This is a genomic window from Streptomyces sp. O3 (genome assembly GCF_054788135.1).
The window spans coordinates 56,940-114,610 of the sequence record NZ_JBTVYK010000005.1; the positions used below are offsets into that span (position 1 = coordinate 56,940).

Below are 57,671 nucleotides of genomic sequence, written 5' to 3' on the forward strand. Positions count from 1 at the left end.
CCTCGGGACGGCGATCCCCGCCCTGATCCATGTCGCCGACGCTCCGGGCTCGTCCAGCGCCAACCCCTCCGCGGTCGGCCACAGCTCACAGGTTCCGGGCGGCTCCGGCGACAGCCAGGAGTCCAGCCGGCCGGACGGCGGCGGCGCCAGCCAGGGGCAGGACGACGGCGGTCAGAGCCCGGACAGCGGCGGGAACAAGGGCGAGGCCGAGGACGACGGGGGTCAGGCCGACCGGCCCGACGACGAGAAGGCGAAGGACCCCGAGAACCCCGACGGCGACCAGGACACGCCGGGCGATGACGCGTCCGGCGATGACACCGAACCGTCCGAGACCGGCTCCGCCGCCACACTGCCCACCTGCCTCGCGGGCCAGTTGGGCGAGGCGACCGGGAGCGTCGGAGAGCCCAGGCCGAGCGGCAAGGTGCACGGCGCGTTCTCCGTCACCAACATCTCCGACAGCCCCTGCGCGGTCGGCGGCGACGGAAGCGTGGTCTTCGCGGCGCGGGGCGTGGCGGACCCGGACCGGATCGAGGTCGAGGACCACTACGCGGGGGGCCCCGCGGCGAACGTGCTGCCCGACCCGCCGAAGGAACGGAGCAGGCTGGTACTCGGCGCGGGCGCGCGGTTCAAGGTGGAGTTCGCCTGGGTGCCTTCGGACAGCTGCCCGAGCCCGGACCCGTCACCCGACCCGTCGCCTACGGATGACACCCTCGACGGCTCCGACGGCGGCGGCACGAGCGGCGGCGCCGGCGGCGGCGACAGCACCGACTCCGGCGACGCGGGCGGTACGGAGCAGCAGCCCGGCACTCAGCCGCAGCTCGGCGGCGACGCGGACGCGGAGGCGGGCCGGGTGCGGCTCACGTACACCGCGGAGCCGGGCGCGCCGAGCGTGGAGGCGACGATTCCCGACGCCTGCGCCGGGACCGTCTACCGCACGGTCGTACGGGCGGACTCCTGAGACAGGCCCTGGCGTCGCGGCTACGGCGCGGCGGTCTCGCGCCGGGGTTCCTCCGCCGCGATGCCTGGTTCCTCCGCCGGGATACCCAGTACGGCGTCCTTCGCGGCCTCGACCTCACGCCGGAACAGCCGGAACCACATGAAGAGCACGAACCCGGCGAAGATGAACCACTCACCGGAGTAGCCCAGGTTCTGGAAGGCCTTGACGTCCAGGCCGCTGCCCTTCGGCACGGTCGGCGGCACCGGGGTCATCCGGCCGTCGGCGCTCTCCACGGTGACCCAGGCGTCGTACACGTCGTACGGCAGCAGGTTCACCAGCGTCGCCGCGCTGATCGCCCCGAGCTGGCCGTCGGGCAGCGCCTGGCCCGCGCGTACGCCGCTGGCGCCGGTGGACTCGGAGGCCTGGAGCGCACCGGTCACGGTCACCTCGCCAGCGGGCGGCGCGGGCACGTCCGCGTCGGCCGGGTCGCCGGGGAGCCAGCCGCGTACGACGGGCAGGGCCTTGCCGCCGTCGGTCCGCAGCATGCCCAGGACGTAGAACCCGTCCTCGCCGTCCAGCTCGCGGTCCGGGACCAGCAGCTGCCGGTCCCAGTGTCCCCGCGCGGTGGTCCGCTTCCCGGAGGTCTCCCGGTCCACGGGCAGCAGGTCGGCCAGCGGCCTGGCCCGTTCACGGGCGGCCGCCTCGGTCTGCCGCTCGGCGCCGCGGTGGGTGTCGACACGGTCCTCGAACCGGCCGAGCTGCCAGGACCCCATGAAGACGCAGAAGGGGATGGCCAGCACGACGAAGAGGTTGATCCCCCACCATCGCGGAGTCAGCAGAAACCGGTACACCCCACCCACGGTACGGGCCCCCGCCCCACCCGAACCCCGCAGGGGTGCCCTGGGCCGACAGGACCCAGGGCCCACGGGCGGGCAGGGGCGCTCGGCGTCACCCGGCCGGTGTCCTGGCGAGCCAGCGCTGGGCGAAGTCGATCTCCAGCTTGACCTGCTTGATCCGTTCGTCGACGACCAGCGAGCCGTGCCCCGCGTCATAGCGGTAGACCTCGTGCACGGCCCCGCGCGCGGCCAGCCGGTCCACGTAGTTCTCCACCTGCCGGATCGGGCAGCGCGGGTCGTTGACGCCCGCCGAGATGTAGACCGGCGCCCGCACCTGGTCCACGTATGTCAGCGGCGAGGACGCCGCGAACCGCTCCGGGACCTCCTCCGGCGTACCGCCCAGAAGCGTCCGGTCCATCGCCTTCAGCGCCTCCATCTCGTCGTGGTACGCCGTGACGTAGTCCGCGACCGGCACCGCCGCGAGCCCCAGCGCCCAGGCGTCCGGCTGGGTGCCGAGGCCGAGCAGCGTCAGATAGCCGCCCCAGGACCCGCCGGCGAGCACCAGCCGCGCCGGGTCGGCGAGCCCGGAGGCCACGGCCCACTCGCGTACGGCCGCGATGTCCTCCAGCTCGATCAGCCCGACCCGGTGCTTCAGCGCGTCCGTCCACTCCCGGCCGTACCCCGTGGAGCCCCGGTAGTTGACGCGTACGACCGCGTACCCGTGGTCCACCCACGCGGCCGGGCCCGAGGCGAACGCGTCGCTGTCGTGCCAGGTCGGGCCGCCGTGGATCTCGAACACGCACGGGAACGGACCGTCTCCCGCGGGCCGCTGCACCAGCGCGTGGATACGGCCGCCGGGGCCGTCCACCCACGCGTCCTCGACCGGCACCGACCCCGGCGCCTTCATCCCCGGCGGGTCCAGCACGGTCCGCCCGGACGTGGACCGCACCTCGGGCGGGTGCGCCGCCGACGACCACAGGTACTCGACCGTGCCGTCCGGCCGCGCGGTCGCGCCCGACACCGAACCCACCGGCGTGTCGACCCGCACCAGCTCGCCGGAGGCGAAGTCGTACCGCCATAGCTCGCCGCGCGCCTCGAAGCCGTGTCCGATGAGCAGCCCGGAGCCGTCCGGATACCACTCGGCGCTCACATCGCCCGGCAGATCCAGCGCGAGCTCCGTCTCCGTGCCCGTCGCCACGTCCCACACCATGGGCTCCCAGCGGCCGCGCCGCTGGTGCGCGACGAGCAGCCGGGTGTCGCCGTCCACCGGAGCGAAGCCGAGCACGTCCAGGCCCAGCTCCTTGGTGCCGCCCTTGGTGTCGTCCAGTTCGGCGACGGTGGTGCCGTCGAGCGTGACCACGCGCAGCGCGGAGTGCATCGCGTCGCCGTGCTCGGTGTGCTCCAGGGCGATCAGGGCGCCGTCGTGGGACAGGTCCCCGACCCCGGCCGACTCCCGGTGGCGGTAGATCTCGGCGGGCGCCGCGGCGGTGCCGCCCCGTACGACATGGACGGTCGAGCCCTCGTCGTCGGTCGAGCGCCCGACGACCACGGGCCCGGCGTCGCCCCGCCCGATCGCCAGTCCGGCCGGATACGACGGTGCGAGCCCCGGCACCGCGGGCTCGTCCGCGCCGCCCGCGAAGGGCTGGCGCTTCCAGACGCCGAACTCGTCCCCGTCCGTGTCGTCGAACCACCAGATCCAGGCGCCGTCGGGCGAGAGCGTGCCGTCCGTGGTGCCGTTCGGGCGGTCGGTGACCTGGCGCCGCTCGCCGGTCGCCCGGTCCCATGCGTACAGCTCGAACGTGCCCGTCGCGTTGGAGACGAACAGCGAGCGGTCCGGTGCGTCCTGGGCCCACTCGGGCAGTGACACACGCGGCGCCCTGAAGCGCTTCTCCCAGTCCGGCATCTCAGCAGCAGTCATGACCCCCATAGTGCACGCCCGCACCGACACCCCGTCGCCCGAGGCCCACAACCTGTGGATAACGCCCTGCGGACGACCGCCTGTGGATAACTTCCCAACCGGACTCCGGCTGGACTCCGGCAGGAGTCCAGCCGCCGCGGTCAGCGGTTGCCCTGGCGGCGGGCCTGCGCGCGCTGTTGCATGCCTCGGGTCTTCGCGGAGATCGACCGGACCTCCGGCGCGGTGCCCTTTCGGTGCGCCTGCGCCGCGGAGATCTTCGACTGCTGGGGGTCCTTGGGGTTGCTGTGGGCACCCTTGGCCATGGCCACCGTCCTCCTCGTGTCGGAGTGCCTGTGGGACCCACTCTCCCCCCGAGGTCCGGGATCGGCATCTGGATCAGCGGGCGTCAGAGGTCGTCGGAGGTCGTCGGAGGTCGTCAGAGGCCAGCGGAGGCCGATGAGGTCTGGCGCAGTACGCTGAGAAGAGGCCCTGATATCGGGGTGATGGTCATGCACACCCGTTTTGAGCCCGACCGGCAGCTGACCGCCCGCATGGTGGTCACGATGTTTCTGCTGGGGCTGCTGTACGTGGCGTTCATCGCCGCGCTGATCGCGCTGCTGGAGTCGCTGTTCCTGGTGGTGGTGATCGCCGCCGGGCTGCTGATCGCGCAGTTCTGGTACTCGGACAAGATCGCGCTGTACGCCCTGCGCGGCCGGTTCGTGAGCCGTGCGGAACAGCCCGAGTTGTACGGGGTCGTCGACCGGCTCTGCGCCACCGCCGACATGCCCGCGCCGCGCATCGCCGTGTCCGACATGGACCTGCCCAACGCGTTCGCGACCGGCCGCAACGCCGATCACGCCGTCGTCTGCGTCACCACCGGACTGCTTCGCCGTCTGGAGACCGAGGAGCTGGAGGGCGTACTCGCGCACGAGCTCTCGCATGTCGCGCACCGCGACGTCGCGGTGATCACCATCGCCTCGTTCCTGGGCGTGCTCGCCGGGCTCCTCGTCCGCTTCGCCCTGTACTCGCACCTGTTCGGCCGACAGCGGGACCACGGCACCGCGGGGATGATCGTGGTCGTGATGGGGGTCTCGGCCGCGGTGTACGCGATCAGCTTCGTACTGATCCGGGCACTGTCCCGGTACCGCGAGCTGGCCGCCGACCGCGCCGCCGCCATGCTCACCGGCAAGCCCTCCGTGCTGGCGTCGGCGCTGACCAAGATCAGCGGGGAGGTCGCCCGCATCCCCACCAAGGACCTGCGCAACGCCCAGGCGTTCAACGCGTTCTTCTTCACCCCGGCCGTCGGCCCCCGCCGGGCGCTGTCCGGGATGCTCTCCACGCACCCCAGCCTGGAGCGCCGCCTGAAGGCGCTTGAGGACATCGCCACGCGGCTGAGCGGTCCGGGGTCGGCACCGCCGGGACCGGCGCCCGGTCCGGGACCGGCGCCCGGTCCCGATTCTGGCAGGGGCTGATGCCGCCGTGGGGCTCTGGGACACGCTGCTGGGCCGTACGAAACCGGTCAGGCCGGACCTGGACCAGCTGTTCGGGCTGCCATCGGCCGCGATCACACTCCAGGCGGCCACCGGCTTCACCCCGACCGGCCACGGCTCGGTGTGCTTCGCATCCCTCGAAGGGGGCGCCTTCGCCCAGGTCCAGCACGAGGTGCGCGCCCTCCTGAACGCGGACGCGGACGCGGGCGCGGGCGCGGACGCCGGGACCGGTGCGCCGCCGGTGGAGTTCAGCCGCGACGCGTACGGCTACTCGTGGCTCCTGTCCCGCCGCGCCCCCGAGGACCTGACCGACCTGGTCAACGACCTGCACGCGGTGAACAGCGCACTCGAAGCCAGCGGTTTCGGACCGCAACTCCTGTGCTCTCTGGCCTCCTTCGAGGCGCCGGGGACCCGGCCGCCGCATCCGCTCGCCCTGGTCTACCTGTACAAGCGAGGCACCTTCTACCCCTTCGCCCCGCTGCCCGGCGAGAGGCGCGACAACCCGCTGGAACTCCAGGTCAAGGCGATGCTCAAGAACGACCTGCGCATCGAGGACGACCTGTCCCGCTGGTTCCCGCTGTGGGGCGCCCCCGGCCTGGGGACGCGGCCGTGACGGGTGTGGCTTGTTCGCGTCGTGCGCACCCGGCTCCTTACGCCGCCCTCACGCCCAGCGGCTAAGATCACAGCGTGATTACGGCTCGGTCACCATTAGTGACGAAGCGGAGTTGCTCATGGGGTCCATGGGTGGTGCCGCTCCGTCTGCTGGGGCTGGGCCTGATGCTCTTCGGCCTGCTGTATTCGCACGTGGTGAGCCCTGAGGCCACGGTGGGGCACCTTCGGCCCGACGGCGCGGTCAGCGCCCTGTCGTACAGTCCGCTTGATCCGCTGCCGGACAGCCCGTACGACAGCGGAGGCCGGAGCGGCGGTCACGGGCGGCACACGGCCACCGTGGGGGAGTGCGCGCTGGGCCAGCCGCCGTCGGGGCCCGACATGGGGCTGCCCTGTCTGTCCCCGCTGGCGGCGGAAGCGGTCGACCCGGCCGCCGCCCCCTATGCCGAGCACGCACACCGCCCAGCGGCGGTACGCGGTTTCGTCGCCCCGATACCGCACGCGGCGGAGTCCCCGGTTCTGCGTATCTGATCAGCGCCCGCCGTCGGCCGCCCCCTGCCCTGGGGGCCGCCGACCGGGCGTCTGACCTCCCCTGCCCGCCCTCTCGCGGGCCGCGGGGACGGTCGACGGCTCGTAGCCAGTCAGCGACCTCCCACCCGCACCCCGCGAACGAGAGCGAACCATGCACCCGCACGCCTTGACCACGCCCGCGACCCCGCCCGCGACCCCGCCTGCGAACGCGCCCGCGAACGCGCCTGCGAGTGCGCCCGCGGCCACGCCCGCAGCCACAGGCGACCTCACGCCCATCGACTCCGCCCGCGCCATCGACTCCGCCCGCGCCATCGACTCCGCCCGCGCCACCGGCTCCGTCCGCCCCGTCGACTCCGCCCGCGCCACCGGCTTCGGTCTCCCTGGGCTGGTCGGCAACACTCCTCTCCTGCGCGTGTCCCAGCCCTTCGCCCCGCCGGACCGGGGTTTCTGGGCCAAGCTGGAGGGCTTCAACCCCGGCGGCATCAAGGACCGCCCCGCCCTGCACATGGTGGAACGCGCCCGCGCACGCGGAGAGTTGCTCCCCGGCTGCCCCATCGTCGAGTCCACCAGCGGCACCCTGGGCCTGGGCCTCGCGCTGGCCGGGATGGTCTACGGGCACCCCGTCACCCTCGTCACCGACCCCGGCCTCGAACCGTCCATGGCCCGGCTGCTCGCCGCGTACGGCGCCACGGTCGACACCGTGCCCGAGCCGCACTCCACCGGCGGCTGGCAGCAGGCCCGCCGCGAGCGCGTCGCCGAACTCCTCGCCCGGCGGCCCGCCGCCTGGTGCCCCGACCAGTACGGCAACCCCGACAACGTCTCCGCGTACACCCCACTCGCCCTCGAACTCGCCTCCCAGCTCGGCCATATCGACGTACTCGTGTGCAGCGTCGGCACCGGCGGCCACTCCGCAGGCATCTCACGCGTCCTGCGCCAGCTCTACCCGGCGCTGCGCCTGGTGGGCGTGGACACCGTCGGCTCGACCATCTTCGGGCAGCCCGCCCGGCCGCGGCTGATGCGCGGGCTCGGCTCCAGCATCTACCCGCGCAATGTCGCGTACGAGCACTTCAGCGAGGTGCACTGGGTGGCCCCCGCCGAATCCGTCTGGGCCTGCCGACAGTTGGCGACCTCGCACTACGCGACGGGCGGCTGGAGCGTCGGCGCGGTGGCGCTGGCGGCGGGCTGGGCCGCGCGCACACTGCCACGGGGCACACGGATCGTCGCGGTGTTCCCCGACGGGCCGCAGCGCTACCTGGAGACGGTCTACGACGACACGTACTGCGCCGCACACGGGCTGCTCGGCGCGCCGCCCGCCGCCGACCCCGACGAGGTGAGCCGCCCCGACGAACGGGAGGTCACCCGCTGGACCCGCTGCACCCAGGTGACCGACCCGCAGATGACCGACCCGCAGGCGTCATCCGCCGTATCGACCGGGCCCGAGGGGCGGGCGCGGTGAAGCAGACGATCTCCCAGGTCCGTTCCCACGACCGCAGCGTCCAGCTCCTCCTGGTGAACCAGTTCACCATCAACCTCGGCTTCTACATGCTGATGCCGTATCTGGCCCAGCATCTCTCCGGCTCGCTCGGCCTGGCCGGGTGGCTGGTCGGATTCGTCCTGGGCGTACGGAACTTCAGCCAGCAGGGCATGTTCCTGATCGGCGGCACCCTCGCCGACCGCTTCGGCTACAAGCCCCTGATCGTCGCGGGCTGCGTGCTGCGTACGCTCGGCTTCGCCACCCTCGGCCTGGTGCAGTCGGTGCCCGCACTCCTCGCCGCCTCCGCCGCGACCGGCTTCGCGGGCGCGCTGTTCAACCCCGCCGTACGGGCCTATCTGGCGGCGGGCGCGGGGGAGCGGCGGGTTGAGGCGTTCGCACTGTTCAACGTCTTCTATCAGGCGGGCATCCTGCTCGGCCCGCTCGTCGGCATGCTGCTGACCGGCGTCGACTTCCGGGTCACCTGTCTCGTATCGGCGTCGATCTTCGCGCTGCTCAGCGTCGTACAGATCCGGGCGCTCCCACCCCGTGGGGGAAACGACGGCACCGACGCCACCGGCGGCGACGGGGACGGCGCGGGGGACGGCGCGGGCGACGGCGCGCGTGCGGGCGTGCTCGCCCAGTGGCGCGGCGTCCTGGCCAACCGCCCCTTCCTCCTCTTCGCCAGCGCCATGATCGGCTCGTATGTGCTGACCTTCCAGGTCTATCTGGCGCTGCCGCTCGAAGTACGACGGCTGGGCGGCGACGGGGAGTCCACCACGGCCGCCGTGGCGCTGCTCTTCGCCGTGTCGGGGCTGGCCACGATCACCGGCCAGACGCGGGTGACGGCCTGGTGTAAGCGGCGACTCGCGCCCGGCAGCGCCCTGACCTGCGGGCTGCTGGTCATGGGGGCGGCGTTCCTGCCGCTGCTGGCGGCGACGGCGGTGCCCGTGCCCGCCGCCGGGACCGGGCGCTGGCTGCTCGCCGCCGTGCCGTCGACCCTGGCCGCGCTGCTGCTCGCCCTGGGCACGATGATCGCGTACCCCTTCGAGATGGACACCATCGTGCGTCTCGCGGGCGACCGCCTGGTCGCCACCCACTACGGCCTCTACAACACCATCTGTGGCATCGGCATCACCCTGGGGAACCTCCTCACCGGCGCCGCACTCGACGCCGCCCGTGCGGCGGGCGTCCCCGCGCTGCCCTGGCTGGCCCTGTTCACCCTGGGCCTGGCCTGCGCGGCCGCCCTCCGCGCCCTGCACCGCACCGGCCGCCTCACCACGCCAGGGGAGCGCCACGCGTACGGCACGCTCAACGCGTAAGCGGGTGCGACGGCTTGCCAGCGACCTCCTCGATCTCGCCGTGGGCCTTCTGCAGCAGCTGGGACGCGAGCCCCATCATGGCCCGCGCACCCGCGATCTCCTCGCCGACTCGTAGCTGCTCCGGGTCGGCCGGGTGGCGCATGGCGTAGCCGCGCGCCTTCAGTTCCGTACCGTCGCCGAGTCTGACCATGGCGGCGGCGCTGGTACGCGAGCCGTGTTCGGAGAACTCCAGCTCCACGTGCCATCCGACGAGTGTGCTCATGCCGGATCACCTCCCTGGAGGACGCCCCTCTCTCCAGGGTCCCTCTCGGCCGCCCGGGCCGCTACCCGGTGCCGCGCGCACCCGGTGCCGCGCGCACCCGGTACCGCGTGCGAAGGCCGCTGGCACAGCGCGCAAAAGAGGGTGCGTGTCCGGGCGTACGTGGCCGAGGATGGCACGTATGACCGACGCATCCGCACGCTGGACCCAGGCAACCGTCTACCCTGACATGTGGGTTGACCCGGACGACGACCCGCGCGAGACCGGAGTCAGTCCGGAGGGCGAGCTGGCGACGCTGCGGGACTTCCTCTCGGGCTACCGCATGACCCTGCGGATGAAGTGCGAGGGCCTGAACCCGGAACAGCTGGCCCGTCGGTCGGTTCCGCCGTCCACGATGTCGCTGCTCGGCCTGCTCCGGCACCTCGCCGAGACGGAGCGGGACTGGCGCGACTGGATCACCGACGGCGATCCGACGCCGAAGCTGTACGGCGCGGACGACGCGGACTTCGACGGCGCGTTCCCCGACCAGGCCGTGGTCGACGCCGCGTACCGCGACCTGGAGCGCGAACAGGCCGCGACCGACGCCGTGCTGGACGCGTACCCGGACCTGGGCGAGCGCCTGGGGAAGGACGGGATCCCGGTCCGGGAGCTGCTGGTGCACCGGATCGAGGAGTACGCCCGGCACTGCGGGCACGCCGACCTGTTGCGCGAGTGCGTCGACGGACGGGTGGGCCAGTGACGGCGTCGCTGGCGGCGGCCCGGCGGTCGCGCTGACCGGCCGCCGGGCGGACTGACCGGCCGCCGGGCGGGCCCTGGGACACCGTCCGCGTCCGCTTCGGCGTCAGTGGACGACGTCGAAGACGTTCTTCTGCAGGCCGTTGGCGTACGCCTCGTGCTCGACGAGCTTCAGGTGCTGGGTGTCCTTGTCCGTGTCGCTGAACATCCGCTTGCCCGCGCCGAGCAGCAGCGGGAAGACGAGGAGGTGGTAGCGGTCGATCAGACCGGCGTCGGAGAGCGCTCGGTTCAGCGAGGCGCTGCCGTGCATGATGATCGGCCCGCCCTCGGTCTTCTTCAGCGCGGCCACCTCGTCGATCGAGCGCAGGATCGTGGTCTCTCCCCAGTTCGACACCAGGTCGTCCTCGCTGAGCGTGGTGGAGACGACGTACTTCGGCAGGGTCTTGTACCGGGCGAAGTCCTCCATGTCGGGCCAGGCCTCGCTGAACACCTCGTAGCTCGCCCGGCCCATCAGCATGGCCGAGGACTCCTCCTGTTCCCGGCCCTTGATCTCGAAGGCCTCCGGGACGAACTCGATGTCCTTGAAGGTCCACCCGGAGTTCCGGTAGCCGGGCTCGCCGCCCGGAGCCTCCACGACACCGTCGAGCGAGACGAATGCGGAGCTGATCAACGTACGCATCTCAAGTCCTCCTGGCTGGTCGCCGCCGCCGCATGCGCGCGGCTGCTGGCTGCTTGCTGCTGTCTTCGGTCTTATGACCCCGGCCCGCACGGAAACTCATCGGCCGCGGCGTGATGGATTTCGGGTCAGTCCCACTCCCAGCGGATGCCGTGGACTCCGGGACGGGTCGGGGTCTCGGCCAGGTGGACGGTGTGCCAGCCGGTCAGGCGCAGCTCCGTGGCGTCGTTGGCCGGTGTGGACACGTTCGGCTGCCAGGCGCGGTAGCAGCGGGTGGGCAGGGCGGCCGGGTCGAACTGCACCTGGAGCAGGTACGCGTGGGCCGGGAAGCGGAACCAGCGCTGGTAGAAGTGCGCTGGCGGTCCGCACTCGCGGTAGCCGAACTCGTACTCGATCACGTGTGTTTCGCCGCGTTGCAGGGGGCGCTCGAAGAGCAGTTCCATCGCCGTGACTCCGGCGTCCGGGTCGGTCCGTACGCGGCCCGTGCGGCAGTAGGCGGAGTGGTGGAGGTCCGGGAGTCGGCCCAACTCGTTGTGGTGCACCACCACATGGCGGTCGACGCCGTCCGCGCGCGCCCGGAACACCAGCCGGGTGTGCACGCTGCGCTCCTCGCGCTCGGGCCCGACCTGGAAGCGCTCGTGACAGCTCAGCCACTCAAGCTGTCCGTCGGCGGTGTGTTCGATCTGGCCGAGGAGTCTGCCGACGCTGCCGTGCACCGGGCAGACGTCGCGGTAGGACAGCGCGCCGGGGACGTGCCGGGCCCAGCGGCCGCGGGGGCGTGGCGGGCCGAGCCGGGCGACCAGGGACTCCTGCGGTATGCCCAGGATCTGCTCCAAGGCGCGGACGGCGTGCAGCGAGTGGGAGCGTTCGGGGCGGCAGCGCCCGCGCTGCCAGTTGGAGAGGCTGGCCACGCTGACCCGGATGCCGCGTTCCGCGAGCCGGGCGTGCAGCCGGTCGAGGCTGAGGCCGCGGGCCCGGATGGCCGTACGCAGGGCAGCGTCGAAGGAGTCGGCGTGCAGCAGGTCCGGCTGCCCGTGGCCGGGCGTGGTGCGCGTACTGGTCACCATGTGCGCGGTCCTCCTGCCCCCGGTACCTTCGTACTCAGGCGAGCACGAAGGTACCGGGGGCCGCGGGCGCAGTCGAGAACAGCGAACCAACTCGCTTCCCGCGCCGCACCCGGACGCCTGGCCCCCACGTGTGGTCGGAAGGCCAGGGTCAGAAGGCCAGGGTCGGAAGGCCAGGGTCAGAAGGCCAGGGTCAGAAGGTCAACGTCCACGCGTCGAGGTAGCCGCTGTCGTTGACCGCCGTGTCCTTGATCCGCAGTTTCCAGACGCCGTTCGCCGGTTCCGCCGAGGCGTCGACCGTGTCGGTCTCGTGGATGATGTCGCCGTTGTCGTCGGGGTCGGGCGTGCGCAGCCGGTAGGCCGTACCGCTGGGCCCGATGAGGTCGATCCGCAGATCGCCGCGCCAGGTGTGGTGGACGTCCTGGTACACCGACAGGGACGCGGGCGCGTTTCCGCTGATCCCGCTCACAGTGATGGACGACTCGGCCTGCCCTAGATCAGGGATGTTCACGTTGTCCGTGTTCTCGAAGATCCTGCCGGGGTCGCCGCCGCCTCCGTAGTTGACGAGGTTGCAGCACCGGTTGCGGTAGATACGGGTGCCGCCCCGCTCGGCGTACCCCTGGTAGGCCGACGAACCCTCCCACCAGGTCCAGCCGCCGATCTCCCTGCCCCGCACCGCCACCGGGGTGTTGCCGCCCGACCCCGACCACAGGGTCCAGTGCGTGTGGTCGCCGTTGGCGGAGCCGCCGCACGGGAGTTCCTCCGCGATCCTGCCGAGGTACTCGCCGTGCGCCACCGCGCTTCCCGAGGACTTGTCGGTGGTGTCGCGCAGGTGGTAGTAGCCGGTGGTGTAGCCGTTGTCGTGCATCACCGTGATGTACGGCCAGCGGCCACCGCTGGTGCAGTGCCGGTACATCGTCCCGGCCCGCGAGGCCCGTACGTTGCCGTCGCCGCCGTAGAAGTCGATCGAGTTGTACGGGCGGGACGTGCCGCTGTTGCCGTGCACACCCCAGTGGGCCCAGCCGGTGTTCTCGCGCCACGGCAGCGAGAGCCCGGTGGCCGCGAGCGGCTCGGGCGACGACGTACGGGCGAACGGGGCGCGCTCGGAGTCCTTGACCACCGAGGAGGGCGCACGGTGCGACAGCGCGGCGAAGGCCGGGGCGCCCTGGAGACCGACCTGCCAGGAGTCGCCCGAACGCCGGGCGACGAACAACGAGACCACGGGGGAGGTCTCGACGCCGCGGGGGATCAGGAACGCCGAACTCCCGAACGTCCACGTGCCGTCGGCGGACCACCGCTGCGGCTCGACCAGGACGTCCAGCTTCGCCGACGCCGTCAGCCCGTAGCCCTCCCTGGCCTGGCCGCCGAGGCTGCCCTGCATCGCGCCGCTCACGACCTGCTTCAGTTCCCGCCCTGGAGGCGGCGGGGCCGCGGCCCCGGCACTGCTCGCCGGGAGCACCGCGGCGGAAACGGCGACCGCCGCGCCGAGTGCCGTCAGGACGGTACGTATCCGTCTGTTCGCGTTCCTGTTCGCGTTCCTGTTCGCGTTCCTGTTCGCGTTCCTGTTCACGTTCGCTCCTTCTTCGGGGTGGGGGACGCGCCTCGCGGCATCGCGGGCGCCACCGCCGGGTAATGTCCGCCGCCCGGCGGGGCGGGACAACAGGGCGAAGGAGCCGGGCGCGCAAACCCTGAACGTCGCGCTCTAAACGCTGAAATCAGTCCGGAGCAGTCGCGAAGGAGCTGGCATCGCGCCTGGTGGGGGCGGGTGCGCACGCGTGATTCCGGTCGGCCGCGGCGGCCGTGCCCGGCCGGGCGGCAGCACCCGGTTGAATCTTTAACCTTGAGGGTTGAGGATGGCCGGGTCCACCCCCGTGGAACCCGGCCCCTCTCATCGCGGGTTTTGCTGCACCCCAGCGCACCGGATACCCCCGACCAGTGCGTGACCAGTGGCGCAACACTCTGGTGTGAGGGGCTCGGGTGTGAACCTACACCCTGGTCGCGGGCGGACGTCAACTAGAGTGGTGAGGGGCTGCCGCGTTCACCTCTCGACCCACACCAGAGTGGGCGCGGTGACGATCAAGACTAAGGATGTACGGACGTGACAGAGGAAGAGCCGCGCACGTTCGCCGAGCTGCTGGACTACCTCTTCAAGGAGGTCCACCCGCGGCATCGCGGGCCCTATACGTACGCCGAGGTCGCCGAGGGCATCCAGGAGGCGTCGGGGGGCCAGGGCAAGGGGCTCACCGCGAGCGCGATCCAGCAGCTGCGGACCGGCGCCAAGAAGAATCCCACCCGGCACACCATCAAGGCGCTCGCCGACTTCTTCGGTGTGCCCGCCGGGTACTTCGTCGACGAGGAGGCCGCCCGTCGCACGCGGGCGGAGATCGCCGTACTCGCCGCGATGCGAGACCAGAACGTCCGTACCGTCGCCCTGCGCGCCAACGGCCTGAGCACCGAGACCCTGCAGATGGTGACGGCGGTGATCGAGCAGGCCCGGATCCTGGAGGGACTGCCGGGCGAACCCGCGCCCGACTCCGACTCCGACTCCGAGTCCACGCCCCAATCCGCGCCGAACAACCTAAACCTGGACGACTAGCGCTCCTCGTCACCCGGACCTTCCGCCAGGGACCGGCCAGGGACCGGCCAGGGACCGGCCAAGGGCTTGGATCCCCTTGGCCGAGGCCCGAGTATTCGTCTACCCTTTCGAGCGATTCGCCGCCCACGCGGCCAGCCCCGGAACCGGACCCGGCCCCGGACCGGACAGCGTCAGGACGGACGATGGACCTTGAGCGGCTCCGTAGCGCGTGCGAGGAACGCGTAGCGGCCCTTCGGCTCCCCCACCGCTTCAACACCCGCGACCTGTGCGACGCCGTGGCGGCGCTGCGCGGCCGTCCGATCCTCCTCAGACCCCTGAGCACGCTCGGCGCGATCGACGCGCCGTGCGGAATCCGGCTGGAGACGCCGGAGGTCGACCTCCTCTTCTACGAGGAGGGGACGTCCACGCTGCACCAGAACCACATACTCGCGCACGAGGTCAGTCACATCATCTGCGACCACCCCGGCAGCCTGGAGCTGGGCGCCGACGCCCTCGCCGCCGTCGGCTTCAGCCCCACCCTCGTCCAGCGGATGAACGGGCGCACCAGCTACTCGACGGACGACGAGCGCGAGGCCGAGATGATGGCGACCGTCATACGGCAGCGCGTCTATCGGGGACGCGAACTTCCCCCCAGCGAGCCCGCGCAGGGCGCCGAGCGCTGGGAAGCCCTCTTCGCCAGGCCCGACAGGGCCGACAGGGCCGACAGGGCCAAGCCCGCCGGGGCTGCCAGACCCGCCAGGATCAGACCCACCAGGATCAGACCCACCAGGAAAGGCCATCGGCACCCATGATCGACCTGTTGTTCTCGGGCGTGGCCGTCGTGCTTCTCCTCGCCGCCGGCTACTGGGCCCGCGGACGAGGCGGCGACCGGCCGACCGGCACCTGGCCCATGGTCGTGCTGCTGGTCTCGTTCGCGCTCGCCTTCCTCTCGTACGTGCCGTTCGTGGAGAACGCGGTCGAGAGCGTCGTGCCGCATGTGGGGCGTCTGCTCAGCAACTCGTTCACGCTGGCCGCCGCGACCTCGGTGCTGGCGTTCATGCTCCAGCTCAACCTGGAGCCCGACGCGGCCCGGCGGGGCATCCGGCTGCGGGTGCTGTTCCTCGGGATCGCCGTCGCCGGGATGACGGTGTTCTTCGTCGCCGAGCAGCTGACCGGCCGGTCGCCCCAGCTGTACGCGTTGTACGTGCTGATCTACATCTCGTATCTGGGCGTCACCGTGAAGGACTTCGGCCAGCAGACCTGGAAGCAGTCCCAGCGCGCACGGCGGAGGAGCCAGCGCGTCGGACTCCGGGTCACCGCGTCCGGCTGTGTCTTCGCGCTGCTCTACGCCGCGTACAAGGTGTTCGCCCTGCTGTCCGTCGGGCTCGGATGGGGGTTCGTGCCGGACGGCGGCCGGTGTTCGACGCCCGTGACTCCCCTCCGCTGCGGATTCAGCGTGACCGCGCCCGCCCTGGCCGTACTCCTCATGGCCGTGGGCCTCACCCTCCCCGCGGTCGCCTGGCCGGTCAGCCAGTTCCTGCGACGGCGCTGGGAGTCGCGGTCGTACGCCGCACTCGGCCCGCTGTGGGCGGACGTCACCGGCGCGACACCCGAGGTGGTCCTGACGGCCTCGGCCGAGGCCGGAGCCCCCTCCGGCGAGCGGCGCCACCGGACCGACTCCGACACCGACTTCCTCCTGCACCGCCGCGTGATCGAGATCAACGACGGCGCGCTCGCACTCCGCCCCCACCGTTCGCGGTACGTCCAGGAACGTGCCCAGCGGGCCGTCGACGCGCGCGGCCTGACGGACACCCCGGAAGGACACGCGGTCGTGGAGGCCGCGGTGCTGCGCGCCGCCGTACGAGCGAAGAAGTCGGGGGACGAGCCGCGGCCGTCGCCTGATACCGCCGCTGACAGCGCGGCCCGGACCGCCGCCCGCGCGGGCGACCTCCGCGCCGAGACCGAGTGGCTGCTCCTCGTCGCCGACGCCTATGCGCGGGACGGGATCGCGCGTGGGGACGATGACCGCGACCACGACCACGGTGATGGCGGCGACGGCGGCGGTGGCGACGGCGGCGGTGGCGGCGACCTGGCGCCCGCCGGAACGGACGCGCGGACGTGACCGACCCGCTGCGGGACCCGAGGTTCTTCGCCGACCCCTACCCGACCTACGCCCGGCTGCGAGACGCGGCCCCGGTCCAGAGGGTGCCCACCGGTTCGGGAGGGCACTACAGCTACCTGGTCACGGGGTACGCGGAGGCGCGGGAGGCGTTCGCCGACCCCCGGCTGTCGAAGGACACCGTGCGGTTCTTCGCCGACCGGCCGTCGGGGCGCGACCTCCATCCGGCCGTCGCCCAGAGCATGCTCGCCACCGACCCGCCACGGCACACCCGGCTGCGGGCGCTGGTGACGAAGGCGTTCACCACCGGGGCCGTCGCGCGCCTGCGCCCGTACATCGCGGGCCTGGTCGACGAGCTGCTCGACGACTGGCCCGCGCACGGACCGGTGGACCTGGTCGCGAGCCTCGCGGTGCCGCTGCCGGTCACCGTCATCTGCGAGATGCTGGGGGTGCCGTCGGCCGACCGTCAGCGCGTGCGCGCCTGGTCGAACGACCTCTTCGCCGCCGGAGACACCCGACGCATCGACCGCGCCTCACACGCCGTCGCCGAGTACATGACCGACCTCGTCGCCACCAAACGCCGCGCGTCTGAATCCCGCTCGCGGGCCGGGGACCTGCTCGACGAACTCATCGCGGTACGCGACGGCCAGGACCGGCTGACCGAGGACGAACTCGTATCGCTCGCCGTGCTCCTCCTCGTAGCGGGCCACGAGACCACGACCAACTTCATCGGCAACGCGGTCCTGGCCCTGCTGCAACACCCGGATTCGCTCGCGCGGTTGACGGCCGAGCCACAGCTCATCGGCGGCGCGCTGGACGAGTTGCTGCGCTTCGACTCACCCGTCGGGATCGCCACCTTCCGCTACAGCACCGAACCCCTCACGCTGGGCGGTACGGAGATCCCCGCGGGCGTACCGGTCCTCATCGCCCCCGGCGCCGCCAACCACGACCCCGCCCGCTTCCCCGGCCCGACCCGGCTCGATCTCGCCCGCCAGGCCGCCGGGCACCTCGCCTTCGGCCACGGCGTCCACCGGTGCCTCGGCGCCCCCCTTGCCCGAGCCGAAGCCGAGCTGGCGCTCCGAGCCGTCGTCTCCCGCTTCCCCGACGCCCGGCTGGCGGTTCCCGCCGAGCGGCTGGAGTGGCGCCACACCCGACTGATGCGCGGCCTCACGTCGCTCCCCCTCATCGTCTGAGCCTGGCTGGGCAGCGTGCGTGGGGCGTCATGGGCAGGTGGTCGGGGTGGGGCATGCCTGACGGTGACGGCTTGGGGGTGTGGTGGGCGACCGGGGCGAGATGCCAGCGAGCCAGGACGGTGGCGAGGGTGATGACGCTCTCGGTGACGGCGTAAGTGTCGCCTATGCGCTTGCGGCCGCCGGCGCCGAAGGGGATGAAGGCCGGCGGCAGGAGTGTGTGGTGGGGCCGGTCGGGATCGAAGCGGATGGGGTGGGGGAAGAGACGAGGGTCGCGGTGGAGGGCGTAGCCGTGGGGTGCCGGGCGATGTCGTGGAAGGCCCAGCTGAGGGTGGAGGCGACGGTCTCGGTGCCGGCGAAGAGGAGGTGACCATTCGTCTCGTACCTCGGTGTCGGTCAGAGGTGAGGCCAGGAGCGTGGACAGCAGGTCGGGGCCGCCGTTGGCGTCTTGGCGACGGGCGGTGGCGATGAGGCTGTCGATGCCCTCCTCACGCGAGTCAGGTCCGGTGCTGATTTCTCAGCACCGGACCTGACCCGGTGTTTCTCTGTCGGGGTGGTCGGCAGCTGTGCCTGGTCGCGATAGCTGCCACCTGGTCGCGACGACTGACACCCGAAGCGCGTCTGGCCCCCGCCACTAGACTCCGGCACCATGACGGCCGCCACTCCTATGTCGCCCATCCCGGTTGCACCTGCTGGCCTGAGCGACCGAGCCAAGAGGTTCATCGAGGTGGACGGCGTTCGTGTTCCTCGGCAGGGCATCGGGCAGCGTCGGGGGAGGTGGATCGAGCACGGGGTCCCGGCCGTGGAGATCGACCGGGCCGCGGCCTTCCAGGACCGATGGGGCGGTCTCGCGCTGCCGCCTGCCCCGTTCTACGAGGGCGGTCCGCGCATTCTGGACGCCGGCTGTCCCAAGGGCTCCGCCGCTGAGGGCTGGTTGTTTCGGGCAGGAAGCTGCCGGGTGTCCATGGCCTACGGATTCAAGATCGGCCCCGACGGCGCGTTCGGGATCGATGCCTACCGCTGGACACCGCTGCATGCCAGCACAGACGGATGGGTGGAGTCCTTGGCGCTCGCCGCCCATGCCGGTCGCTGTGCCAAGACGGTGACAAGGATCAAGGGGAAGGCTGTCGAGTCATTGGACCTCGTCGGCTTCGAGCCGGTGCCTGAAGTGCAGGGCGTGACGGACACGTGGTGGCGGGGCAAGGACTCGCTCATCGCCCTCTACCGAGGCGAGGCCGTCGGCATGGACGCTCCGCGATGCCTTGAAGCCCATGTGTACGGCGGCCTCGACGAGTGGGGGCTCCACGGCGGCTGATCGCCGGCGCCGCCGAATCCCAGCGCCTACCTGGCCGGACGGCCCGCGCTGTCGCGCTCAGTCGCATCGGCCTGAGCAAGGTTCTGGCGTACTCCGCCGATGTCGTCTATCGCGACCGGTCACAGCAGCGCCGGGTACGCGGCGGCGCTGGTCACGAGCGTTCTGGCGGGCGGCCGGGGACCGGTCATGACGCCCAGGGTCAGTCTGCCTGGCCGGGTGTGAGCGTGCCGGTGAGGTGGTCGTAGGCGGTGTGGGCGTGGAGGCGGACGCCGGTGACGAGGGTGGAGTCGTCGGCGTAGAAGTGGGGGTTGTGGTTGGTGACCAGGCCGCGTCCGCCGGGTACGGGGACGGGGGCGCCGTCCTGGTTCAGTTCGGCGTCCTGGACGCCGAGCATGACGTACAGGCCGCCGTAGCGGTTGACGAACTCGGAGACGTCGTCGTAGCCGAGGGTGGGGGAGGTCTCGACGACCTTGTCGTCTCCGACGACGCGGCGGAAGGTGGGCAGGCCGGCCTCGACCCATTCGGCCTTGTTGTGGACGGCGGGGACGTCCTGGAGGCAGTCGACGGCGGCGGTGCAGCCGTACGCCTGGGCGGTGTGCTCGGCGAGTGCGGTGAGGCGTTTCTGGACGTCGCTCATGTCGGTCTCGACGGTGCAGCGGATGGTGCCCCACAGAGTGACGGTCTCGCCGATGATGTTGAAGCGGCCGACGTCCTCGATGTGGCCGATGGTGACGGTGACCGGGTCGAAGGCGGGCAGCTGGCGGTAGAGCTGGCCGATGCCGGTGAGGATGCCGCCGACGGCGGGCATGGGGTCGGTGCCCTGCCAGGGGGTGGAGCCGTGGACCTGCTCGCCGGTGACGACGATCCTGATCAGGCAGGAGGCGCCGTACTGGTTGCCGACCCGGTAGCCGACGTAGCCCTGGGGGTAGGGGGTGACGTGCATGCCGAACGCCATGGTGGGGGCCGGATCGTTGAACGCGCCCTGGTCGACCATCTCGCGGGCGCCGCCCTTCTCGGTGACGGGCGGGCCCTCCTCGGCGGGCTGGAAGACGAACAGGACGGTGCCGGTGAGCTGTTCGCGTACTCCGGCCAGGACGGTGGCGGCGCCCATGAGCATCGCGGTGTGGCAGTCGTGGCCGCAGGCGTGGGAGACGGGGAACGGGCCGCCGGGGTAGTCCTCGTCGACGACCGCGGAGGCGAAGTCGACCCCGCTGAGGTCCTTGACCGGCAGGGCGTCGATGTCGCCGCGCAGCGCGATGACCCGGTCGCCGGGTTTTCCGCCGCGCAGGACGCCGATCACGCCGTGCCCGGCGATGTCGGTGCGGACCTCGTCCAGGCCGAGGGAGTGCAGGTGGTCGGCGATGTACCGGGCGGTGTTCGTCTCCCGGTTGGACAGCTCCGGGTGCTGGTGGAGGTGGTGGCGCCAGGCCACCACCTGGTCGGACACGCCGGCCGCGCGCCGGTCCAGCTCGGTGTAGATCGCCTCGTCGCCCATGCTCCGTACTCCGTTCCTGTTGCTCCCCCTCGCTGTCGCCTCTCACCGTAGGAACGGGCAGGCTTTCCGTGCCTGTTCAAACGGACGCGGCCACACGCGTACAGCCCTGCCGCACCGGGAATTCCCGCCTGTTTTCCGCGTCACCCGTTCGGGTTATCTCACCTGTTCGGGGCTACCGGGTGGGCGGCCCGCCGCGCCGGGGCGCTGCTGGCGGCCGTCGCCTGGGACGCGGGGCCACTGCTGGTCGGCCGGGTGCTCCAGGGCCTGTCCGTTGACTTCGCCCGCGAGGTCGTCGTCGAACCCGACGATCATGTGGAGTTCGGCGATGGTTTCGTCCGTCAGCTCGATCGAGCGGAGCGTGTGGGGCATGGTGCGGGCGGCGTCCGCGATGATCGCCGCGTCGCGGGCGTCGGTCTTGCCCTCACCTGGATAGAGGTCCGCGATCCGCCGCATCGTCAGGCCCGGCAGATACGCCACCTCGCAGCCCGCGTCGCGGCTACGGCCAGTGGCAGAGCACCGATCGAGGCGGGCTGGTCCACGACGACCAGGACCCGGCCGTACTTGGCCGTGAGCTTGTCGAGCATGGCCCGCATCTTCGGCTCGCTGTTCGGCAGCGGCTTGTCGACGACGCTCCTGCCGTCCGGCATGAGGCCGGTGGCGTGGTGTTCGCCCTTGCCGACGTCGAGGCCGAGGAAGACGGCCACGTCGCGGATGTCGATCACTTCACTCCTCCTGGGAGGGTCTTGTCTTCCCGCCCAAGGCACGGCGTCGGCATCCGGCAACCACGTGACGAAGAGCGTTGCCGGCGGACCGGCGCTCCTGCCCCTATTAGCGATCTACCGGCGCCTCCCGACCCGGTGACACCACCCCCCGGGGCATGGTCGACAGGGGGCAAAAGTCATGCCGGGCCAGAAGGCCGGGAGCCCCAAGATCGGGGCCGTCTAGAAGGTAACGGGGCAGTCTCGCCAGACGTCGACGGCCTGATGCGCAGTTCCGCACATGAACTCTCCGGTCGGCGCCAACAGCGCTGACTGAAGCTCACTGCGCCGGATTGAGTGCTCCGCGTGGGCCGGGCATACGGCATCTACCAGGCCATGCGCAGTGCTGACATGGGGGCGGGCCTCGCGCGGGCCTCGCTCGCGAGTATCCGCCGCCAGGCCGTCGGGCCGCACCCGTGGGTCGATTCCGACGGGGGGCGGACTCGCCTCAAGGCGCGGCCGGTGGCACGGCCGATGTGGCTGCGCGGCGGTATTCGGCGTTCATGCGCTGTGCCTCTTCGAGCTGGTCTTCGAGGACGATGATGCGGCAGGCGGCCTCGATGGGCGTGCCCTGGTCGACCAGTTCGCGGGCGCGGGCGGCGATGCGCAGCTGGTAGCGGGAGTAGCGGCGGTGGCCGCCCTCCGAGCGCAGCGGGGTGATGAGGCGGGCTTCGCCGATGGCGCGGAGGAATCCTTGTGTGGTGCCGAGTATTTCGGCGGCCCTGCCCATGGTGTAGGCGGGGTAGTCGTCGTCGTCGAGACGGCCGTACGAGTCATCTGCTGTCATTTGCACCTCTCTGGGAAACGCGTTGAGGGGCCCTGGCACCGTAACGGCACCAGGGCCCCGAAGGAACTACTACACCACCTGCCGGCCCTGATACTGCGCCGGCCTTCTGTGTCCGCGTACCCGACCTGACTGCTGCCGGGACTGCGGGGATCGCGGTTGCTTGACCGGAGACCACCTCACTATCGATGTCCTGCGGTACCCGGACTCAGACTTCCGCCCGGGCGATCCTGATGGCGCGGGTTCCTCCGTTCTTCCTCGGTGATCAACTACTTACTACGGGTACTGCGGGTGATGCGAACTGCTCAGTGGCCTGTGGCAGCGCCACTCTTCGACAGCCAGCCCGTTGCCTGTCCTGCGTCTGCTCTGGCTTGGAACCCCGCTGCCGGATTTCCCGGTGCGCGCGTCCGCAGCCGACGCCTTCACCAGGAGTACCGCTCACTGACTTCACTGCTGGGTACTGCGCACTGCACTCACGGGTACCGCACCTGCACATAACCGCGGTCCCGCTCACGGCGGCCCCTGATCACTGCGGGCCACCCGGTCCGGCCGTCAGTCCCGTCGCCGTCCTGCGAAAACCTTGGCTTCGAAACTCCACCGCCGCACCGTCCTGCGAACTACAACCACTTGTCCTGCTGGTACCGCTTGCCCGGCAGTTCGTTTCTGCCGGGCCCTGTCTGTCTCTCTGGGTTACGAGAGAAACCATAGCTACGCCAGCACCCAATGTCTACTCCAGCCGACATAGATTTTCGCATGCTCGGTGGTCAGGTAATCGACCTCGAACAGTGATGCGAAGGGCGGGCCGGGCGGTGGCGAGGGCTCGCGATGGGCGGGCAGGGCCTGCGAGGTTCCGAGTCAGGGCTGTGAGGTGCGGGAGCGGCGTTGGTCGCTTTCGTCGCGGAGGTCTTCGGTGCGACGGGTCAGGTCGCCGACGCGCGTGGCCCGGTCGGGTTGGAGGGCGGCGAGGTGGGCGTGGGTGTGTACCAGCGGTTCGAGGAGCAGGGCGGGGTCGCTGTTCGCGAGGGCCGCGGACAGGTCGGCCTGTGCGTCCGGGGGCAGGGTGTCGAGGGCGCTGATCTGTCCAGCGAGTTGACGCAGGTCGGCGGCGTTCGATCGGGCCCAGGTCATGACGGTGCGGTCGGCGGCGCGGCGGTCGCGGATCGTCTGGACGCGTTGCTCTCCGGTGGTGCCGGGGTTGCCGGGGCGTACGCGGAGGTAGCGGCGTTCGGCGGCCTGGCGGCTGGTGACGCCGAAGGGGTGGGCGAGGTCGGCCCGGCTGGCGTCGGCGTCCCGGGCGGTCTCGATGAGTCCGGGCTCCCATGCGGCTAGCTGTTCGCGCAGCTCACGCAGGGGGAGGAGGGCGGTGAGCGCTTCCTCGCTGGAGCTGTGCGAAGGCGTGTCGGGGGTGGTCGCGGACAGCACTCGCCCACGAGAGCCTCACCGCCGCGGCGCCCTACGCCCAGATGCTCGAGTGCGTGCGCTACGAGGGCGCCCACCCGACCCTCGAACGCGCCGACGAAGCCGTCCGCCGCGTGCTCGCCGCGCTGGGACGACAGCTCGTCGCCGACGAACGCGTCGACCTCGCCGCCCGGCTCCCCGTCGAGGCCGCCCTCGTCCTCACCGCCCAGGTCCCCGCCGTCACACCCCTCACCGGGTGGGAGTTCGTCAAGGACCTCGCCCAGCGCACCGACAGCACACCCGCAGCCACCCGCTGGAACGTCGGCGCCGTCCTCTCCGTCGTATCCCAGCTCGCCGGACCCGAACTCCTCGACCGCATCATCAACCAGCTCCCCTCCGGATATGCCCTCCTCTTCGGGAGAGCCGAACTCCACCAGCCACGGCGCGAGACCGCCTCCTCCTGACCCGTCCTCCGCATGTGCACCCCAACCTCGACGGCGGCACCGGAGGCTTCGGTGACGGCCCTTCTCGCCCGGTGGCACGACCGGTTGAGGGGACGACGGTACGAACCGTGAATAAGATCGGCTCCCATGTCGAAGCTTGACGAACTGCTCGTTGACGTTGCCACGCTGGTGGAGTCCGGGCAGAACAATCAGATGTCCTTGACGGTGGTCACCGGTGGCGCTGTCATCACCGGTCGACTGGCGCCCGAAGCAGTGTGGAGGCAGCGGGTCTCGGAGGTCCTGGCGGACTCCGACCGCCTCGGAGAGTTCTCCGCCGTCTTCACCGCTACGACACGGAGGGACGGGCAGCCCGCGTATCTGCACTTCCACATGGCGCGGATCCTTCATGGCACGGTGGGGATCCCGGAGACGGGCGGGATGTACCGCGTCTCGATCGCGGACGTCAGCGCCTGGACCATGGGCGACTTCAGCTACTCCGATAACTGACTTCGCGCCCTTGGGGAAGCCCCTCCACCGAATAGGCGAGAGGGCCCGAGTGTCAGCTCACGTTCGCCCGCGTGCCACGGTCAGGCCGCTGCCGGGGCGCCGAGCATCGCGGAGGCGTGCTGGAGGGCGTCGAGGCCGCGGGCGGGTGCGGTGTTCTGGGGGAGGCCGCGACAGGTGAAGCCGAGCTTGGTCATGGCGCGGAGGACTTCACCGGCGCTGAAGTCGCGGCGGTCCTGACGTGTGATGGCCTGACCGACCTGCTTGACGGGGTAGGCGCGGCGGCCGATGATCACGGACTCGCCGACGACTTCTTCGGGCTTCACGCCCCGCATGGTCTCCAGGACGCCGCTCTTGGAGAGGTCGAACGGGAAGCGGGCGATGACACAGCGCACGATGCCTCACAGGGAGAGGAAGGGGATGGTTCCGCCGTGGTGAGGCGGTTCACGCGAGGACGAGGATGGGCGCGGGGGCGCCGTGGGCGTCGGCCTGCTCGCGCACGACGGACGGGGTGACCGTCCGGGGACGTACCGCCCGCCCGATCGTCAACGCGGTGGCCGAGGTGAGCGGCCCGCCGTCGCCGGAGAGGTCGCGCAGCTGGAGCCGGTCCGTGTAGACGGCGCTGTCGCGGACGGCGGTGAGCTGGGCCCGGGTGACTAGGCCGGTGCACTGGCCGTCGTTGTCGCAGATGAGCAAGTGCCCGGTGCGGGCCGCGGCCATGACGGACAGGGCCACCTCGACGGTCATGTCATCGCAGACCTGTAGTCCGGCCGTGTCCACGGCGTCGACCACCGTCCTGGGTACGAGGGCCGTGTCCGTCGAGCGGGGCTGCATCTGGACCAGCGTCACAACGTGCCTCCTGAGGAGATGGGTCAGCTTCCGGATCACGAGGCGCTCAGGCGGCCGCGCCGAGGACGGAACTCCGCCCGCCAGAGCGCCGGGCGGCTGAGGCGGGACCGCGCCGACCGCGCGAGGTCGTGCCGCGCTTACGCTGCTCTGCGGGCGGCACGGTGATCGTCACAGGAACGCCGGAGGGGGTCCGCGCGCCGGTGATCCGGGCGAGCGCCTCCTCGCCGGAGCGGACCCGGGTGGTCTCGGGCACGATCCCGGCGGCCGTCATGAGGCGGGTCATGTCGCGGCGCTGGTTGGCGGTGACCAGGGTGACGACGCTGCCGGACTCGCCGGCCCGCGCGGTGCGGCCGCCGCGGTGGAGGTAGTCCTTGCGGTCGGTCGGCGGGTCCACGTTGACGACGAGGTCGAGGTTGTCGACGTGGATGCCACGCGCGGCGACGTTCGTGGCGACCAGGACGGTGACGTGCCCAGTCTTGAACCGGGCGAGGGTGCGGGTGCGCTGCGGCTGCGTCTTCCCGCCGTGCAGGGCGGCCGCCCGGACACCGGAGTTGAGGAGTTCCTTGGTGAGGCGGTCCACGGCGTGCTTGGTGTCCAGGAACATGATCACGCGGCCGTCGCGCGCCGCGATCTCCGTCGTCAGCCGCTGCTTGTCCGCGCCGTGCACATGCAGGACGTGGTGCTCCATCGTGGTGACCGCGCCCTGGGGCGGGTCCACCGAGTGGACGACGGGATCGGTGAGGTAGCGGCGGACGAGCAGGTCGACGTTGCGGTCCAGGGTCGCGGAGAACAGCATCCGCTGTCCCTCGGGGCGGACCTGGTCCAGGAGCGCGGTGACCTGCGGCATGAAGCCCATGTCGGCCATCTGGTCGGCCTCGTCCAGGACGGCGATCGCCACCTGGTTCAGCCGGCAGTCGCCGCGGTCGATGAGGTCCTTGAGGCGGCCGGGGGTGGCCACTACGACCTCGACGCCGCTTCGCAGCGCGTTCGCCTGCCGACCGATCGGCACGCCGCCGACGACGGTGGCCAGGCGCAGCTTCACGGCGCGGGCATAGGGGGTGAGCGCGTCGGTGACCTGCTGGGCCAGTTCCCGGGTGGGGACCAGGACCAGCGCCAGCGGCTGCCGGGGCTCGGCGAGCTGCCCGGCGGTGCGGGCCAGCAGGGCCAGGCCGAAGGCCAGGGTCTTGCCCGAGCCGGTCCGGCCGCGGCCCAGGACGTCGCGGCCCGTCAGGGAGTTCGGCAGCGTCGCGCCCTGGATGGGGAACGGGACGGACACGCCCTGCGCGGAGAGCGCGGCCAGGAGGCGCCGGTCCAGGGCCAGGTCGGCGAATGCCTCGACGGCGGGCAACGCCGGAGTGATCGTCTTGGGCAGGGCGAACTCGCCCTGCCCGGTGGCGGGACGCCTGCCGTATCCTCCCGACCGGCTCGGACCTCCCGACCGGCTCGGCGTGGACGAACCCGAGCGACCGCCCCGGCCCGTTCCGGCGGAGGAGTCGTACGTGTGGCCGCCGTCGCGGCGTGTGCGGGAAGAACGGCTGTTCGTGCGCGTGGGGTTCATTGAGAACCTTCCTTTGATACGGCGCGTATCGAGGAATTCCCGCATGGAGAAGCAGCGTGGGGAATCACAGGCACGGGCCGAATGAAATGCGAAAGCAGGCAACTTGGCTCACGACAAAAGAATTGTCGGCACGAGCTGACGTGAAAAAATGCGAGAGACGCAGATGCGGGTAAGAACCCTGAGAAGCGCATGCAGCTGAGGCCCGCACCCCGAGGGACGCGGGCCCCAGCTACGTATTACGCGTCAGCGTCAGGCGGCAACGATGTTCTCGGCCGTCGGGCCCTTCTGGCCCTGCGCGATGTCGAAGGAGACCTTCTGGCCCTCCTGGAGCTCGCGGAAGCCCTGGGCGGCGATGTTCGAGAAGTGGGCGAACACGTCAGGGCCGCCACCGTCCTGCTCGATGAAGCCGAAACCCTTTTCTGCGTTGAACCACTTCACAGTGCCAGCAGCCATGTCATATCTCCTTAGGGCAGTACACCGGCATCCGTACCGTACGGATGCCGTGTCGCCGCGATGATGCCCCGCCCGGAAAATGACCGGAAATACAAGGCGCTTCCGTACGGCATGCGGCCGACAGGAGGCGCTTGAAGTTTTTGGGTACCAAAACTGCAACTGGGTTCGACAGTAGCACGTAACCATGTCCTGCGTGCGTCGAATATCTCCCCTGTATGCCGCCGACAAAAACCCTGTCCGCGATGGCTGCTAAAACCTCAGGCCGCGAACACAGTTATTCATGCACTCCGAATGCGGCGTTTCGGAAGCGAGGCGGTCAACCACTGCGGCGTCAGCAGGTCATCGGAACCTGCGTATGCGGGGCCCAGCCCGGCCAGTCCACCTCGGCCCCGTCACACGCGTCGGCCTGGACGCGGACGCCTGAGACGAGGCCCCGACACGTCTGGTCGTCGACGATCAGGTCGTGCGCCGAACTGCGTGACTTAGGAGCCGGATCCCGAAGTCGGCTCCCCGCCGCCCCCGGAAACCACTCAGGGGCCTGACCCGCTCTCGCGGATCAGGCCCCTGACCTGGTGTTTCGGCTGTCGGGGTGGCGGGATTTGAACCCACGACCTCTTCGTCCCGAATGAGGGTCGGGCGTGATCATCACCGGTTGGCTTGCTGTTTTGCCTGTTCAGGGCGTTGGGGTGGGGTGGTGTCGGTTGGTGTCGAAGGGGCTTGGGGAGCGGGTCGGCTCCCAGATGGCTCCCAGAGCCCAGCATGGCGCCGACATCCCTACGTCTGACGTGACAGGTCGTCCACCAGAAGGTCGAGAGTGGCCTCCTCATGGAGTGCGACGCCGAGGGCGGTCATGGCGGGAGCGAGATCCGGGTCCCACTCCGCGTCGACCGGCTGGCCGTCGAGGGCCAGTTGTGGGATGCCCTCGGCCTGACTGCGAGCGGCCAGGTGCTCGTAGTCCGCGGTGCCCATGCGCCACGGCCGGGCTTCGTAGCGGCGGATGACCCGGTTGGCCAGAGCGATCCCAGGCCAGTCGAAGTCGCCGTGGTACGCGAAGCGGCAACCCGTGGCGGCGAGGGCGTCGAGAAGAGTGAAGACCACGGTGGCCGCGCTGCCGGAGGTGCACACCAGGGGCTGGACGCAGGCCGCGTCCGCCGCGGCTTCCACCACGCGCGGATTCTCACAGATGTGGATGAGCGTTCCGGCGGGGAGCTGCAGCCGGAGGTCATGCAGGTCGCGTGGTGTGACGTGCACTTCGGCGTGATGGTCGGCTCGCTCCCGCAGAGCACGCTCCCGCCAGCCCTCGCCGTCGGGTCGCAGTCCGTACGTCAGCACCGTGCTGGAGACCTCGTCCGGCGTGACGGACACCAGCCGCCACAGAGCGCGTCGGCCGGCCGCGTCGTCGGGGAACTCGGTGCCGTGGGCGAGGGCGACCCCGCGTTGGACGAGGCGTGCGAGCCAGGTGCCGTCGTCGAGGCCGTGCGCGGAGCCGGTCGTCATGGCGGCGAGTTCTCCTCGACCGCGTGTGCCGTTGCGTTCAGGTCCGTCGGGTCCGAGGAGAACGGTGAGGACCTGGACCGCCTGCTGGAGTGTCCATATCGCCGCTTCGGGCGTCACTCCTCTCGGAACACCGGAACGGCGCAGCAGGTCGTACCACTGCCGGGGCCATTCCTGGTCGGCGAGTGGGGAGGCGTCCAGTGACGAAGCAAGAGACGACCACACCTGTTCCCGCCGTGCCGCCACGTCCGCGCGGGCGGCACGGCGGTCGGTGAGTGGCGGGCCGAGTTCCTCCAGGGTCTGTCTGAGGCCGAGTCCGGCGGCCGAGGCGCGTAGCCGTGCGTCGAGCACGTCGAGCCGTATGGTCACGGCGGTACCTGTGAGGGGTTTGCCCAGCAGGAGAGACAGGTCGTTGCGTTCCTGGGCGTTCATCGCGGTCAGTCGGAGCGAACCCGTGGCCTGTACGCCGTTGCTCTCCAGGCGTTTGCGTGCCCCCTGCCAGAGCCGGGTGAGTCCAGGTCCCGTCAGCCAGTCGCGCGTCGCGGCGGGCAGCCCGCTCATACGGACACCAGACGCCGGTGCCGGCCGTTCCAGGTGTAGTGAAGAGTGGCCACCCCGCGTACGTGGGGATCACGGAGGCACTCGTATATGTGCAGGGACGGAACCTCGGGCCAGTTGCCCATGAGCCGCTCGCTGGTGAGGACGAAGTCGAGATCGAGGTCGACGAGTATGCGGCCCAGCCGGCCGTGGGTGGGTTCGTCGACCTTGGCGAAGGCGTCGTCCAGGAGAATCAGGCGTGGTGCATGCGGTGCCGACTCGGCGAGGCTGGTGAAGTGGGCGGCTGCCGCGGCGAAGAGCACGAGGTAGGAGAGGACCCGTTGTTCGCCCTGGCTGAGACCGGTCCGGCCGGTCAGTTTCCTACGGCGGCCCGGAGCCGCGTCCTCGACCACGAAGGTGTGGAAGCGGAACCAGTCGCGGTAGTCCAGCGCGGTCCGCAGATGGGCGGCGTAACCGGCTGACGGGTCGGCACGGCGGGCGTCCTCGATTCGGCGTTGCAGCACCTCGCGCAGCTGCTCGGTCTGGTCGCGCGTCCTGAGGCTCGACGGACTGCGCAGCAGCTCGACGGCCGCGCGCACATCCGCGTCCACGTCCTCGTCCAGCTTCCACAGCAGCTCGACACCGAGGCCGTGGGAGGTGCGCACGGTCCGCAGGGTGTCGTTGAGAGCGGCGACCAGGTTCGCCGCGGTGATGACCTGCGCCGAGAGGTGGTCGCCGAGCTCGCCGGTCAGGAACCGCTGGAAGACCTCGCGTTCGCGCTCGGTGAGCCGTCCCCGGGCCTCCGCCGCCTGCACGGCGATCCGCTCGCCCACGGCTGCGACGTCATGGGACCCGTGGTCGTCGACCAAGCGGCACACCTTGATCCCGTCGCGCTCCTCCAGCTGCGCGTCGAACCCGCCGGCCAGCTGGTCGCGCAGATCGGTGTGACGGTTGAGCAGAGTGCTGTCCGACACCTCGCCCTTCGGGCGGCCGAGGGCTTGCTCCACGGCGTCGGCGAGGGCCCGCAGCGCTCGCAGACGGCTGCGCACGTCCGCGGCGGGATCGTCCGACACGTACTCGGGCAGCGAGGACCGGTCGAGGCCGGCGCCGCGCACCACCTCGGGTCGGCTGAGAGCGCCGCGAAGAGCGCTGCCGACGTCGATGACCGTGGTCTCCTGATCCACCAGGTTCCCGCGCAGGCGCTTTTCGTCCTCTTCCGCGCGTACGCGCAGGTCGTGGAAGTCGTCGCGAGCTCGTTGTGCCGCGGGGAGCGCCTGTACGGCGTTCGCGATGCGCTGCTTGGTCTTCTGCTCGCGGGAGAGGATCTCCTCCTCGGACGACCCGATGGCCTCCTCGCGGGTGCGCAGGTCCTGTTCGGCGGTGCGCAGGCCGGTGAGGTGGACCCGGTAGCCCTCTTCCGCGGCCAGGCGATCCTCGCGGGCGCGTCCGTACCGGTCGGCATCGGCCTGGTTCGTACCGAGCCGCTCGCCCGTGCCGTTGACGGCCCTGCGCAGATGCCCGATACCGCTGAGCAGGCCGGCCAGTGCGGTGTGCACACGGTCCAGGGAGGCGGGGTCGCCGGGCAGGTCGTGGGCGGAGGCGGTGGCCTCGGCCTTGGTTCGCGCCGATACCGCGAGAGCGCGTGTCTCCTCGGCCAGCCGCGCCGCCCGGGTCGCCTTGGCGGTCAGGTCGCGCAGGGTCTGCTCGGCTGATTCAGTCCTGCTCCACGCGTCCGCGAGATTCCGTGCCCTGGGGAAGTCCCGTTCCGCGAGCGTGAGAGCCCGGCGCATGGCATCGGCTACGGCGAGTTCCTCGCGGACATCTGCCAGCCGTTGTTCCGTATGCGTGATCCGCTCCTCCAGATCGGCGAGGATGCGTCGCCGAGTCTCGGCGCGTACGGCGGCCCCCACGTACTCGGTGGCGCCCTTGTCATGACGACCGCTGAGTACGCCCAGACGCCAACTGCCGTCGTGGAAAACCGTGTTGTGCGCGGAGGTCTCCTGTGCCGATGCGAGTGCGATGGTGGCCAGGAGACTCCGCACCTGCTCGGAGGTGACGCCGCAATCCGGTTCGGGGGCTGGGCGCAGGGCCGAGGCGAGAGTCGGCCCGTCGGGTAGCACGGGACCCGGCTGGAGAAGGGTGTCCTGGGTGTGTGGATGGAGAAGGACGCCGTCCGCACTCACCCACGCATCCAGGATTCCGCTCGCTTCCAGCGCCCCTTCCAGACCGGCTCGGTCGGCCGGAGCCAGGTCGTCCGCGAAGTCCACGAGCCGGTAGAAAGGGGCTCCACTGCCCGGCCTCCTTTCGGCGGCGCGATGGTGCGGGGCCGGTGGCTCGGGGTCGGTACGTTGCTCCCAGTCCCGCTTCTGCTCCGCCAGGCGGTCGAGTTCCTCGCCGAGTCGGCTGACGCCGAGTACCAGGGCGTCCCGGCGTTCGGTGAGTTTCTCGCCGTACGGCTCCAACGCGGCCTGAGCGGTCAGCCACGCCTGGCTGTCGATATCGGGCGGCAGCGTGCGGTCCGCGAACGGCGCATCGGTAGAAGTCTCGAGTCCGACGACGGCATGGACGGCGTCAAGCGACGGGTAGTCGGCACCCAGCGCATTCCGCGTGCGTGCCGTCCACTCAGCGACTTGACGGGAGTAGGCGCCGCTCTCCTCAGCGACCTTCTCACGACTGCCGTCGAGATGGCCGGCAGCGTCCTCTGCCTCGCCTTCCAGCCGTTCTCGCTCAGCATCAGCCTGGGCTGCCCCGGTCCGGGCCTCGTCCGCCCGTGAGATGAGGTGGGTCACCTCCTGAACCATCCGGGCCCGGTTTCTCGCGACCGCCTCGGCGATTTCCAACTGGTTCTGCCAGGACTGCAGCCCTTCCTGCGCCGTGACCGTGTCCACTCGGGCCACCGACCGGTGCCGTACGGTGCGCGTCTCCCCGTCCGGAGTCGTCAGCTCGGGCTCGGTGGCCTGGGCGAGAACCGTGCGCGGCAGAGCCACCGCCTCGCCGAGGTGGCCGGTAGGAAGCCCGGCCTTCTCCGCCTGCGTCAGCAGCTCCCGGTGTTCGGTTCCCAGCTCGGCCAGCCGACTTCCGAGGTGTTCGACACCTTCGGCCAGCCGCTCCGCCGAGCCCTCCTCCGCGTCGTGTGCGTTGCGCAGGGTGGTGAACGCGGCCACGGCGGCGGTGTGCAGCGCCTCGACCGTGCCGCGGCGCTCCGACAGTTCGCGCAGGCCGCGGTAGGCGTGACTGGCGTGCAGGGCGGCCAGGTCGGTCCGGGCGTCCTGTTCCTCTTCGCGCAGCGTCTCCAGTCGGCCCTCCGACTCCTCCTCCTGCGTCCTCAGGTCGCTCGTCCGCTGTGCGGCGTCTCCGGCCGCCCGGCGCCGCTGAGCGAGGACGCCCAGCTCGTGGCTCACCCTCTTGGCGGAGGTGCGCAGGACCCCGGTCAGGTAGCCGCGGTAACTGGTGAGGAACGTACGCAAGGCCGCGTCGGTGCGTTCCAGGCGGCCGAGTTCGTCCCGTACGGCGTCGAGGTCGTGGAGGTTGCGCGCGACCTTCTCGACCACGTCCTCGTCGAGCCCCGGCAGGGTCTCGCTCAGCAGGGAGACCAGGCCCCCGTGTTCGATCCGGTCGCCGACCGTCGGGCGCCGCAGCCGGTGGAGGAGCTGGGTGAGATTGCGGTAGCGCGTCGCGTCGGTGATGCCGAACAGGTCCCGGGCCACACGTGAGCGGTGCTGGACCGCACGGTCGGTCGTGTTGTCGGGGCCGACGATCTCCTTGAGCCGGTCGACCGGCAGCGGCTTACCGGCCTCGACCAGGTGCAGGTCCTCACCGATCCGCAGCGGGGTGACGAAGAACGTCGGCAGCGCCTTCTGCGTCGACTTCGAGGCTCGGATGGCGGCACCGAGCGTCAGGTGGCGGTGACCGCCGTCGTCGGCCGTGCCCCGGAACTCCACCCACAGATACCCGAGACGGTTGGTCTGCTCGAACCCGTCGAGCATCAGCCAGGCAAGTGTGGTGCGGCCGGTGCCTGTCGCGTCCAGTGCCCGGGAGTCGCCGTCCAGAAGATACGGAAGCAGCATCTCCAGGGCCTTGGACTTGCCCGCGCCGTTCTTGCCGCGCAGCAGTAGCCGCCCGTCGCCGAAGGAGAACTCCTGCTCGTCGTACTGCCAGACGTTCTGGATGCCTGCCCGGTGCAGCCGGAAGCGGGTGCCGGTGGTTGTCGCAGCGCCGGAACGCGGCAGCGGAACGAGGCCACGCGCGTCAGTGGTCATAGCGGCAACTCCTCTTGAACGTCCTTGCCTTTGCCGACCGCGGTGGCCGGGCGCACCGTGACTTGGGTGGCGTAGCGGGCCGCTGCGGCCAGCAGTACCCAGCCGTCGCCGCCGGGCCGTGCGCCATGGACATCGGTCACCGTGCGTCCTTCCGACGCCTCTTCGACGTACCCCTCCGGCAGTCCTTCGCCCTCGGCGCGCAGCCGGCCCGCGCGGGCCATCAGCCGCATGCGGACCAGCAGGTCCAGTACGGCCTCTCGCAGGGAGGAAAGTTCCGCCAGGTAGCCGCGTTGCCAGTTGCTGCGCTGCCCGTACTCGGCGATCAGCTCGGCCAGCACCTCATCCACCAGGCCGTCCGGGACAGCCACCCCGATGATGAGTGTCCCGCCGGTCGCAGGATGCCCCGGTTCCTGCGGCCGAAGCCGTTCCACGAGTCGTTCCGCCAGCAGCAGCGCGGCCTGTGCGACGGTCCCCGTGCCCGGCAGGTGCAGATCCGTGAGTTCTTCCTCGGGGTCCACCAGCGCCACGCCCTCGGCACGGATCTCCATCTCCAGACCAAGGAGTTCGGAGAAAGCCTGGGCCTCCCGGCGCTGCCGGGTGCGCAGCCAGTCACGCTCGGCGTCCGTGAGCTCGTCGAGGTGGACGACGGGTGTCTCGACGAGCATCCGGCGCACGTAGGTGCGTGGTCCGCCGAAGCCCGGGTCCGCTGCCCGCCGGACCAGGTCGGCGCCGTTCTGTGCCTGGGAGAGCGGGCCGGCGACGGCCACGCGTGCCAGCTCCCGGTCTATCGTGATCAGCGCTTCTCCGCCCGCCTCCTGCGCAAGCGCGGCCACCTGGCCCTCGGTCTCGATGAGCACGCCCCAGTCGACGAGCCGGCGCAGAGCCGCGACCAGGGTCCGCTTCCCGGCCGCCCGGCCCGTTTCCTCCAGCTCGATTCCGGCGTCGGCTGCGGCAGCCCTGATATCGGCGACCAGGTGTGACAGGAGCATCTGCTCGGGCGCGGTCACCAGCACGGACAGGGCGAGCGCGAGGCAGGCGTACGTGTGTGGGGTGAACGGGGTGCCGGTCGAGCGCTCCAGCCGATGACCCGAACCCGTCCCCAGCCCCGCCTTGAACAGGCGGGCGTAGGAGCTGTCGACCAGCAGGCGGTAGCCGAGCACCTGCTGGAACCGTTTGCCCAGCCAGTCGGCGTGCCTGCGGATCAGCGGGAAGAGGTCGGCGTGGGGGCCGTCCGATGCGATCAGCGGGTGGGCGAGCAGCAGCCGGGCGGCGGTGCGGCGCTCGGCTGCCAGGGCTACGTCGTGAGTCGAGGGGAGGGTCATGACACGCTCGCCTCCGCTTCGCCGCCGACCGCGGCGGAGGTGCGTCCGATGTCCAGCTCCAGGTCGTCCAGCAGCAGGTCGCCGTCGGCCGAGTACAGCATCGTTCGCGTGCCCGCCGTCCGGCGCACGGTGAGGCGGATACGCAGTTCGGCGTCTTCACTGCTGGCCGAGTCGAGGTCGAACACCGCCGTGCTCTCCCCGTCCGTGCTGACGGGCCTGCTGAGCTGTGCGTTTCCGAGCGCTGTGGCCAGTAGCTCCAAGAGCAGGCCGAGCGCCGCTGACGTGAGGCGTACCTCGGCGAACCGGCCGGACGCGCTGCGCAGTTCGTCCGCCGCCGCTGCTCTGGCCGCTGCCCGCTGCCGTGCGGCCTCCCTCAGCAGCTGCTTCTGCGCGGAGTGGTCCTCCACCGCGGAGGCCCGGCCCCGCTGGGCGCGGCTGCCTCTTTCACGCAGGGACACCGGTACCTCGACCACCGGACCGGTCCACCAGCTCGTGTAGGCGGGCACCACCTCGTCGGTGGCCGGAGGTATGCCCAGATGGCGGGCGCCGTACAGCCCGAAGGCGGCGACGGCGATGTCGTGTGCGTCCCGCGGCGCCGCTTCGTCGAACCAGCGGGCCAGCCGCAGCAAATCCTTGCGCCGGGACATCTCCCCGGTGGCCGATCGCAGCATCCGCTTGGCGTTGGCGAGCAGCGACTGCAACGCGCGCAGGGTGGCGTCGCGTAGCTGGTCGACCTGGCTGCCTTGGCCGTCGGTGTTGCTGAACCAGCCGCGCAGGCCCTCCCAGTCGGCGAATTCGCGGCCCCGGCTGCGCTGGATCCGGACGTCCGGTCGGCCTTCGCCCTGTGCCTGTGCCTGCGCCTGCGTCGAGAGCCCGGTGAGCCCCTGGGCGTGGGAGTCCAGCCGGTCCAGCAGAGCCGGGATGTGCGGCCACAGGGTGTCCAACGCTGCCGCGATCCGGGGCGCGCGGAACGCCACGTCCTCCGTGATTGCCTCGACGTAGTCTAGGAGCAGCTCCTTGAAGCCCTGGTACTCGGCGCTGTCCAGGTCGTAGCGGGACAGCACCTGGCCGAGGTACGCGTAGAAGTCGCGTATGGAGTCCGCGAACTCGGTGAACTGCACGAACAGCGTGCTGATCCGCTCCAGTCCGTCCTGCGGCTCGACGCCGCCCGGCGCGGTCACGAGGTCGGCCAGCTCCCGTAGTCCGCGCTCGACCAGGGCCAGCAGTTCGTTGCTGACCTCGCGGGCGGCGTCGGCCTCGGTCAGGACCCCGTCGGCGTCCCGCTGGATACGTTCGCCCAGTTTCGACAGCTGGTAGCGCGAGCGGGAACGCTGGTACTCGCTGATGCTGGACGCGTTCACGGTGTGGCTGCTGCGCAGCAGGTTTCCCCAGGCCACCAGCTGTTCCAGCCGGACTGTGAGGGTGTCGGCGTCGAGCCCCGCGGCGGAAGTACCGGCCTGGCGCAGTTTCACCATGATGTCCGGAACGGCGAGATCCGCCAGCAGCGTCCCGCAGAAGACCCGCATGATCGCGATGTGCTCCAGCCGCTCGGGCGCGCTGAGGTACGTGTACGCGTTCAGCCGCCGCCGCGTCTCCTCGTCGGCGTCCTGACCTGCACCGGATACTGATGCCCCCATGCCCGTGAGGTTACGCGGCACATATGGGCGCCGCCGGTGCGTGGCCGAAAATGCCACGGACGTGTGCGGGCCTGTGGCGATTCCCGTGGCAGCGGCCTGTGCGGCATGGGGGCGTCCGGCGTCCCCGGCTCACCCTGAATGGGCCCTTCGGTTTCTGTGCTGCGTGGCCTCCAGGAGAATGGGGGACGTTCACCCTGACGTCGATCGACCCGACCCGGCAGAAGCGACTCCAGATCACGGACCCGGCCGTCACTCCGCCGATCCACTGGCCGGGGCGTGAGTTGTTTGCTGAGTCCTGACCCACAAGACGGGTGACGCAAGGGCCGATCTGGCCAGCCCATGACCTGTCCCGAAGCGGGGCTTGCGTGACATCTGTGACTCAGTGCTACGGCGAGTCACGTATCTAGCTGTAGGTATCACGGGAAGTGCTACACCCGGCTGTTTCACCACCTGACAGGTCCGTTGGTCCCTGGCCGAGTCCCGCCCTACCTGGGGACCGTCCGGTCTGATGCCATGGAGGAAGAGCAGGTTGGGACACCATCGTTGGGGGGCGAGGTGGGAACATCAACACGATGGAAGGGGCCGAACGGCGATCAGTGGGGTTCCGCTGGGAGGCGGCTGGCGCGATGGCGGGAGGACTCGCGAAACGCGGATCAGCGGCTGGAGGAGATCGCGGCGGACCACCTGAGCGCCCTGCACGAGACGCTCCGTGCCGATCGATCGGCTTTCGGGTTGTACGACACGACTTGCGCGGCAGGTGAACGGCTCGCCAGAGCCCTGGGGTCGCTGGCCACAGAGGGCGCGGAGTCGGAGAACGCGCTTGTCGCGCGTCTCGTCTCGGAGGTCGGTGGGGACGGCGGCACACTCGCCGACGCCGCGGTGCGCAGGGGGTTGGCTGCGGCGGTCCGCGATGTCCGGAGCAGTCGTCCCGAGCTGGACGATGCCATGGGCGGGGGTGCCGTCGGCGGCGGCTTCACCTGGGACATCCTGTGTGATCTCTACCAGGTGTTCTTCGCCGACATGGTGGGAGAGTTCCTCAGGTCCGTTGTCGCCGAGCACGTCAAGCTGGCGGTTCCGGTGCTCATCGCGGCCGATCCGGAAGGCAGGATCGCCGACTGGGTCGCGGAGAAGTTAGTGGACCTGGTGCCGAATCCCTGCGAGGAGTCCGTCGAAGCGACGGACGTTGCACAGGCTGTGGATACCGCGCAGTCGGTGGTGGGCGCCGTGCAGGATCCGTCGGTCGCACTGCCCAAGATCGCCGAGTCGCTGGTACCGCGGGCGGTCGGAAAGGTGCTTGGCCTGATCACTGAGGAGAGCACCGGAGAAGAAGGAGCTGCGGCGTGACCGATTCCGAGGACTTCCTGTGGTGGCGCGGGCCCAGGGGTGACCGGCCTAGTGGCGACCACTGGATGGAGATCGGCGAGGAAGCCTTCCAGGAGAAGGAGCGCCGCATTACCGGCCGGTACCATCTGCCTGGTCCTGTCCCCGACTGGGCCGAGGATCTGTTCCGCGTTGCCAGGGCCGCGTTCATCGCCGACAAATACGTACGCCGGACCGGAGTACGGGACCGGTGGACCCGCCGCATCAGCCTCGCCGTGCCCGTCACGGAACATGAGCGGTGGGGAAGCGCGGCAGTCCGTACCCACCTCACTGCGCTCCTCCAAGTCCTCACCGGGGACATATGGAATGTGGACTTCCGGCCGCTCACCGGTTACTACGTCGAGGAGGCGCTGGTCTCTCCGGACGACCCGCGCGCCTCGGAAGTCGCCTTGTTCTCTGGTGGACTGGATTCGCTCAGCTGGGCCGCCACCCGTTCGCGTGCCGACGACTCCCGACCGCTGCTGCTCGTGATGTTCCGCGAGATCGGCCTGCTGCGTCTGCAGCAGCGCGTGTATGAGGCCGTCGAGCGACTGAACGGAGCACGGCCGGTGCTGCTGTTGCCGATGAGCCAGACCCCGGCGGGCGACGGCTCGGGGGCACGGCTGGAGACCTCCTCCCGCACACGTGGTCTGCTGTACGCGGCGGGCGCGATCCGCGCCGCCACCGCGCACGGGGTGGGTATCGTCCACATCCCCGAGAACGGTCAGCTCGCCCTCAACCCGCCTCTGACACCGGCGCGTTCGGCCGCTTGCTCCACGCGTTCCGTGCACCCGCGGACGCTGGGCAGTATGAACGCCTTGGTAGCTGCCGTGAGTGACACGGAGAGCGCGGTGCAGGTGGTCAACCCCTTGGCGCAGCTGACGAAAGGCGAGGTGTGCAAGGCCGGACGTGATGCGGGGCTCACCCCGTCCGACCTGGAGTCCACCTTGAGCTGCGGCAAGCCGCCCACCCGCCGAAGTGGTGGCCCTCCCATCGCCAACTGCGGGGTCTGCTTCCCGTGCCTCGTGCGCCGCTCCGGGCTACTCCACGCCAATGGCAGCGACGACACCCGGTACGAAGCATTGCCATGGGCGGACGACCTACCGCTTGAGCGGGGTGCCGACTGGCGAGCACTACAGCGGTGGCTGCTCGGCCGGTACACCCTTACGGATGTCTTCACCGATACCCCGCTGCCACCGGAGACGGACCCGGCGCTGGCGTTCGATTTGATCAGGCGCGGACGGGAAGAGTTGGAGCGCCTGCTTCGGATCGCGCCTGTCGCTGGGGCCGCTGACGCAGCGTAGGTGGCAACGTGGAGTACGAATGAACGGCGCACTTGCGAAGCCCAGTTGGGACGTATTCTTCTCTCTGGACTGAGAGTTGTGGCAGGAGTGACGGTTCCGTATCCATTCCTTGCCGTGAGCGCCGGGCAGCAGAGGCAACAGGGGGAGAGGTCGTGGAGATTCAGATCACGGTCGATACGCAGGGCGACGACTCGGCGACACATGATCTGTACTACTGGCTCCGGCAGGATCGCGAACTCCGGCGTTACGTGGAGGTCGAACTGGCACGAGCCTCCGAAGCCTCGGACCGCATGAGCGCGGGCGATATCATCAACATGTTCGTCAGCAATGGAATTGCCGCAGCAAGCTTGCTGGTGAACGTCGTGGTCGCCTGGCGAGCGGCCCGCCCTTCGCAGCCCGGACCCGTGACCCTCGAACGCGGCGGTATGACAGTGACCGTGCACGATACAACGGGCGACACGTTGAGCCGCGTCGCAGAGCTGTTGGCTTCCGCGCCTCACGGCGGAGACCCGGAGGCCACTGGTGCGGGACAGCAGTCGGCTCCGTCGGGCTCCGGGAATGGGTGATGGGGCTGCCCAGCCCCGACAGAACCCGTGTGGTGCTGATCGGCGCGGACGAGTACCAGAACTTCCCGAGCCTGCCGGCAGTGCACAACAACCTCGTCAGGCTGGCAGAGCTGTTCACGTCTCCGCAGGTTGGGGGCCTGCCTGCCGGCCATTGCGTGACGGTGCGCAACCCTGCTGACCGCAAGGACGTGCTCGATGCCGTATACCAGGCGGCGAGCGAGGCGACAGACACGCTGGTGGTGTACTTCGCCGGCCACGGCATGCCATCGCCAGATGGCTCTCTCTACCTTGCACTGGGGCATTCCGAGCAAGGGCGGAAGCTGTACGAGTCAGTGGCATTCAGCGATCTCCGCGCTGAAGTGCTGGAAAGCACGGCACCCAAGAAGGTCGTGATCCTCGACTGTTGCTACAGCGGTGCCGCACTGGAGGGGCACATGGGCGGGTCGGATGAGTTCGCGAACCAGACTGCCATCGAGGGCACCTGTGTCATGACCGCCTCAGCCGCTACGCAGGCGGCCATCGCTCCCGTGGGTGCGCCCTTCACCGCGTTCACCGGTGAACTTGTGCGAGCCGTTTCCGAGGGCATTCCAGAGGTGTCGGGCCCACTCGACATGAACTCTCTCTACCGGCACGTCAGCCGTGAACTGGACGCACAAGGCATGCCGGTACCTCGGCAACGGGCCGGTGACCTGGGGCATGCCATCGCCCTGTTCCGGAACAAGTGGAAGCCGCCTCGGGAGAAGCCCACGCTCGCGGCTCTGCGCGAGGAATGGTTCCGTGCGATCCAAGAAGGGCTGCTCTGGCATGTGCGGGATGTTCCGGCACTTGGCAAGGGGCGACTGCGCACCGACTTCGGTGATCACAAGCTCATCGGCTCCCTGTTGATCGCGCGGATCGCCGTTCGGCTCGCCCGGGGTGAGAGCAGGGCAGGGATCTGTGACTGGCTTGCCGCCAGTCCGTTTTTCACAGTGCCCGGCCCTGATGGCGATGAGCTCAACCAACTCATCGCCAAGGTCCAGTTCGGGTTCGAGAACGACGGGCTGGCCACCACCGTTGTGGTTCTCGACGGCCTGGGGCTGCTCTCCTGGAGCCCGGAGAGTACGGACATGCTCCTCGTCGAGTACTGGGCAGCCCAGCGAGGTCGCACGATGCCTCGCACACGGGTGGAACGCGAACTCAGGGAGCTGTGGCACAGCACGGACTCTCGTGTCCACGCGGCCCTCTCGGCCTTGCCGTCCTCTCCGCTGGAGGCATACCCCGACGTGTGGGAGAGGCTGAAGGGCGAGCCGGACTTCCGTGTCGGCAACGCCGTAGCCATGGCGCTTGGCCGGCTTGGCGGCGACCGTGCCTGGGACCGGTGGATGTCCACCCGCCCCTGGAGCATCCTCAACGCTCGCCACCTGGTGAGCCTCGGCGGGGATCTCGCCCGCTGCCAGGCTGCGCAGCGTGCTCTGGGCCGCCTCCTCGATCAGGCACCTTCCGGCGATGAGTTCCGCGGTGTACTTGAGCGTGCCGCAGAGATCATCCAAGAGCAGTTGGAGCAGATCGCTCTGGCCGTCGAGGGCATGAGCGCTGTCGAATACCAGCTGCTGCGCGAGCGCAGCCGGGACGAACACTTCCAGGACAGTTGCCTCGTCACCTTCCAGCAGCATCTGCTGGAGCGGCGGTACCAGTCATTCACCCCTTTCCCTGAGGACGCCGCGACGCACGGCACCTGGGGTCCGCTTCCATGGTGGTCGATCGCTCTTCACGACGAACGCGAACAACGGGCAGCGCGGGAACTGCTCGCCCGCGGCGGTATCCAGCTGGGCGTCACAGCCAAGAGCCGAGGCGCCGACGAGTTCGTCATCACCTGCCAGGAGCCCGGGCCCGGGCCCTCGCGCATCACAGCCTGCCTCCGCTTTGATCTCCACGACGCCGTGCACGCCTGCGAGCTGCTCCTTCTCGCCCGTCGGCAGTCGGTGGCGGTGGACTTCCTTACGGACAACATCGACGAGTGGGACGATCGCGAGGTCAACCTGATCGGCACGTTCCCCATCGACCTGGGCGGCGATCTCGGAGCCGCTCTTGCCGACATCGCGACCCACGCGCTGCGCCGACTTCTGCCGGGCGCATCGGGATCAGCGTTTCACGGTGAAGGGGTTGCGTCGCTGGACAGGCTCCTGAAGTCAGCACGGCTCCCGCCGGTCTGCCGTCACCCGAGGTAGAGGCTTGTTGCACGTGTCGTGGCCGGATGCGGTGCCGCGCCAGGTGTGAGACGTCGTCGGTGCGCGGCGAAGTCGGCACGCACCGGAGCCGGACGGCCGCTCGGCCTCTGTCCACAAACCGGTTTCGGCCGCTGCCCCTCGCGATAGGCTCGACCAGGCACTTTTGTACGTGATCCGTGAGGAAAGCCCGGGGAGGCCGGACGGTGACAGCTCAGTCAGGCGCGTCGGCGCCGAGACCCGGTGCACCCAAGCCGGGCCCGCCGCGCCCCGCCCGGCAGTGGTTCCAGGAGCGCCCTTCGCCGTTCCCGTGGGAGCAGGACGCACTGGACCATGTGCGGGGACTCATGCCGCAGGCCGAGCCGTACCGCGCCTGGGCCACGTTCTCCTTCACCGCGATGTCCGGCCGTGTCAACGAGTGCGATCTGCTGATCGCCGTTCCCGCCGGTCTCTTCCTCGTCGAGATCAAGGGGCATCCGGGGCAGCTCCGCAACACCGGGTCGACCTGGAACTTCCAGGGGCCCGACCGCATGCGGACCATCAACAACCCCCTGCACCTGACGGATCTGAAGTCCAAGGAGCTGAAGAGCCAGCTCCAGTGGGCGGCTCGCAAACTGGGCCTGTCCGAGCGGGTGGTCCCACGCGTCGAGCCCGCGGTCTTCCTGTCGTCACCCGATCTGGAAAGTCACCTGGACGAGGTCCAGCAGATCAAGGTCTACGGCCGTGACGGCGGCGGCAGCGGCCTGCAGCGGATCTGGCAGGACTTCCTCGGCCTGCCTCCGGACCGCCCCGAGAGGCGCATCACGCCGGAGTTCTCGCGGCACACCCTGCCACAGCTGCTCAAGGCGATCGGGATCCGCCAGTCCTCGGCCCACCTCCGCTTCGGCGACGCCTGGAAGATGGAGCCGCACCCGCTCGACGCCGGTCCGTCCTGGGAGGACCGCCTGGCCACCCGAGTCGACGGCCTCGTCCAGGATGAGGGCAGGGTCCGCATCTATCTGGTGAGCCAGATGGCGACGGAGGCGGCCCGCAGAGCCACCGAACGCGCCGCGCGGCGCGAGTACCAGGTTCTGCAGGGCATCACCCACCGCGGCATCGTCGACGCGCTCGACTACCGCGAGCACCAGGGCGGACCGGCGATCCTCTTCCGCCACCGCCACGGCGATCTCCGCCTCGACCAGTACCTGGACACCTACGGCGGCAGGCTCACGCCCGAGATCCGCCTGGACCTGGTCCGGCAGCTCGCCGAGGCGGTCCGCTACGCGCACAACCGCTCGCTCTACCACCGTGCCCTCGCGGCCCGCTCCGTGTACGTGTCGTTCCGGGCCGAGGGGGCGGCTCCGGAACTCCGGATCACCGACTGGCAGACGGCGGCACGGGACTTCGACAGCAACGCCACGTTCTTCCGCTCCATCGGCGGCTCCGCCCTCGACGCCGCCCTGATCGAGGACGCGGCCCGCGTCTACCTCGCCCCCGAGTCCGACCAGCCGTACGCGGACCCCGCCGACCTGGACATCTTCGGTCTCGGCGCGCTCGCCTATCTGATCCTCACCGGCCGCCCGCCGGCCACCCAGCGCTCCGACCTGGCCGAACGGCTCCGCGGCGACGGCGGACTGCGTCTGTTCGCGGTGACCGACGGCCTGCCCGACGCCCTCGACGACCTGGTCTTCCGGGCGACCCTGGCCGACGTCAACGAGCGGCTCGGCTCGGCCGAGGCGTTCCTGGACCTGCTGGACGAGGCGGAACGCGCCAGTATCCTCCCGGACTCTCCGGCGGCGGCCTGCGTCGACCCGCTGGAAGCGGTTCCCGGGCAGTCGCTCGACGCCGAGTGGACGGTGGGCCGTGTCCTGGGCACCGGGGCCACCGCCCGCGCCCTGCTGGTGGAGCGCGCCACCGAGGACGAGGACGGCCGCACCCAGATCGACGAGCACGTCTTCAAGGTCGCTCTCGACGAGGAGAAGGCGGGGCGGCTGCGCGCCGAGGAACGGGCCCTGCGCAAGGTCGGTGGCGGCTCCGTCGTCCAGTTGCGCGGCGAGGGGCTGCGGGACTTCGGCGGGCGGACCGTCCTGGAGCTGGAGTACGCCGGCGCGCAGTCGCTCGGCGAGCGACTGCGCGGCAAGGGACGACTCACCTACCACGAGCTGGAGCGCTTCGCGGACGACCTGTTCCACGCCCTGGACCAGCTCGCCGCGCAGGGCGTGCGCCACCGAGACGTCAAGCCGGACAACTTCGGCATCCAGCGCCGCAAGGACCGCACCTGGCAGCTCAAGCTGTTCGACTTCTCCCTGACGGACGCCTCCGACCGGGATGTGAAGGCCGGCACACGCGGCTACCTCGACCCGTTCCTCGGCTCGATGCGCCGCGCCCACTACGACGACCACGCGGAGCGCTACGCCGCCGCCGTCACCCTCCACGAGATGGCGAGCGGGGAGCGTCCGCTGTGGGGGCAGGGGCAGCTCGACCCGCTGACCAACGACTCGGCCGAACTGCATGTCGCCGCCGAGCTGTTCGAGCCCGCGCTGAGCGAGGGCCTGACCGCCTTCTTCCAGCGGGCGCTGCACCGCGACACCGATCGACGTTTCGACACACTGCGGCAGATGTGGGACGCGTGGCGGGCGGTCTTCCGCGCGGCCGACGCGACCGCGCCCGCCACGACCCCTTCCACCGTCGGCGCCCCGTCCGACGATCCGGAGGAGGCCCGCGACCGCGCCGCGGCGGCGGCCGACCTGGCGACGCCGCTGGACGCCGCCGGCCTGTCCCCGCGTGCGGTGTCGGTGGCCGGCGGGCTGGGCGCCACCACGGTCGGGGGGCTGCTGGACATCCAGCCGTACGCCATCTCCAAGGCCCGCGGTGCCGGCGCCCTCGTCCGCAAGGAACTCAACCGGCGCCGCAAGCAGTGGGCGACCGCGCTGCGCCCGGCGGCCCCGTACGCGCCACCCCGCGGGGAGGCGCCCGACGTCGTGGCCCTGGCGCAACCGGCTTCCGGCTCGGGTGAGCCCCGCGTCCTGTCCATAGACGACATGGCGGCCTTGCTCATCCCCGAGCCGGGACGCAAGGGCTCCCACCGCGCCCAGGTCGTACGCCTCACCCTGGGGCTGCCCGCTGACGACGGCGGACTCTCCCCCCTCGGCACCTGGCCCGTCCAGGCCCGGATCGCCGAGCATCTGGGCATCAAGCAGACCTCCGTCTCCCGCCACCACCGCACGGAGATCGGCAAGTGGGCTCAGGCGGACTGGCTGGCCCCGGTGCGCGCCGGGTTGACCGAGATCATCCAGTCCGTGGGCCGGGTGATGACCGCCGACGAGGCCGCGGCCGAACTGCGGGCCCGGCACGGCGCGGGACCGGACACGCCCGAGCGGACGTTCGCCAGGGCCCTCGCCGTCGTACGGGCCGCGGCCGACGCGGAGACCACCGAACGCCCGGACGAGGACGCAGCGGAGCAGCACGAGCCGCGGTTCGCCGTGCACCGGCGCGGCGACACGGTCCTGCTGGCTGCCGAGTCCCTGCCGGGAGCGGACGACCCCAGTCCGCGAGAGCTGGCGGACTACGCGGCGCTCCTCGGCCAGGCGGCCGAACGACTGGCACGGCAGGACCCGCTGCCCGGCCGCGGCGAGGTCCTGCGCGTCCTGCGGTCCGTGCCCGCGCCCGACGGCCTCGCCCCGCTCGCCGACACCCGGCTGGTGTCCCTGGCCGCCGCGACGTCCCCCGGCGTCGCGGCCACGCCCCGGCTGGAGCTGTACCCGCGCGACCTGAGCCTGGAACGGGCGCTGCGCATCTCCCAGGCGGGCGCCGGTGTCCGCCGTGACCGGGGGATCACCGTCGCCGAGCTGGTGGCGCGGCTGCGCGCCCGTTTCCCGGGGCTGGACCTGGTGTCGGGGACCCGGGAACCCACCCATGTGGAACTCCTTGACGCCCTGGAAGGGGCGCGCTTCGACCTCGTGTACGACGACGAGACGGAGAAGTTCTTCCCCAGGGCTCCGGAGTCGGCCGGTTCGTGGAGTTCCACCGGAGCCCTCACCAGCTATCAGCCGCCCACCCCCGTCACCCGGGCCGACCGGGAGGACCCACACGGCCCGCTGCGTGAGCGTCTCACCGCCGTGGCGGAGCGGGGCGGTTTCCTCGCCCTCACGGTGAAGGCCGCCGCGTTCGCGGGAGCGGCCGAGACCGTCGCGGCCGCCTTCCCGGTCGAGGCCGTCGACCTGTCGGCCGTGTTCCTCGCCGCCTTCCGTGCCCTGGCCGCCGAGCGGGGACAGGACTGGCAGAAGGTGCTGCGCGCCGACAGCCTCTCCACCCCGGGCAGCATCAAGCCGGGTCTTGCGTCCTTCGTCCGGGTGGTCTGGCAGCGCGTGGAGCAGGAGGTGCTCGCCCGCGCGGACGCGCCGCGCACCGTGCTGTTCCTCCACGACGCCGGCCTGGTCGCCCGGTACTGGGACGAGGGCGGCCACGCCTTCCTGGTCCGGGTCCAGAACGCGGCCCGACGCCCCGCCGATGCGCCGCACGGCCTGTGGCTGCTGTGCACGGTCGAGACGCGCGCGCAGGAGCCGAAGCTGGACGGCCGGACCGTGGAGGTGATCGGCGGCGACGGGGAACGGGCCCACCTGGACGGGGAGTTCCTGCAGTCGCTGGAGGCGCTGGCGGGCACCACCGGCTGAGCGGCGGACGCCCGGCACCGGACGCCTGCCACGGGCGGCGGCTCAGGGCGCCCGGTACCGGGCTGCGCTTGCCGGGCGGCGGCTCAGGACTTGCGGGGCACCCCGCCCTTGCGGCCGATGTTGAACGCCAGCCGGTATACGTCGGGGAGGTCGAGCGCGCCGTTGGTGCGTCTGGTCAGGACACCGAGATCCACCAGTTCCTCTATCAGAGCGAAGGGGTCGTCGGCATCGCGGGGCCCACTGTTCTCGTCGGCGTCCTCCCGCATCCGGTGCAGGATCTCCGTCAGCCCGCCCTGCGCCCAGTACTGGCGGACGTGGGACGGTTCCATCGGCACCTGCCCGCCCTCAAGCTGCTCGACGGCGGCGGCGGCCCAGCCGATGTCGTCCTTCAGCTCGGCCACGCGGTGCTGCGACGCCTCGTGCAGACTTTCCCGGATCGCCTCGTAATGGAGCGGGTACTGGTGTCCGGCGTGCCGCTCCGCGGTCAGGGCTGCGGCCTTACGCAGGGCGAGCAGCCAGGTCCTGGGGCTCACCTGCCCCTTGCCGTCCTGAAGATGGTTCGGCACCCAGGTGAAGGTGTGGCCCTTGCGACGGTCGGTGCCCATGTACGGGCCGGCGAGGGAAATGAAGACCTTCTCCTGGCACTTCTCGTCGGCGATCACGTCGGGTGGCGCGGTGAACCGCCCTTCGCCCTCCGACTGCCACCCGCTGTGATGGTCCCGGAACTTCTCCGCCTCGGTGCTCGCATGGTTTCCCAACTGGTGGAAGAACAGTCCGTAGAGGTTCTCCCGACTCCATGTCAGGTCGGTCTTGTTCGCACCCAGCTTCGATGCGTCCGGGAACGTCTTGGGTGCGCTGTCATACATGTCCGGGCGTACGAAGATCTTGGCCCGTACGGCTCCCGTCGTCAGCCGCATCTCCAGCGCGACCTGGAACAGCGCCGAAACCAGCCGGTCGGCGGTTTTCCGGTCGGAGTGGAGATGGTCCAGGGCGTCGAAGAGCAGCAGGCATGTCTCGCCGCTGCCCTGGGCCTCCAGGGATGCCTTGCGCAGCGCGTCTTCGTAGGCGTCCTCGTTCTCCTCGGCCCACCGGATACGGTCGGCCCAGTCGGGGATGCGCGTGATCTCGGGCACACCGAGCGCCATCATCACGACCGCGTGCCAGAAGAACTCGAAGATGTCGGGATCGGTCACCCCACGCAGCAGCCGGGCGATCTTGCGCTTGCCCGGGTAAGGAGTGTCGCTGTTGCCACCCGTGGTGAACCCGGTGGTCACCCGGACCCTCCGCAGCCGCGGCATCATGTACGACCTCGCGGCCACCTCCCGCAGTTCGGGGTCGGTCAGCGCCTTCGCCCAGTACGTCTTGCCGGTGCCGCGTGCACCGCGGACCACGGTCACGTCCGGGTCGAGCGCGAGGCGGTGGCTGGACGGCGTGAACAACCGCCGCAGGTCGGGGCTGTCCGTGTCCGCGTCGAGCGCGACACCGAGCGCCCTGGTGATCAGGGTGCGGTACTCGTCGGTGGTCGGTGCGGCGGTCATGTGGACTCCGGGGCGGGGTGCGGTTTCGGCAGCAGACGCTCCACCGTAGTCGTGAACGTCCGGTACGCGGCGTCGACGAACGGCAGCTCGGGCCAGTCCCGGCTGCGCAGGGGGTCAAGACCCACCAGATCGTTGCCGAAGAGGATGGGGATGGCGGCGTGCGGCGCGTCATCGTCCTCCAGGGGAGGGTGGTACAGCTCTTCGCCTTCGTCGTCCGCGCCTTCCTCGTCCGTGTCGAGCTGGTCGTAGAGCGTCGAGGCGAACAGTCCCTGGGCGCGGTCGATCAGGGCGGGCAGCCGCTTCGCGTCCCCGGCGGAGTGGAACATGGCCGCCACGATCCGCAGCCGCTCCCGCAGCTCCCGGGCGAGGGCCGGGCGCTGCTGCCACTGCCGGAACAGCATCCGGTAGCCGTCCCAGGTGGAGGGGTTGTCCACCGCGAACAGCAGGGCGAGTCCGCTGAGATGGGTCAGCGTGACCGCCGCGATGTCGTGCATGCCGGCCCTGCTGTCCAGCAGGACGACGTCCGGTGGCCGCGATAGCTCGCCCACCTGGTCCTCGCAGGCGGTGATCGCCTCCTCCAGCCGCAGGGCGAACGGCCGTTCGCCGTCACCGGGGTTGAGCCCGGCGAGGTCGCTGTAGATGCGGTTCAGCTTGGCGAGGTAGTCGTACGGTTCTCCCGCCAGCGGTGCGCCGCCCGCGGGCGCCAGCCACACCTCTCCGTTGCCTTTGAACGGCAGCGCGGAACTCCGCGCCACCAGCTCCAGTCCGTCGGCGTTGCCGACACCTCCCTCTATCAGGTGGTCGACGATCCCGTGGCGGGGGATGCCCGCGGGGTCCTCCAGCAGGTCGGAGACGCCCGGAGACTCCAGGTCGAGGTCGACCACGAGCACGCAGCGGCCCGTCCCGGCCAGGTACCTGGCGAGGACGGCGGTGGCGGTGGTCCGTCCGACCCCGCCCTTGAAGCCGTACAGGGCCACCCGCCGGTCCCGGCGGCGGGAGACCCCCGGCGGGGGTACGGGGGCGCTCCTGGCCCAGTCGGTGCCGATGACGGTCCGCTCCAGGACGTGCACACTGCCAGAGCCGGGACTGGTCCCGATGCCTTGCCGGGGACTGACCTCCACACGGTCGTCGGCGTCGAAGTACAGCTCGGGCGCGAAGAGCTTGTCGCCGAAGAGCAGCGGTTCGAGCCCGGTGAAGGGGCGCGTGGCGGCGGTGAACGCGTCCCGAAGCGCCACCACGGCCTGGTCGTCGGGCCGGAGCGGGCTCTGCCGGTCGTCGATCAGCAGACAGGCCCGGCCGAGCACGTCCCGGGTGACGACGACGTCCATGCCGAACTGGGCGGCGGCCTGCCCGGCGTGGTCGAGGGCGGCCCGCCAGGCGGTGTCGAACCGCACGGGAGAACGGCTCATGCGTGGGTCCTCGTCCCCAGGATGCTCGCCTGCTCGTGGGCGGCGATCAGGTCGTACGCGGCGCTCAGATGGCGTCCGAGAGCGGCGTCGCTGATCGAGGTGCCGTCACAGTAACGGTCGCCGACGTCCCAGCTGGCGAACGGGTTCTCCCAGATGAGCTGAGTGAACAGCCCGCCTGACCCGTCGCCTCTGCGGCGGTGGGCGACGGCGGTTAGATGCTCCCACAGCTCGGGGAGGTGACCGTGTTCCTGTGGTTTCCTCGTCCGATTGCCCGGGTCGCCCTTCACGGTGGCCACCTCGTCGTTCTCCAGCCGGTTCCTCGCGTTGAGCCGGGACCCGAGGAAGTTGGCGAGGATGGCCTTGATGCCGCACTCCGCAGCCAGACCGGCCAGATGGTCGGCGGATATCCGCAGGTCCTGCTCGGCGGCCAGGATGGCCGCGCGATAGTGGTTCCTGCTCGCCAGAGAGAATGCGGGCGGTGGCTGTGTCGCGGAGGGTGTCGAGGCCGTCACGACGATCACTCTAACGAGGTGATCGGGAGCGGCGGGAGGGCTTTCCCGGATCGCGACGCCCCTGGGCCGTCGTACGGGGGCGCGGGTGCGGCAGGATGGGAGGTCCGGTCCGCGGGCGACGCGGTGGGACGCTGACGCGGTGCAGGGAAGAGGAAGCGAAGAGTGACGGTGACGACTACGGGCACGGACAAGGCGGACCTGCTCAAGGACCTGAAGAAACTGGTCGTCGCAGTGGAGGACGATCTGCGGGCCCGCAGCGGGTCCGAGGAGGAGTTCCGCACCCGCCTGGACCGCGAGTGGCGCGAGGCGAAGGACGCCCGGCGGACCGCCCTGTCCTTCCCGGCCTGGCGCGACGAGCGCGTCACCCAGGCCGCCGTGGCGTGGGTGCTGGGCTGTGTCTTCGTCCGCTTCAGCGAGGACAACGGACTGATCGACGAGCCGTTCCTCGCCGGCCCCGGCGAACGCCTTGCCGAGGCGGAGGCACGGCACGAGGCGCACTTCCGCACCTACCCGCACCACAACAACCGCGACTGGCTCATCGAGGCGTTCCGCCACCTGGCCGGCACCAACGAGACCGCCGCCGGCCTCTTCGACGAGCGGTACAACCCGCTGTGGGGACTGACCCCCGGCTACGAGACGGCGACCGAACTGCTGATGTTCTGGCGCCGCTGGGACGCGGACGGCACGATCCGCTACGACTTCACCGACCCCGAGTGGGACACCCACTTCCTCGGCGACCTCTACCAGGACCTGAGCGAACACGCCCGCAAGACGTACGCGCTGCTGCAGACCCCCAAGTTCGTCGAGGAGTTCATCCTCGACCTGACCCTGGAACCGGCCCTCGCCGACGACGGACAGGGCTTCGGCCTCGACCCCGCCTGGGCCGGCCCCGACGGACGGGAACGCCGCGGCCTGCGCACCATCGACCCGGCCTGCGGCTCCGGCCACTTCCTGCTGGGCATCTTCCATCGCCTGCTGGACAAGTGGCGCCAGGCCGAACCCGGCACGGACGACTGGACACTGGTCCGCCGCGTCCTCGAATCCGTCCACGGCTGCGACAAGAACCCCTTCGCCGCGAGCATCGCCCGTTTCCGGCTCCTGGTCGCCGCGATGCGCGCGGCGGGCGCCCGGCGGCTCGCGGACGCACCGCCGTTCCCGATCAACGTCGCCGTGGGCGACTCGCTGCTGCACGGGCGGGACGCGGCGGGCATCCAGACCGACCTGGACACGCTCTTCGCGGAGTCGGTCGTGGGGCGCGACGAGGGGGAGACGTACGCGTACGCCACGGAGGACGTGTGGGAGTACGCGAAGCGGGTCGACCTGCTGGGGCGGGGGTCGTACCACGTGGTGGTGGGGAATCCGCCGTACATCACGGTGAAGGACAAGCAGGAGAACGAGAACTACCGGGCGGCATACGACGCGTGCGCGGGAACGTATGCCCTGTCGGTGCCGTTCGCCCAGCGGATGTTCGAGCTCGCGGTGAAGGGGCCGGGCGGACGGCTGGGCGGGGGCGGGTTCGTGGGGCAGATCACCGCGAACTCGTTCATGAAGCGGGAGTTCGGCAGGAAGCTGGTCGAGGTCGTCTTCCGGAACCGGGTCGAGCTGTCCCATGTCATCGACACCTCGGGCGCCTTCATTCCGGGGCACGGCACGCCGACGGTGATTCTGGTGGGGCGCAACCGGGTTCCGAGTCCGGAGCGGACGGTACGGGCGGTGCTGGGGGTTCGGGGGGAGCCGTCGCAGCCGGAGGACGCGTCGCAGGGGGCCGTGTGGCGGGCGATCGTGGAGCAGGTGGGGAAGCCGGGGAGCGAGTCCGAGTGGGTTTCGGCGGAGGACGCGGCGGCATCTGTCTTTTTTCCGCATCCGTGGTCGGTGAGCGGTGGTGGTGCAGGAACGCTAGTGGAGTATCTGGCCGCACATAGCACAGCGATGGAGGGGCGCATCTCGAAGCCGATCGGCCGTGCCATCCGGGCAGGGGCGGATGAGGCGTACATGCGTCCGCAGCGTTCGACCTATACACCGCGTGCGGATAAGCGCGCGTTGCGACCACTGATGGTGGGGGAGATCGTCCGTGACTGGCGTGCCGCGCCCGACGTTGCGATCTGGAATCCCGACTCGAAAGCCGTCCATGAGGAGGGTCTCGAAGAGGAGTTGTGGCCCTGGCGGACGACACTGGCCGCTCGCAGGACCTTCCAGGGAACCATGGAAGATGCGGGTCTTGAGTGGTGGGACTACATGCAGTACACGTCCTCGGCGTACGCGACACCACTCTCCATCACGTTTGCGTTTGTGGCCACGCACAATCACTTCGTGCTGGACCGGGGCGGGAAGGTGTTCAACCGTTCTGCTCCCGTGATCAAGCTGCCCGAGGGGACCGGCGAGGACGAGCACCTGGAGTTGTTGGGGGTGCTCAATTCCTCGGCGGCCTGTTTCTGGCTGAAGCAGGTCAGTCATGACAAGGGTAGCCAAGGCGTCAATGAGGGCTTCAAGTCTCAGGAGTGGGAACGCTTCTACGAGTTCACCGGCACCAAGCTGAAAGAGTTTCCTCTTCCAGTAAAGCTCCCGCTCCACCTTGGCCGATTCCTTGATGCCCAGGCTCAGAAACTCGCCGAGTTCGAGCCGACGGCCGTGGCCGCGCATGGCGCGCCCACCCGGCAGGCGCTGGATAGCGCGGCAGCTGATCAAGCCAGGGCCCAGAGGCGCATGATCGCCCTGCAAGAGGAGCTGGACTGGCAGGTCTACGGCCTCTACGGACTGCTTAGTGACGTCGAGGCCGCCCGCATCACCGCGCCTTCATCCGATCCCGACACCATCCCCGAGGTCAAGCTCGGCGAGCGCGCCTTCGAGATCGTCCTCGCGCGGCGGGTCGAGGCAGGCGAGGCGGAGACCGCCTGGTTCGCGCGCCACGGATCGACCCCCGTCACCGAGATCCCCACCCACTGGCCGGACTGGTACCAGAAGATCGTCCAGGCCCGCATCGACCTGATCGAGACCCGCAAGGACATCGCCCTCATCGAGCGCCCCGAGTGCAAGCGCCGCTGGGCCTCCGAGCCGTGGGAGAAGAAGGAACGCGCCGCGCTCCGGACCTGGCTGCTGGACCGCTGCGAAGCCGAAGACCTGTGGTTCGAGGTGCGGGACGGGCTGCGGCGCCCGCGGACGCTGACCGTCAACAACCTTGCCGACAGCCTCGGTTCCGACCCCGACTTCACGGCCGTCGCCGCCCTCTACGCCGCCGACCACCTGAAGAAGCCGGACCTCCCCCTCGCGCAGGTCCTCAACGAGGTCATCGCCGACGAGCACGTGCCGTACCTCTCTGCCATGCGCTACAAGGACTCCGGGCTGCGGACCCGCCGCGAGTGGGAGACGGTCTGGGAGAAGCAGCGCGAGGAGGACCGTACGGGCACGCGGCTCGACATCGACCCGCCCACGAAGTACAAGTCCTCGGACTTCCTCAAGCCGTCCTACTGGTCCCACCGCGGCAAGCTCGACGTGCCCAAGGAACGGTTCATCTCCTACCCGGAGGCGGGCCCGGACAGCGACTCCACGCTGATGCTCGGCTGGGCCGGCTGGGACCACCGGGACCAGGCGCTGGCCCTCACCCAACTCATCGAGACGCGCGTCAGGGACGACGCCTGGGGCGCTGAACGGCTCGTCCCCCTGCTCGCGGGGCTGCGTGAGGTCATGCCGTGGGTGCGCCAGTGGTACAGCGCCTACGACGACGAGTGGGAGGGCTCACCGGCCGAGGACCTGGAGGCCGAGTTCCAGCGCTACCTGCGCGTGCACGGGGTGAGCGAGGCGCAGATGAAGGACTGGCGTCCGGTACGGAAGGCGCGCGGACGGAAGGCCGTACAGCGTCGGAAGGCGACCGAACAGCCCGCACTGGACGGCGAGTAGAGGTCGGGTGAGGGGGAGCAGCCCCGGACTCCGCTCCCCTGCCTGCCTACGAGCTGCTCAGTGACCGCTGTTGGACGCGTGCGCGGTGAACACCGACCAGGCGGCGGGGGAGACGACGAGGGGCCGAATCCAGGTGTCCTTGGAGTCGCGAACGTGCACAGCCTGCGGGGTCAGGGCCACCTCGACGCAGTTGTCACCGCCACCGCCGCTGTAGCTGCTCTTGAACCAGACAAGTCCGGTGGTGCTCATAGCGCTCCTCGCATCTGCTCCAGCAGACTCGCGGTGGCCGTCCGGCTGAGAGCCTGCGAGCGCATCTTTCCATAGCGCTGGAGCATCGCACTGACCGATTTCGGGTCCGTGATGAGGACACTGGTCTCCTGGGCTTCGACGTATCCCACCCACTTGTTGTCCGGCGTTTCGGCCAGGTACTTGGGCCCTTCGAACCCCGAGTGGTCCTCCTGGCGCAGCGGCATGATCAGGATCTCGACGTTGCGGCAACGGCCCTGTGCCAGCAGGTTGTCGATGAGCGCCCGTGTCACCTGAGTGCCACCCATCCGACGTTCGATGAGCGCCTGTTCGATCATGAAGGAGAATGACGTGTTGGGGCGCTCGTGCAGCAGCCGCTGACGTGCCAGACGGGCTGCCACCTGCTGCTCGAACTTCCCCTCGGCCAGCGGCGGCAACCTGCGCTCGAATACTTCCCGGATGCACGGCTCGGGCTGCAACAAGCCCGGGATCACCCGGCACTCGTACGCATACAACGAAACCGCCTCCTCCTCGATCCCCGCCCACGGCCGGAACCACGACGCGAGCCCCGCCCTCCGCGTCAGACTCCGCGCCGCAGCGGTCAGCACCTTGGCCGCGGCGGCACCCAGTACCGGCTCGGCGCGCTCGGGCAGGTCCCCCGGAGGGAACCGCTTTCCCTGCTCGATCTTGGCGACGTAGTGCGCGGAGTACCGCACCTGTTGCGCGAACTCCTCCTGCGTCAGCCGGGCCTCTTCCCGCAGCGCCTTCAGTACGGCCCCGAAGGTCTTGAGGCTGTCGGACAGGTCGTGCTCCCCGTGAGAGGCGCCCGCTCCGGCGCCTCCGCCCGTGCCTCCGCCGCCGACCCCGCCACCGTTGCCCGTCGCCATGCAGCCCGCCTCCCGCCTCCCGTGCCCCGGTGCACACATCGAACCCGTCCCATCGTCACGCACCGTGACACACCCAGTCCAGCGAGTGAACCAGTACAGGTGAATCTGTACCAGTGTCGGTCCTGTTGGTGGAGTCAGCGGCGGCGGGACGGTGAGCCCCATGCCGACGCAACAGGCCCAAGTCGCTGTCACCGTACGTACGTTCGCCCAGCGATTCTCCGCGACCCGTCGTGGCGCACGCCTCGCCCGCGGACTCGCCGCGCACCAGCTCGACGCCTGGGGCGTGCCGCGCGGCACCTCCGCGCCCGACGCCGCCGTACTGATCGCCGCGGAGCTGAGTGCCAACGCCGTCCTGCACGGGCGCGTACCGGGGCGGGACTTCGCGCTGCGGCTGTCCCACACGCCCGCCACCGGGCTCCTGCGGATCGAGGTGTCCGACACGCACCCTGCCCTGCCCGCGCGCCGCTCCCGCCCACCGACTCGGACGGGGGCCGGGGACTGGTGCTGGTCGACGCCCTGGCCGCCCGCTGGGGTGTGACGGAGCGCACCGGTCCCGGCAAGACGGTGTGGGCGGAGGTGGATCTCGCGCGGGCAGCGGGGGACGCTCCGGGTGGCCCCGTAGCCGTACAAGGAGGCCCGCCGCCTCCTCGTCACTCACGGTAAAACGCCGCCGCGGAATCGGTGGCGATCTCCTCTCCCGCTGTCGGATCCACCTGGCAAGATGGACATGGCGCCAACGCCAGAGGGGGGCGCTGTCCGGGCCGGCCGCCAGCACAGTGAGGGAATGATCGCCTGATGTCGACCACAGAGTTGTTCCTCCGGGATGTCATCGACATCAAGGAGGACGTCCACGCGGGCGATTTCAAGGTCGATCTCTCCCAGGGCTTCCACGAGGCCGACGAGCGGGTGGCGGAGTACGTCGTCACCGAGCAGCTGCAGAAGGCGTTCCGCAAAGCGCTCGGCCTCGTCGCGAAGAGTGTCCGCACGGGCGACTCGCACGCCGCGTACCTGCACGGCTCGTTCGGTGCGGGTAAGAGCCACTTCCTCACCGTGCTGCACGCCGTGCTCAACGGCCACGAGGGGGCGCTGAACAAGCCGGGGCTGAAGGACGTCGTCGCTGAGCACCGGGACTGGCTGGGCGGCAGCCGATTCCTGAAGGTGCCGTACCACCTCGTCGGATCGACCGATCTGGACTCGGCGCTGCTCGGCGGGTACGTCCACGCGGTACGGGAGATGCATCCGGAGGCGTCGACGCCCGCCGTCTACCGGTCGGACGCGCTGCTCGCCGACGCGGACCGGCAGCGGAAGTTCCTCGGTGACGACGACAAGTTCCGCCAGTGGCTCGGCGCGGGCGCCCAGGCCGCCTCCGGCGGCGGGGCCGAGGACGACGAGGACGACCTGCCCGGCATCGACGCCGGGGCCGGTCCGCCCGGCGCGGGCGGCTGGAGCAGCGCCGAGCTGGACCGCGCCTTCGCCGCGCCGCCCGGCAGCGAGGAGCGGGATCGGCTGGTGTCGGCGCTGCTGACCGGGCCCATGGCCGCGTACACGCAGGCCGCGCGCGGTGACGCGCACTCCTTCATCCCGCTGGAGAACGGCCTGAAGGTCATCGCCCGCCACGCCGAGTCGCTGAACTACGACGGGATCGTCCTCTTCCTGGACGAGCTGATCCTCTGGCTCCAGGCGCACATGGGCGACCAGGACTTCGTCCGTGACCAGGTGCAGCGGCTGGTGAAACTGATCGAGTCCGCGGACAGCGGCCGGGCAGTGCCGATCGTCTCCTTCATCTCCCGCCAGCGCGACCTGTCCCAGCTGATCGGCTCCGACGTGGCCGGTGCGGACGTGCAGAACCTGGAGCAGCAGGTCGAATACCTCGCCGGCCGGATCGACGTCGTCGAGCCGGAGGACAGCAACCTCGTCGAGATCATCAAGCACCGGGTGCTCGCGCCCCGGCAGGGCATGGAACAGGCGCGCGACGACGCGTTCAAGCTAGTGGAATCCTCGCGGGACGAAGTGCGGCAGGTGCTGCTCGACGCACAGGGGCGCACGGAGGCGAGCTGGGACGACTTCCGCACCCTGTACCCGCTCTCCCCGGCCCTGCTCAACGTGCTGGTCGACCTGTCCGGTGCGCTCCAGCGCGAGCGGACCGGTCTCAAACTGGTGCAGGAGCTGCTGCGGCGGCACCGCGACGACCTGCGGCTCGGCCAGCTCGTCCCGATCGGCGACCTGTGGGACGTGATCGCCGAGCGGACCGGTGAGGCGTTCACCGCGAAACTCCGCAAGGAATCGGAGATCGCACACCGCTTCCACGCCCGCGTCCGCGAACACCTGCTGACCAAGTACGGCTCCGCGGACGACAAGCGGTTCCGGACCGACGAGAGGCTCGTCAAGACGCTGCTGCTGGCCTCCCTCGCACCCAATGTGCCCGCCCTGACCCGGCTCACCGGCGGCCGGCTCGCCGCGCTGAACCACGGCACCATCAGGACCCGGGTGGGAGACGCCGGGGCCGTCGCCGTCAAGCGCCTGCAGGAGCTCCAGGCCGAGGGGTTCGACGGCGAGCTGCGCAGCGAAGGTGATCCTGCCGAC

At 70.5% G+C, this 57,671-nt stretch carries 45 protein-coding genes and 2 pseudogenes (2 of these 47 cut by a window edge); 22 read left to right on the forward strand and 25 right to left on the reverse strand.

All coding sequences use genetic code 11. The features are described from left to right. On the forward strand, positions 1–958 hold the 3' portion of the coding sequence (locus ACX6XY_RS04500; protein ID WP_460326588.1) for a hypothetical protein. The gene continues 311 nt to the left of window position 1, outside the view; 958 of the gene's 1,269 nt are visible here — the last part of the coding sequence; its start codon lies off the left edge, out of view; it ends in the stop codon at positions 956–958. Between the two features lie 20 nt (positions 959–978). Here the strand turns inward: ACX6XY_RS04500 and ACX6XY_RS04505 are convergent, their stop codons facing one another. From ACX6XY_RS04505 to ACX6XY_RS04515, 3 genes are all read right to left on the reverse strand, one after another. After that, complete coding sequence (locus ACX6XY_RS04505; protein WP_460326590.1) at positions 979–1,788, reverse strand: SURF1 family protein; 810 nt, start codon at positions 1,786–1,788, stop codon at positions 979–981. Positions 1,789–1,885: 97 nt separating this feature from the next. Beyond that, positions 1,886–3,700 (reverse strand): S9 family peptidase, encoded by a 1,815-nt coding sequence (locus ACX6XY_RS04510; RefSeq protein WP_460326592.1) that lies wholly within the window; start codon positions 3,698–3,700, stop codon positions 1,886–1,888. Between the two features lie 131 nt (positions 3,701–3,831). Further along, positions 3,832–3,993, reverse strand: coding sequence for a hypothetical protein (locus ACX6XY_RS04515; protein WP_460326595.1), 162 nt, complete (start codon positions 3,991–3,993; stop codon positions 3,832–3,834). 186 nt (positions 3,994–4,179) lie between these two features. Between ACX6XY_RS04515 and htpX the strand changes: the two genes are divergently transcribed. The 5 genes from htpX (at position 4,180) to ACX6XY_RS04540 (ending at position 9,093) form a co-directional block, all read left to right on the forward strand. Continuing rightward, positions 4,180–5,142 carry a zinc metalloprotease HtpX gene (htpX, locus tag ACX6XY_RS04520; RefSeq protein WP_460326597.1) on the forward strand — a complete coding sequence of 321 codons (963 nt, stop codon included), beginning with the start codon at positions 4,180–4,182 and terminating at the stop codon, positions 5,140–5,142. A gap of 7 nt (positions 5,143–5,149) precedes the next feature. Continuing rightward, on the forward strand, positions 5,150–5,773 hold the full coding sequence (pspAB, locus tag ACX6XY_RS04525; protein WP_460326600.1) for a PspA-associated protein PspAB: 624 nt from the start codon (positions 5,150–5,152) through the stop codon (positions 5,771–5,773). A 131-nt stretch (positions 5,774–5,904) separates the two neighbouring features. Then, a complete protein-coding gene (locus tag ACX6XY_RS04530; protein WP_460326602.1) occupies positions 5,905–6,300 on the forward strand; it encodes a hypothetical protein in 396 nt (131 codons plus the stop codon). A 151-nt stretch (positions 6,301–6,451) separates the two neighbouring features. Continuing rightward, on the forward strand, positions 6,452–7,756 hold the full coding sequence (locus ACX6XY_RS04535; protein WP_460326604.1) for a PLP-dependent cysteine synthase family protein: 1,305 nt from the start codon (positions 6,452–6,454) through the stop codon (positions 7,754–7,756). After that, complete coding sequence (locus ACX6XY_RS04540; RefSeq protein WP_460326606.1) at positions 7,753–9,093, forward strand: MFS transporter; 1,341 nt, start codon at positions 7,753–7,755, stop codon at positions 9,091–9,093. Before ACX6XY_RS04535 ends, ACX6XY_RS04540 begins: the two co-directional genes overlap by 4 nt. Here the strand turns inward: ACX6XY_RS04540 and ACX6XY_RS04545 are convergent. Then, a complete protein-coding gene (locus ACX6XY_RS04545; protein ID WP_460326608.1) occupies positions 9,083–9,355 on the reverse strand; it encodes a DUF1876 domain-containing protein in 273 nt (90 codons plus the stop codon). The two genes, ACX6XY_RS04540 and ACX6XY_RS04545, sit on opposite strands and share 11 nt — an antisense overlap. A 169-nt stretch (positions 9,356–9,524) precedes the next feature. Between ACX6XY_RS04545 and ACX6XY_RS04550 the strand changes: the two genes are divergently transcribed. Then, the gene (locus ACX6XY_RS04550; protein ID WP_460326610.1) at positions 9,525–10,091 is read left to right on the forward strand and encodes a DinB family protein; all 567 of its coding nucleotides are present in this window, start codon (positions 9,525–9,527) and stop codon (positions 10,089–10,091) included. Between the two features lie 102 nt (positions 10,092–10,193). Here the strand turns inward: ACX6XY_RS04550 and ACX6XY_RS04555 are convergent, their stop codons facing one another. From ACX6XY_RS04555 to ACX6XY_RS04565, 3 genes are all read right to left on the reverse strand, one after another. Then, positions 10,194–10,766, reverse strand: coding sequence for a dihydrofolate reductase family protein (locus ACX6XY_RS04555; RefSeq protein ID WP_460326612.1), 573 nt, complete (start codon positions 10,764–10,766; stop codon positions 10,194–10,196). 125 nt (positions 10,767–10,891) lie between these two features. Beyond that, complete coding sequence (locus ACX6XY_RS04560; RefSeq protein WP_460326614.1) at positions 10,892–11,830, reverse strand: helix-turn-helix domain-containing protein; 939 nt, start codon at positions 11,828–11,830, stop codon at positions 10,892–10,894. Between the two features lie 190 nt (positions 11,831–12,020). Further along, a complete protein-coding gene (locus tag ACX6XY_RS04565; protein WP_460326617.1) occupies positions 12,021–13,397 on the reverse strand; it encodes a proprotein convertase P-domain-containing protein in 1,377 nt (458 codons plus the stop codon). Positions 13,398–13,925: 528 nt separating this feature from the next. Here ACX6XY_RS04565 and ACX6XY_RS04570 point away from each other — a divergent pair. The 4 genes from ACX6XY_RS04570 (at position 13,926) to ACX6XY_RS04585 (ending at position 17,714) form a co-directional block, all read left to right on the forward strand. Continuing rightward, positions 13,926–14,423 (forward strand): helix-turn-helix domain-containing protein, encoded by a 498-nt coding sequence (locus ACX6XY_RS04570; protein ID WP_460326619.1) that lies wholly within the window; start codon positions 13,926–13,928, stop codon positions 14,421–14,423. Between the two features lie 182 nt (positions 14,424–14,605). Beyond that, positions 14,606–15,214 carry a regulator component gene (locus ACX6XY_RS04575; protein ID WP_460326621.1) on the forward strand — a complete coding sequence of 203 codons (609 nt, stop codon included), beginning with the start codon at positions 14,606–14,608 and terminating at the stop codon, positions 15,212–15,214. After that, a complete protein-coding gene (locus ACX6XY_RS04580) occupies positions 15,211–16,524 on the forward strand; it encodes an MAB_1171c family putative transporter (RefSeq protein WP_460326623.1) in 1,314 nt (437 codons plus the stop codon). The genes ACX6XY_RS04575 and ACX6XY_RS04580 overlap by 4 nt, the downstream gene beginning before the upstream one ends. Next, entirely contained in the window at positions 16,521–17,714 is a 1,194-nt protein-coding gene (locus ACX6XY_RS04585; RefSeq protein WP_460326625.1) for a cytochrome P450 family protein, read from the forward strand. The genes ACX6XY_RS04580 and ACX6XY_RS04585 overlap by 4 nt, the downstream gene beginning before the upstream one ends. On the opposite strand, the gene ACX6XY_RS04590 is transcribed toward ACX6XY_RS04585, so the two are convergent. After that, positions 17,704–18,036 (reverse strand): cytochrome P450, encoded by a 333-nt coding sequence (locus ACX6XY_RS04590; RefSeq protein ID WP_460326778.1) that lies wholly within the window; start codon positions 18,034–18,036, stop codon positions 17,704–17,706. The two genes, ACX6XY_RS04585 and ACX6XY_RS04590, sit on opposite strands and share 11 nt — an antisense overlap. Before the next feature lie 324 nt (positions 18,037–18,360). On the opposite strand from ACX6XY_RS04590, the gene ACX6XY_RS04595 reads away from it, so the two are divergent. After that, positions 18,361–19,026, forward strand: coding sequence for a hypothetical protein (locus ACX6XY_RS04595; protein ID WP_460326627.1), 666 nt, complete (start codon positions 18,361–18,363; stop codon positions 19,024–19,026). A gap of 199 nt (positions 19,027–19,225) precedes the next feature. On the opposite strand, the gene ACX6XY_RS04600 is transcribed toward ACX6XY_RS04595, so the two are convergent. The 4 genes and pseudogenes from ACX6XY_RS04600 to ACX6XY_RS04615 form a co-directional block, all read right to left on the reverse strand. Continuing rightward, the gene (locus tag ACX6XY_RS04600; RefSeq protein WP_460326629.1) at positions 19,226–20,521 is read right to left on the reverse strand and encodes a M20 metallopeptidase family protein; all 1,296 of its coding nucleotides are present in this window, start codon (positions 20,519–20,521) and stop codon (positions 19,226–19,228) included. 276 nt (positions 20,522–20,797) lie between these two features. Beyond that, positions 20,798–21,243, reverse strand: a pseudogene (locus ACX6XY_RS04605) (IS110 family transposase); the annotation flags it as partial. A 484-nt stretch (positions 21,244–21,727) separates the two neighbouring features. Next, positions 21,728–22,066, reverse strand: a complete 339-nt coding sequence (locus ACX6XY_RS04610; RefSeq protein ID WP_460326631.1) for a MerR family transcriptional regulator — start codon at positions 22,064–22,066, stop codon at positions 21,728–21,730. A gap of 852 nt (positions 22,067–22,918) precedes the next feature. Next, complete coding sequence (locus tag ACX6XY_RS04615) at positions 22,919–23,485, reverse strand: type III effector protein (RefSeq protein ID WP_460326634.1); 567 nt, start codon at positions 23,483–23,485, stop codon at positions 22,919–22,921. A gap of 41 nt (positions 23,486–23,526) precedes the next feature. Here ACX6XY_RS04615 and ACX6XY_RS04620 point away from each other — a divergent pair, with 41 nt between their 5' ends. Further along, a complete protein-coding gene (locus ACX6XY_RS04620; RefSeq protein ID WP_460326636.1) occupies positions 23,527–23,925 on the forward strand; it encodes a DUF2267 domain-containing protein in 399 nt (132 codons plus the stop codon). A gap of 126 nt (positions 23,926–24,051) precedes the next feature. Beyond that, positions 24,052–24,411: a hypothetical protein gene (locus tag ACX6XY_RS04625; RefSeq protein WP_460326638.1), complete on the forward strand. Its 360-nt coding sequence runs from the start codon at positions 24,052–24,054 to the stop codon at positions 24,409–24,411. 80 nt (positions 24,412–24,491) lie between these two features. Here ACX6XY_RS04625 and ACX6XY_RS04630 read toward each other — a convergent pair whose 3' ends face one another. From ACX6XY_RS04630 to ACX6XY_RS04665, 8 genes are all read right to left on the reverse strand, one after another. After that, positions 24,492–24,803: an SCO5918 family protein gene (locus ACX6XY_RS04630; protein ID WP_411057018.1), complete on the reverse strand. Its 312-nt coding sequence runs from the start codon at positions 24,801–24,803 to the stop codon at positions 24,492–24,494. Between the two features lie 49 nt (positions 24,804–24,852). Next, positions 24,853–25,257: a CBS domain-containing protein gene (locus tag ACX6XY_RS04635; RefSeq protein ID WP_460326640.1), complete on the reverse strand. Its 405-nt coding sequence runs from the start codon at positions 25,255–25,257 to the stop codon at positions 24,853–24,855. 46 nt (positions 25,258–25,303) lie between these two features. Continuing rightward, entirely contained in the window at positions 25,304–26,815 is a 1,512-nt protein-coding gene (locus ACX6XY_RS04640; RefSeq protein ID WP_460326642.1) for a DEAD/DEAH box helicase, read from the reverse strand. A gap of 249 nt (positions 26,816–27,064) precedes the next feature. After that, on the reverse strand, positions 27,065–27,268 hold the full coding sequence (locus ACX6XY_RS04645; RefSeq protein WP_356603469.1) for a cold-shock protein: 204 nt from the start codon (positions 27,266–27,268) through the stop codon (positions 27,065–27,067). A gap of 774 nt (positions 27,269–28,042) precedes the next feature. Beyond that, positions 28,043–29,323, reverse strand: coding sequence for a TIGR02679 family protein (locus ACX6XY_RS04650; protein ID WP_460326644.1), 1,281 nt, complete (start codon positions 29,321–29,323; stop codon positions 28,043–28,045). Beyond that, positions 29,320–33,558 (reverse strand): TIGR02680 family protein, encoded by a 4,239-nt coding sequence (locus ACX6XY_RS04655; protein WP_460326646.1) that lies wholly within the window; start codon positions 33,556–33,558, stop codon positions 29,320–29,322. The genes ACX6XY_RS04650 and ACX6XY_RS04655 overlap by 4 nt, the downstream gene beginning before the upstream one ends. Further along, entirely contained in the window at positions 33,555–34,880 is a 1,326-nt protein-coding gene (locus ACX6XY_RS04660; RefSeq protein WP_460326648.1) for a TIGR02678 family protein, read from the reverse strand. Before ACX6XY_RS04660 ends, ACX6XY_RS04655 begins: the two co-directional genes overlap by 4 nt. Next, positions 34,877–36,517, reverse strand: a complete 1,641-nt coding sequence (locus ACX6XY_RS04665; protein WP_460326650.1) for a TIGR02677 family protein — start codon at positions 36,515–36,517, stop codon at positions 34,877–34,879. The genes ACX6XY_RS04660 and ACX6XY_RS04665 overlap by 4 nt, the downstream gene beginning before the upstream one ends. 513 nt (positions 36,518–37,030) lie before the next feature. On the opposite strand from ACX6XY_RS04665, the gene ACX6XY_RS04670 reads away from it, so the two are divergent. The 5 genes from ACX6XY_RS04670 (at position 37,031) to pglW (ending at position 46,602) form a co-directional block, all read left to right on the forward strand. Next, positions 37,031–37,861: a hypothetical protein gene (locus tag ACX6XY_RS04670; protein ID WP_460326652.1), complete on the forward strand. Its 831-nt coding sequence runs from the start codon at positions 37,031–37,033 to the stop codon at positions 37,859–37,861. Beyond that, a complete protein-coding gene (locus tag ACX6XY_RS04675) occupies positions 37,858–39,180 on the forward strand; it encodes a 7-cyano-7-deazaguanine synthase (protein WP_460326654.1) in 1,323 nt (440 codons plus the stop codon). Before ACX6XY_RS04670 ends, ACX6XY_RS04675 begins: the two co-directional genes overlap by 4 nt. 152 nt (positions 39,181–39,332) lie before the next feature. Next, complete coding sequence (locus tag ACX6XY_RS04680; protein WP_460326657.1) at positions 39,333–39,746, forward strand: effector-associated constant component EACC1; 414 nt, start codon at positions 39,333–39,335, stop codon at positions 39,744–39,746. Further along, positions 39,746–41,953, forward strand: coding sequence for a caspase family protein (locus ACX6XY_RS04685; protein ID WP_460326659.1), 2,208 nt, complete (start codon positions 39,746–39,748; stop codon positions 41,951–41,953). Before ACX6XY_RS04680 ends, ACX6XY_RS04685 begins: the two co-directional genes overlap by 1 nt. Before the next feature lie 203 nt (positions 41,954–42,156). Next, entirely contained in the window at positions 42,157–46,602 is a 4,446-nt protein-coding gene (gene pglW, locus ACX6XY_RS04690; RefSeq protein ID WP_460326661.1) for a BREX system serine/threonine kinase PglW, read from the forward strand. An 83-nt stretch (positions 46,603–46,685) separates the two neighbouring features. On the opposite strand, the gene ACX6XY_RS04695 is transcribed toward pglW, so the two are convergent. The 3 genes from ACX6XY_RS04695 to ACX6XY_RS04705 are packed head-to-tail and all read right to left on the reverse strand — an operon-like array spanning position 46,686 to position 50,061. Next, positions 46,686–48,140 (reverse strand): hypothetical protein, encoded by a 1,455-nt coding sequence (locus ACX6XY_RS04695; RefSeq protein WP_460326663.1) that lies wholly within the window; start codon positions 48,138–48,140, stop codon positions 46,686–46,688. Beyond that, complete coding sequence (locus ACX6XY_RS04700) at positions 48,137–49,549, reverse strand: KGGVGR-motif variant AAA ATPase (protein ID WP_460326665.1); 1,413 nt, start codon at positions 49,547–49,549, stop codon at positions 48,137–48,139. The genes ACX6XY_RS04695 and ACX6XY_RS04700 overlap by 4 nt, the downstream gene beginning before the upstream one ends. Further along, complete coding sequence (locus ACX6XY_RS04705; protein WP_460326666.1) at positions 49,546–50,061, reverse strand: hypothetical protein; 516 nt, start codon at positions 50,059–50,061, stop codon at positions 49,546–49,548. The genes ACX6XY_RS04700 and ACX6XY_RS04705 overlap by 4 nt, the downstream gene beginning before the upstream one ends. A 162-nt stretch (positions 50,062–50,223) precedes the next feature. Between ACX6XY_RS04705 and pglX the strand changes: the two genes are divergently transcribed. Beyond that, positions 50,224–53,955: a BREX-2 system adenine-specific DNA-methyltransferase PglX gene (pglX, locus tag ACX6XY_RS04710; RefSeq protein ID WP_460326669.1), complete on the forward strand. Its 3,732-nt coding sequence runs from the start codon at positions 50,224–50,226 to the stop codon at positions 53,953–53,955. A 57-nt stretch (positions 53,956–54,012) separates the two neighbouring features. Here pglX and ACX6XY_RS04715 read toward each other — a convergent pair whose 3' ends face one another. After that, on the reverse strand, positions 54,013–54,204 hold the full coding sequence (locus ACX6XY_RS04715; protein ID WP_460326671.1) for a DUF397 domain-containing protein: 192 nt from the start codon (positions 54,202–54,204) through the stop codon (positions 54,013–54,015). After that, on the reverse strand, positions 54,201–55,088 hold the full coding sequence (locus tag ACX6XY_RS04720; protein ID WP_460326673.1) for a helix-turn-helix domain-containing protein: 888 nt from the start codon (positions 55,086–55,088) through the stop codon (positions 54,201–54,203). The genes ACX6XY_RS04715 and ACX6XY_RS04720 overlap by 4 nt, the downstream gene beginning before the upstream one ends. A 160-nt stretch (positions 55,089–55,248) precedes the next feature. Here ACX6XY_RS04720 and ACX6XY_RS04725 point away from each other — a divergent pair. Together ACX6XY_RS04725 and ACX6XY_RS04730 are read left to right on the forward strand one after the other, a co-directional pair. Continuing rightward, positions 55,249–55,751: pseudogene (locus ACX6XY_RS04725) on the forward strand (ATP-binding protein). 132 nt (positions 55,752–55,883) lie between these two features. Then, positions 55,884–57,671, forward strand: the beginning of a protein-coding gene (locus ACX6XY_RS04730; RefSeq protein ID WP_460326676.1) for a PglY protein. It continues 2,205 nt past the right edge of the window; the window shows 1,788 of its 3,993 coding nt (coding positions 1–1,788); its start codon is at positions 55,884–55,886; the stop codon falls past the right edge of the window.

What these genes read in the sequence shown, in the direction of transcription:
- ACX6XY_RS04640 (WP_460326642.1), bottom strand. Translation starts at nt 26,815, where the DNA reads ATGAACCCCACGCGCACGAACAGCCGTTCTTCCCGCACACGCCGCGAC.
- ACX6XY_RS04650 (WP_460326644.1), bottom strand. Translation starts at nt 29,323, where the DNA reads ATGAGCGGGCTGCCCGCCGCGACGCGCGACTGGCTGACGGGACCTGGA.
- ACX6XY_RS04580 (WP_460326623.1), top strand. Translation starts at nt 15,211, where the DNA reads ATGATCGACCTGTTGTTCTCGGGCGTGGCCGTCGTGCTTCTCCTCGCC.
- ACX6XY_RS04700 (WP_460326665.1), bottom strand. Translation starts at nt 49,549, where the DNA reads ATGAGCCGTTCTCCCGTGCGGTTCGACACCGCCTGGCGGGCCGCCCTC.
- ACX6XY_RS04560 (WP_460326614.1), bottom strand. Translation starts at nt 11,830, where the DNA reads ATGGTGACCAGTACGCGCACCACGCCCGGCCACGGGCAGCCGGACCTG.
- ACX6XY_RS04685 (WP_460326659.1), top strand. Translation starts at nt 39,746, where the DNA reads ATGGGGCTGCCCAGCCCCGACAGAACCCGTGTGGTGCTGATCGGCGCG.
- ACX6XY_RS04515 (WP_460326595.1), bottom strand. Translation starts at nt 3,993, where the DNA reads ATGGCCAAGGGTGCCCACAGCAACCCCAAGGACCCCCAGCAGTCGAAG.
- ACX6XY_RS04595 (WP_460326627.1), top strand. Translation starts at nt 18,361, where the DNA reads ATGACGGCCGCCACTCCTATGTCGCCCATCCCGGTTGCACCTGCTGGC.
- ACX6XY_RS04600 (WP_460326629.1), bottom strand. Translation starts at nt 20,521, where the DNA reads ATGGGCGACGAGGCGATCTACACCGAGCTGGACCGGCGCGCGGCCGGC.
- ACX6XY_RS04550 (WP_460326610.1), top strand. Translation starts at nt 9,525, where the DNA reads ATGGCACGTATGACCGACGCATCCGCACGCTGGACCCAGGCAACCGTC.
- ACX6XY_RS04610 (WP_460326631.1), bottom strand. Translation starts at nt 22,066, where the DNA reads ATGACAGCAGATGACTCGTACGGCCGTCTCGACGACGACGACTACCCC.
- ACX6XY_RS04510 (WP_460326592.1), bottom strand. Translation starts at nt 3,700, where the DNA reads ATGGGGGTCATGACTGCTGCTGAGATGCCGGACTGGGAGAAGCGCTTC.
- ACX6XY_RS04665 (WP_460326650.1), bottom strand. Translation starts at nt 36,517, where the DNA reads ATGGGGGCATCAGTATCCGGTGCAGGTCAGGACGCCGACGAGGAGACG.
- ACX6XY_RS04660 (WP_460326648.1), bottom strand. Translation starts at nt 34,880, where the DNA reads ATGACCCTCCCCTCGACTCACGACGTAGCCCTGGCAGCCGAGCGCCGC.
- ACX6XY_RS04645 (WP_356603469.1), bottom strand. Translation starts at nt 27,268, where the DNA reads ATGGCTGCTGGCACTGTGAAGTGGTTCAACGCAGAAAAGGGTTTCGGC.
- htpX (WP_460326597.1), top strand. Translation starts at nt 4,180, where the DNA reads ATGCACACCCGTTTTGAGCCCGACCGGCAGCTGACCGCCCGCATGGTG.
- ACX6XY_RS04670 (WP_460326652.1), top strand. Translation starts at nt 37,031, where the DNA reads ATGGAGGAAGAGCAGGTTGGGACACCATCGTTGGGGGGCGAGGTGGGA.
- ACX6XY_RS04720 (WP_460326673.1), bottom strand. Translation starts at nt 55,088, where the DNA reads ATGGCGACGGGCAACGGTGGCGGGGTCGGCGGCGGAGGCACGGGCGGA.
- ACX6XY_RS04575 (WP_460326621.1), top strand. Translation starts at nt 14,606, where the DNA reads ATGGACCTTGAGCGGCTCCGTAGCGCGTGCGAGGAACGCGTAGCGGCC.
- ACX6XY_RS04620 (WP_460326636.1), top strand. Translation starts at nt 23,527, where the DNA reads ATGCTCGAGTGCGTGCGCTACGAGGGCGCCCACCCGACCCTCGAACGC.
- ACX6XY_RS04655 (WP_460326646.1), bottom strand. Translation starts at nt 33,558, where the DNA reads ATGACCACTGACGCGCGTGGCCTCGTTCCGCTGCCGCGTTCCGGCGCT.
- ACX6XY_RS04715 (WP_460326671.1), bottom strand. Translation starts at nt 54,204, where the DNA reads ATGAGCACCACCGGACTTGTCTGGTTCAAGAGCAGCTACAGCGGCGGT.
- ACX6XY_RS04545 (WP_460326608.1), bottom strand. Translation starts at nt 9,355, where the DNA reads ATGAGCACACTCGTCGGATGGCACGTGGAGCTGGAGTTCTCCGAACAC.
- ACX6XY_RS04555 (WP_460326612.1), bottom strand. Translation starts at nt 10,766, where the DNA reads ATGCGTACGTTGATCAGCTCCGCATTCGTCTCGCTCGACGGTGTCGTG.
- ACX6XY_RS04625 (WP_460326638.1), top strand. Translation starts at nt 24,052, where the DNA reads ATGTCGAAGCTTGACGAACTGCTCGTTGACGTTGCCACGCTGGTGGAG.
- ACX6XY_RS04535 (WP_460326604.1), top strand. Translation starts at nt 6,452, where the DNA reads ATGCACCCGCACGCCTTGACCACGCCCGCGACCCCGCCCGCGACCCCG.
- ACX6XY_RS04695 (WP_460326663.1), bottom strand. Translation starts at nt 48,140, where the DNA reads ATGACCGCCGCACCGACCACCGACGAGTACCGCACCCTGATCACCAGG.